Here is a 57,671-nt window from a genome sequence, read left to right as displayed (position 1 = left end):
CTCGTTAGCGCAGCTACCTCCGCTTTCGCTCAGAAGGAGGCCACTTATAAACTGGTCACCTTAGATCCGGGGCATTTTCACGCGGCTCTGGTCCAGAAGAGTATGTATCCGGATGTTAGCCCCGTTGTACATGTGTATGCGCCGAAAGGCCCGGACGTGCAACTGCATCTGGACCGAATCAAGTCGTATAACCAACGATCAGAAAATCCGACCCGCTGGCAGGAAGAGGTTTATACCGGAACTGATTATTTCGATAAGATGCTCGCTGATAAGAGCGGGAATGTGGTGGTGATTGCGGGCAACAACCGAACGAAGACGGAGTACATCAAAAAAGCGGTCGACGCTGGCTTCAACGTACTGGCCGACAAGCCGATGGTGATCGACGCGCGCAACTTCAATCAGCTGAAAGATGCGTTCACCTCAGCGGCCAAAAAAAACGTGCTGCTGTACGACATCATGACCGAGCGTTTCGAGATCACTACGCTGTTGCAGCGTGAGTTCTCAATGCTGCCAACTGTCTTTGGTACGTTGGAAAAAGGGACGCCCGAAAATCCTGCCGTTACGAAGGAAAGCGTACACCACTTCTACAAATACGTATCGGGCAGTGTGCTGCAACGGCCGGGCTGGTTTATGGACGTAGCCCAGCAGGGCGAAGGTATTGTCGACGTAACGACGCACCTGGTCGATCTGGTGCAGTGGGAATGTTTTCCGAATCAGACGCTTGATTACAAAAAAGACATCCGCCTGAACACCGCTCGCCGGTGGACAACGGATATGACCCGCAGTCAGTTTCAGACGATCACAAACCAGCCGAGCTTTCCGGACTATCTGAAAAAAGACGTAGTCAACGACACCCTTCTGAAGGTGTACAGCAACGGCGAGATTAACTATCAGCTTCGTGGGGTACACGCTAAAGTGTCTGTCACCTGGGCTTACAAAGCTCCCGAAGGCGCGGGTGATACACATTACTCCATCATGCGCGGCACAAAGGCAAATCTGATCATTCGTCAGGGAGCCGAGCAACAGTACAAACCGACGCTGTATATCGAGCCCCTCACCGACAACGTGGCTTTCGCCAATACTTTGTCGGCCGCTCTGAAAACCGTTCAGCAGAAATACCCCGGTGTTGAACTGAAAAAGCTGAAGACCGGCTGGGAGATCACGATTCCCGATAACTATAAGGAAGGTCACGAAGCCCACTTCGGCCGGGTGACTGAGAATTACCTGAAATACCTGAAAGCGGGTAAGTTACCCGAATGGGAGGTCCCGAACATGATTGCCAAGTATTACACCACAACACAGGCATTGGAAATGGCAAAAGCATCAAAGAGCGAATCGGACCGCCGAAGCGGAATGAAAGAGTGAAAGAGCGAACACCTTTCACATGGAATCAGATTTTCACTCTTTCGCTCATTCACTCTTTCACTCTTTAAAACATGTCACACGCAAACCGACGGAAGTTTATAAAGACAGCGGCTGGTCTGGTCGTTGCGCCCGCTCTCTCTAACGAGATTTTAGCTTCACCTGCCTCAATAATCGAAAGTCCGGCCATACACGGGAGCAAACCGGCAGCCGCCCGCATTCGCTTCTCCGTAATTGGCGTAAACCACGGCCACATCTATGGGCAGGTGGGCGCGGTGATTCGGGGTGGTGGCGAACTGGTTTCCTTCTACGCTAAAGAACCGGATCTGGCAGCCGAATTTGCCAAACGGCATCCGCAGGCAAAACAGGCGAAGAGCGAACAGGAGATTCTAGACGACAAGTCCATCCAGCTTGTGCTCAGCTCAATCATCCCCGACGAACGGGCGCCCCTGGGTATTCGGGTAATGAAATCTGGCAAAGATTACATGGTTGACAAGCCCGGTATTACAACTCTTGAGCAACTTGCCGACGTACGCAAAGTACAAAAGGAAACGAAGCGTATCTATTCGATCATGTACAGTGAGCGACTGGAAAATCGCGCAACGGTGAAAGCTGGCGAGCTGGTGAAGTCCGGTGCCATTGGCAAAGTGATTCAGACCATCGGCCTGGGCCCACACCGGATGACGCCTAAATCGCGACCAGACTGGTTCTTTGACAAAAAGCGGTTTGGTGGCATTATCTGCGACATCGCTTCGCACCAGTTCGACCAGTTTTTGTTTTTTACGGGTTCGACTAGGGCGGAAATCGTTGCCTCACAGGTTGGTAACGTCCACTATCCGCAATATCCCAAATTTGAGGATTTTGGCGATGTGATGCTGCGCGGTAATGGCGGTACAGGTTATATCCGCGTCGACTGGTTCACCCCCGACGGACTAAAGTCGTGGGGCGACGGACGCCTGACAATCTTAGGTACGGATGGGTTCATTGAGATACGTAAGAACATTGATCCCGGCGGACGGGATGGCGGCAATCACCTGTTCATCACCGATCACAAAGAAACGCGTTACGTTGATTGCAGCAAAGAGCCCTTACCGTATGGTGAACAACTCGTCAACGACGTCCTGAACCGCACCGAAACGGCGATGTCGCAGGAGCATTGCTTTCTGGCGACTGAACTAGCGCTCCGGGCTCAGAAACAGGCTCAACCTCTAAATCTCAAGGTGTAACTTACGCATGAGTCGATTCACTTCGGGAGCCTTTTGGGCGCTACTTCTGTGGCTTGTCATACCTAACCTGGGCTGGTCAACCGATGAGGTTAACTGGAAAAAGGTGAAGGTGCTGGTGTACACCAAAAACGGCAAAGGTTACGTTCACGACAACATTCCCAACGCCGTTCAGTGCATTCAGCGACTCGGGCAGCAGCACGGCTTTAAGGTAGACGTATCGGATCAGCCATCCGTATTTACGGAAGATAATCTGAAGCAGTACACAGCACTGATTTTTCCCAGTACGAACAACGACGTTTTCGATACGGATGCCCAGCGGCTGGCTTTTCGGCGCTATATCGAAGCCGGTGGCGGCTTTGTGGGTATTCACTCGGTGATGGGTACCGAACGGAACTGGGACTGGTTCAAACGCATGATTGGGGGCACCTTCGCCTGGCACCCGCCTTATCAAAAGATTCGGATTAACATACTCGACACCAAGCACCCATCCATGCAGGGCTTACCCAAGGTATGGGAAAAAGAAGACGAATTTTATTTCACCAAAGATATGACGCCGGGCCCGACGGTCATTATGGCCAACGACCTGACATCCCTCGACGGACGGGAACCCGAAAAGGTCAAGATGTTCGGTGGGTCATACACGAAATTGTATCCATCAGCCTGGTATTACAACTTCGACGGTGGGTATACCTGGTGCACAACCCTCGGTCACCACAAAAACGATTACGAAGACGCTACGTTCACCCAGCATCTTTTTCAGGGCCTTCGCTACGTAGCCGGCCAAGTGAAAAAGATCGATTTCGGCAAAGCGTACGCCGATTCGAGAGATACGCCTATTCGATAAAAACAACACAGTTCAGCTATTATCTACCTATTAATGGAACAGTTATCAGCTACTCAGGCAGACGTGCAACCAACCCACACCACTGTATTCTCGCTCGAAGGCAAACTCGCGCTGATCACCGGTGGCGGCAGTGGTATTGGCTTTGAGATTGCCCGCTGCATGGTACAATCCGGCGCCAATGTCGTTATAACCGGCCGCCGAGAACAACCTCTGCAGGAAGCGACCGAAACGCTGGGCGACCAGGCGCATTATATGGTCAACGACGTAACGGCCCGGGAGTTGCTGGACGGACTCGTTGAAACCATCGAAGCGACGTACGGCCCTATTGACATACTGGTTAACAACGCCGGGATCAACATGAAAAAACCTGCGCTGGAGGTTAGCGATGATGATTTTGACCGCATTGTTCAAACCAACCTCAACTCCGTCTTTAGCCTGACCCGCGCCTGCGCACAACGAATGGTTGAACGCCAAAATGGCTCGATCATCATGATTTCGTCGATGGCCGCTTACTACGGTATTGATCGGGTAGCCGCCTATGCCGCTTCAAAATCAGCCGTCGAGGGCATGGTGAAAGTACTGGCGTCGGAATGGTCGGGTAAGGGCGTTCGCGTGAATTCGATTGCGCCGGGCTTCATCGAAACAGCCATGAGCAAGACGGCCATGAGTGGTGATCCGGACCGGTTTGCCCGCGCCATGCGCCGGACGCCCATGGGTAAGTTCGGTAAGCCCGAAGACATCGGCTGGGCATCCGTATTCCTGGCTTCCGATGCAGCCCGCTACATCACAGGAGCATCGCTACCCGTTGATGGGGGGAATTCAATTGGTTTCTAAGCCCGTTGCCTTGTCCGTATAAAACTAGTTCTGCTCGCTTGCCCGGCACTCGCCATTAACAAACCCAAAGAACCTATAAAAAGTAATGAAGCATAAACTAACACTTATTCCACTCGCACTGCTCGTGTGGTGCACCAGTCTAGCTCAGGACCAGAAGGGGTTAAAGGATTATTATAAAAACTATTTCCCGATCGGCGTGGCTGTGGCCCCTCGAAACCTGACTGGCCCGGATGCCGATTTGATTCGGCAGCAGTTCAATAGCCTGACACCGGAGAACGCGATGAAAATGGGGCCCATTCATCCCGAAGAAAACCGGTATAACTGGAAAGACGCCGACCTTATCGTTGACTTTGCTCAGCAGAACGGCCTGAAAGTGCGTGGGCACACGCTCTGCTGGCATAATCAAACGCCCCGTTGGTTTTTCACGGATGCGTCGGGCCAGCAAATCAGCAAAGATGCGCTCTTTGCTCGGATGAAACAGCATATTAATGACGTAATGGGGCGGTATAAAGGAAAGATCTATGCCTGGGACGTCGTGAACGAAGCAGTTCCGGATACGGGTACCGGTATGTATCGCAAGTCTAAGTTTTACGAGATTGCCGGGGAGGAGTATATCGAAAAAGCATTTCAATATGCACACGAAGCTGACCCCAGCGCGGTGCTGTTTTACAACGATTACAACACAGAGAGCGCGGCAAAGCGGGAAAAGATTTATCAGTTGCTGAAAAGGCTGAAGGCCAAAGGCGTACCCGTTCAGGGCGTAGGCTTGCAAGGGCACTGGTCGATTTACGAGCCGACAGCGCAGGAATTGGAAGAGTCAATTACCAAATTTGCCAGTCTGGGACTGAAGGTGCAAGTCACGGAACTAGACGTATCGGTGTACCCGAAAGAGCACGAGCGCCGGGCAAAGAAAGACACGGATAAGAGCGAGTTCACCCCTGACATGGATGCTAAGCAAGCCGCTCAATATAAGATGCTATTCGACATGTTCCGCAAACACAAAAAACAGGTCACCAGCGTTACGTTCTGGAATGTATGCGACAAATCGACATGGCTCGATAACTTCCCGGTTCCCGGCCGTAAAGATTATCCGTTACTCTTAGACGCTGACTTTAAACCCAAGAAAGCGTACTGGGAGGTAGTGAAATTCTAGTTATCCCAGACATACATAAAGCAGAAGCCCTCAGCAACTAATCTTCAGCGCTGAGGGCTTCTGCTTTATATAGGCCACTACGTATCGGTGTACTCGTTAAACCTCCACAGCCTGGACCCAATTATTGTCCTGGCAATTTTCGCACAGTTCGTTGGGTTGCGTAGTGGTTTGTCTGGGATTGCCGCAGGTATGGCACACAAACAAGTCCGGCGCTTTTTTCTGTGAATTCCTAAAGTCCGGATCTGATTCAGGAATAATGGATAGTCCGGGTTGAGGCTCCTCATCTGAGATAAGCGTAAAGCTCCCGCTGGCTTCTATATACAGGCGTTTTACCTGGCCTAAATGTTCCATACCGGCCGAACGAAGCTGTTCCATGAGCCGCTCCCGCGTAATACGGACCTTTTGCATACTATCCAGGTGCATCACCGAATTTTCGACCAGTACACTGATATTATCCTGCGTAATCGCTTCAAACTTCTGGTTTTTGTAGGCCAAGCTAGAAACAAGGTGCTGAATAGACACAATCACCAGCGCCACAACAACAGCCGGTAACAGGCCTCGGTCGGGTGCCAGAATAGGCATACCGATAGCGGCTGCCAGCGACACCTGAGCGGCCAGTTCATTTCGGCTTAACTGGGCAGCCATGCGTTTGCCCATCAAACGCATGGATACCATCAGCAGTAAGTAAACAAACGTGATACGGATCACAATTTCAATCAAATACTCACCCGGCACCTCGCCCATGAGGATACGCATCCAATCAGTTACATGAATGTCTTCTGGTTTCATACTCGTTACTAATTAAGCCGGTTCGCTAACCGGCTGAACGGCCTTTGTCCATACCTGCTGACTACATACCGGACAAGGCTTGTCCTGCTGATAAGCAGGCACGGTGTTAGCACAGTTCGTGCAGGCGACCGTATCATCCGCACAGGATTGTATTTTCTGGATCGACGTATCGTCGGGGGGCAGCGTTGACAAACCCGGTTTTGCTTCTTTGTGCTTATAGATGCTGAACGCTCCGCAGGCTTCAATGTACAGGCGCTTCACTTCGCCGAGGTTATAAATTTCCTTGGCTCTTAACTGCGCAAGAATCTGCTGTCGGGTAATCCGGGTGTCAACCAGATTGTTCAGCTGCAGAATGCCATCTTTAATCAGGATGGTCGTTTCGCCCTGCGAAATATTTTCAAACTTCTTAAATTTAAACTCCAAGAGCGTAAGCCCCCGCTGAAATGTCATCATGCACAACATAGCCACAACAGCCAGCAAAATACCCCGGTCGGGCGCTTCCAGCGAGGGTGAAATAATGGCCCCCACTGTCACCATTACCGACATTTCCGTAATGGTTAACTGCCCGCTCATTCGTTTGCCCAGGAGCCGAACAACCACCAGCAGAATTAAATAGATCAGGATGGCTCGAACTAGTGTTTCTATCAAAAATTCTGGCGGTGCCACGCCAAACAGAATCCGCTTCCAATCGTCTAATCGTATCTCCTCTTTCTTCATCACCTTACCTGTTAACTGCCTTTGTCAACTTGCTGTTCTCTAGAAATGATTGACTTTTAAATCGGTTTATTGGCTTGAGCGAAAAAGAATAAGCGAATGGTCCGCCTAAATCGTTGAATCCATAAACCGGTTAAGCCGAAGACCAGACAATCAGGATATAAAGCAATTTTTATTTTGAGTGGTTGTTCAGACAATCGCTTAGATCGTTCATGAAAAAGCTCTTCCTGATTTTATGCGCCATTGCACTGCTTCAGTGCCAGCGGAAAGCCCCTCAAGACATTCTCACAACACCGGTTCCGCCCGATTTCATCAAAGAGTTATGGTACAAAAACAGCCTGATTTATAACCTCGACGTGAAGGTCTTTAAAGATACGGACGGCAATGGCTTTGGTGATTTTAAAGGATTAACTCAGGAGCTGGATTACCTGAAAAAGCTGGGAGTCGACGTGATCTGGCTCTCGCCGTTTCAACCCTCGCCAGACGGTGACGACGGTTACGACATTACTGACTTCTACGGGATAGACAAACGCATCGGTACCCGCGCCGACTTTGACGAGTTTATGCAGCAGGCCAAAGCCCGGAATATTCGCGTGATTATGGATCTGGTCATTAACCACACCTCCGATCAGCACCCTTGGTTCAAACAGGCCCAATGCGATAAAAAGTCTCCCTATCGTACGTGGTACGTCTGGTCGAAAGACCAACCGAAAAAATGGGATAAAGGCATGGTCTTTCCGGGCGTACAGAAAGAAACCTGGAGCTACGACCCACAAGCCGACGAGTATTATTATCACCGTTTTTATAAGTTTCAACCGGATTTGAATGCCCAGAATCCAGCGGTGCAGGTAGAGGTAAGAAAAATCATCGGCCACTGGCTGAAAACTGGTATGTCGGGCTTTCGGCTGGACGCTGTTCCCTTTTTCATCGAAAAAATGGATAGGGATGCAGATCCTGATAAGCCGGAGCATCAGTTTGAGCTAATTACGCAAATGCACCAGTTCATTCAATGGCGAAAAGGGGATGCCATGGTGTTAGGCGAAGCCAATGTCGATCCCAAAGATCAGAAACCTTATTTCGGCGAACAGGGCTCGGGGATGCAGATGATGTTCAACTTCTTTGCCAATCAGCATTTGTTTTATGCCCTGGCCACGGGCGAGCTGGAACCGTTTACCAAAGCACTGGAAGATACCAAAGGCATTCCGCCAACGGCACAATGGGCTTACTTCCTGCGGAACCACGACGAAATTGATCTGGGTCGGCTTACCGAAAAGCAACGTAACAAAGTGTACGAGAAATTTGGCCCGGATACGTCCATGCAGTTATATGACCGCGGTATCCGTCGCCGACTGGCCACTATGCTGGGTAACCGCCAACAGATTGAATTGGCCTACAGCGTCCTGCTGTCCATGCCAGGTGCTCCGGCAATCCGATACGGCGAAGAACTGGGCATGGGCGATGATCTGCGGCTGAAAGAGCGCCTGTCGGTACGTACCCCTATGCAGTGGTCAACTGAGCCCAATGCGGGTTTTTCAACCTCTTCCAAAACCGTTCGACCGATCATTAGTCAGGGCCCGTACGGGTACCAGCGCGTAAACGTAGCCACCGAAAGCCACGACTCTACTTCCCTGCTCAACTGGCTGACCAGAATGATTAAAATCCGCAAGGAGCATCCTGAAATCGGTTGGGGCGACTGGCGGTTGCTAAAAACGGACTCCCCTAACGTACTGGCCATTCAGTATGACTGGCAGGGCCGTTCGCTACTGATGGTGCATAACTTCGGCGAGAGCGCACAGCAATTCCAGATAGGACTACACGAAAAGCCAGCCAGCACCTTATCCAGCCTACTTGATAAAAGTCAGCAAAAAGCGAATGGTAACGGCAAGTACCCAATTGCGTTAGGAAGATACGGCTACAACTGGTACCAGATCAAGTGATTTATTCAAGGAGGTACGAGAATTGCCTTGCCCCTCCTTTTCTTTTGAATTGGTAAACCGGTGCGAAAACGGTTATTATCTCCTGAACGAGCGGCCCCGCGTTTGCAACCAAAACGCACACTACGCAGCAAATATAACTCTACTTCTTTCTTTGCTCGTACGAGCAAAGCTATCCCATACTTATTTTTGAGAATGGATCTACTTCTCAAAACCATTCAGCATTACATTCCGCTTTCCCCAGATGATGAGAATATAATTACTTCTTTGTTTCGCCAACAAAAATTCAGAAAAGGCGATCATCTGCTAGAAGCAGGCCAAGTCTGCAAAAACGTGTTTTTTATTGAACAGGGCTTGGTTCGGTATTATACCAGTATCGACGGGGAGGAAAAGACAAGCTACTTTAACAAAGAGGGCGACTTCGTTTGTGATTACGCCAGCTTTCTCCCTCAACAGCCATCCCTGACGAACATTCAGGCGCTGGAAGCCTCTACCATTTTCAGTATTAGCCAAGCCAACATGGAAGTGTTTTACGCACAAGTAGAACATGGTGAACGGTTTGGACGGTTGGCTATTGGAGAGGTTTTTGTGACTGCTATCAACCAGATATATTCATTCTACAACGACTCGCCCGAGCTGCGGTATCAGACCTTTTCCGACAAGTTCCCTGATATAGGGCAGCGCATCCCGCAATATTACATTGCCTCCTATGTCGGCATAAAGCCCCAATCCCTGAGCCGCATTCGAAAAAGAATGGCCAGAAAGCATTAATTAACCTGGGTGAACGACTGGCTGTTTTTGGGTCGCGAGATTTGTAGTGTCAATCGACCAAACTATGAAAACAGAAAATGTAGTAGCCCCATGGGGCTTCCGGTCCATCTCCTACTGGATGACCATGTTCATCGCGCTGGGAATTCTCTTCATCGGTGTAAGGTTCGTTCTAATCCCCCAGATCAGTGTGGAAGAGTTCGGCATACAGCCGTCAGGCCGCTCAGATCTTGCTTTCGGTAGGATAAAGGGAATACGTGATATCTTTTCGGGATTAGCTCTTTTAGCCTTACTGCTAGGCCGGATGAAAAAAGCGACCGCTTATGTATTTACAGCAGCGATCATTATCCCTTTTACGGACTGCCTGCTAATTTATCTGCACAACGGGATAGACCTGCCGCGTATGTTGGTCCATGGCTCTACCGCCGTTCACATGGCCATCACCAGTTTTTTATTATTGAGGAACAGTAAAAAAGCGACTGTCTGATGGATCCGCTAACGTTACGGCAGTTGCTGCTGGTCATGCATCTTTCCGGCCTAGTGCTCATGGCTGGAACTACGGTCACCGAATTAGTGGTTTTCCGTACGTTTATAAATCTGCTGAAGACGAACGGTAAAGCATCCGTGGGTCTTTTACGGCTCATGTCGGGTCTTGGAACGATATTACTAGCAGGTGGTGTATTGTTGGTCCTTTCCGGAACCGGACTAATGATTATAACCGAGGGCGTTTTTTTGCACCAGCTGTGGCTCCAAATAAAACTAGGGCTGATTTTGCTGCTTCCGCTGAATGGACTTCTGGTGGGTAGTCCGCAGATGAAAACATTAACCAATAACCTGTCTGCTGAAGGCGTTGTCCTGAGTTCACCAATCACCCCCGCAGTCACAAAATTAAATAGGTTTCACACGGTTCAAACGTTGGTGTTTTTAGCCATTATCATCCTGGCGGTATGTAAATTTGATTAGCCTGCGAAAATCAAAAGCTCCATATCCCCATCCTCAGCTAGTGTATCTACATTGTGCAGCCTACTTAATCAGTGAGCGTGCGGCAACTGGCCATTTTGTACGGAGATCGGGTAAAGCCGTATTTGAAGGTCTGAAAAAATGACACACTTCATTGAACATACCCCATCTTCATAAAAGACCTTATTTACCCCACTGAATACTGTAACTACCGGCTTTTATGACCGATCTCGGCAGTGGTTAAACTCTTCGGCGTAACGCTAGGAATACACCCCGGAATGTATGGGAACCGAGCATTGCTGATTGAAACGGATATGATGATTGACAGTTTCTACTTGCCGCCAATCACAGCTAACGTATCTCGCACGAGCTTCACCATGCCAAGCGACCGATGCGGCTATGTGAAACAGCTCAGTAAAAGGGTTTTGGATATATTTGTTATCTCTAATCCTTAACTTATGAAAGAATGGTTTATCCTGGATCGTAGCGACTGGCTGCTGCTGGGACAATACCCAATCATCCCTTTTGTCAACTACTTCATACTGGGTGAGCCATACCTCGCTGACGCTACGTTATTTCTGTCTCATTGGCGAAAACCCTGCCCAAGCGGAGCATCAGGGCCAACGACGTGCTGGGTTTAAATTACTCGTGCGATGCGTGATAGCCTGGTTTAAGCGTTGTTTTGACTGACTTGATTAGCGATTATACACCTTTACCCACTCCCTCAACTGCGCTTCGATCTCTTTTGAAATCTGGCCGGGCAACAGTCGCCATTCCCAGTTGCCACTGCCTGAAGCCGGTGTATTCAACCGGGCTTTTTCGTCCAGGCCAATCACGTCCTGCATGGGCAGAATGGCAAGCTTAGCAACAGAACCGTATGTCATCCGGCCCAACACGACATGCACATCGTTCTCCATAATCGGGTATCCCACGTATTGCGCCAACCGCTTCTGGTCTTCTTTATCCGCATCCTGCCGGTACCAGCCCCGACTGGTGTTATTGTCGTGCGTGCCGGTATACGCAATCGAATTGACGGTATGATTGTGCGGAATATTTACTGTTCTGGGCATATCCTCGCCGAAGGCAAACTGCACGACTTTCATACCCGGCATCCTGAACGCATCCCGAAGTTCATAAACCGCTTCGTTGATGTCGCCCAGGTCTTCGGCCACAAACGGCAGTTCACCCAGCTCCTGCCGAACGGTGTTAAAGAAGTCGGCACCGGGTCCGGGTTTCCACGTACCGTTCACGGCCGTCTTTGCGCTGGCGGGAACCTCCCAATAGTCGGCAAACGCCCGGAAATGGTCGAGACGTAGTAAATCATACAGCTCCATATTCTTGCGCAGCCGCTGAATCCACCACGAGTAGCCCTGTTTCTTCAAGACATCCCACCGGAATACCGGCATGCCCCAAAGCTGGCCATCGTCGTTGAAATAGTCGGGCGGCACACCGGCTACACCCGTCATCTTCCCATCCTTGTCCACACTAAACAGATCTGGGTTCGCCCACACATCGGCGGAATCATAGCTCACGTAAAAAGGTAAATCGCCGAACAGCTGTATGCCGAGGGTGTTGCAGTATGCTTTCAGATCTTTCCACTGGCTTGCAAACACGAACTGGAGCCACCTCACCTTGTCCATCACTTCTTCATTCTCCCTGGCAAAGGCTTGCAGCGGTTCCGGTTGACGAAGTCGGTATCCCTTCGACCATTCAAACCAGGGCGCATCCTGGTGGTGTATTTTCAAGGCCGAATACAACGCGTAATCATCAAGCCAATACGCTTCCTGTTCACAAAACTGCTCAAACTCCAGTTGAAGAGCGGCTGATCGGTGCGTCTTAAACTCCCGATACGCTATCTCAAACAACTCTTCCTTCAAAGCCTTTGCCGCTTTAAAATCGGCTTTATCCTGAATGGGTAACTGATGGGCTAATACGGTTTCCCGGTCGAGTAAGCCTTTCTCCGCCAGTACATCTAAACTTATCAAGAGTGGGCTACCTGCCATACTCGAATTTGAACTGTAGGGCGAATGACCTTGCCCCGATTCAACCGGATTGATTGGTAGTAACTGCCAGTACGTTTGATGGCTCCGGCTCAGAAAATCAGCGAACGCTTTTGCCTCCGGCCCAAAATCACCCACGCCATAAGGCGAGGGCAAGGACGTAACCGGTAACAGGATACCCGCGCTACGTTCGGTGGGGGCTTTTTGTAGCTTGACTATTGCCAGCGGTATGTCTTTAAAGATGTCCTGGATAGCAAGGCTCCCCTTCTCAACTTTACCACTAGTCTGTACAAGCCGATGCGTCCACTCCTGCGGGGCATAATCGGGCAAGAGAATACGGGTATCCGCCCAATCGATTGTATTCAACTCGTCTTGACTGGCAAACTGAGCCAGTCCAAGAGGTACTGCCACGACGTACCAGGTCTGTTCATACTGCCGGGCAAACGCCAATATATGCTGCTTACGGCGACCAGCTATCTGTAAGGGGATGTAATGCCCTTTGGCAAAAAGATCGGTATGTTGTTTACGTTCATGGAACAGAGTATGTACCAACCAAAGCTTTATTCGGGCATCGAACCGATTTTTCCACAGATCGGCCCAAATACCTTTTGAGTCTGTTGCAGATAGCTCATCGAGCCATTGCTGACGCTGATTGTAATCAACAGCCCGCCGGTTATCCGGGTCAACCATACTAAAATCCCAGCCTTCGCAACCCTGATACACATCCGGTGAACCAGGACAGGTGAACTTAAGCATAACCTGCGCGAGGGAGTTAGCTACGCCAAAGTTGGCCACTCGATGATGAAAGGCTTCAAATAGCTTCCAGAAAGGGCGTTTGTGGTCAAGCAGCTTCAAGGCAAAGTTTTTCGTCGCTTCTTCGTAGGCTTCGTTCGGTTCGTTCCAGCTTGAGTGGCGCTTCGCTTCCCGTAAGGACTTTTCGAGATATTCGGTCAGGCGCGTCGGGAAGTTGTCTTCATCGTGCCCCGGCATGGGATGAGCGCCGATCAACGTCTGGTAAATAAAGTACTCATCGTTGGCGTCGGGCGCATCGTTTTGCTTCAAATCCTGGTTCAGTTGCTGCCACTTTTCAACCGCTTCTATCCATTCATCCGTCAGGTCGGTCAGAACATTCAGACGGCCACGAACGCCTTCGCCCCGTTTAGTGTCATGCGTCGATGTAGCGTTGATGGACAGCGGCCAACTTTTCTGCCGGTCCAGCATTTTCTGGTGAAACTCGTCGACCGTAAGGCCAAAGAAGTCGGGGGAATCGCCCACTTCATCGTGGCCCAGGAAACGGGTGTAGGTATACATAAGCGTATCCTCAACACCTTTTGCCATCAGCGGCCCGGTAAACTGCATACAACGCTGATAGAAACGTAACGCGCGGCTGTTATAATTCTCGTCACCCGCCTGCGGTTTCACCAGCCAGGCATCTTCCAGTACGTCCATTGCCACACTTAATTCAGGCTTCCGTTGCCGAATCCGGTTGATGATGGCCCGCACAGCCTGAGCTTCCTGCTCAACTAACGGCAATTGATTACCATAATAGCGGTATACTGGACACTGAATCAGAAACTCACCGATGCCAGCCTTCATCACGTCTGGCATAAGTGACTCTACCAAGCGCTCGTTGATCAGATTAAGGTCCAGCAGCAGGTGATACAAGTTCTCCCGCTCTCCCTGCATGTGCTCGTTAAGAATATAAGCTTTCTTGTTGTGCAGTTCCTCGTGAATTTTGACCTTTCTGCCCAGCAATTTGTGGTAGAAGCGGGTGAAATTGGCACCGCTCCGGGTTCGCGTAAGTACGTTGTTAACCAGCGACAAATACGCATAGCCCGTTTCCCCTTGAATTGGCCAAGTAGTCGGTAGCTCTTCGCCCGTTTCTAGAATTTTTTCAACGACAATGTATACCTCAGGCCCGGCTAATTCCCGTAATCGCTCCAGGTATTGGGTCGGATCGTATAAGCCATCAATATGGTCCACCCGCAGCCCCTGAAACACATCGTCTTCTACCAGCGCTTTGATGTGTTTGTGGACGTGTTCAAAGACGACCTCGTCCTGAATATTCAGACAGATCAGGCCATTGACCGTAAAGAACCGCCGGTAATTGATTTCCTTGTCGGTTTCGGCATGGTAACATAACCGATACGCCTGCTCATCGGCAATCTGCCGAATACGCGTAGCATCTCCATTAACCGCTTTCAAACAGCTTTTCAGGTACGCTTTACCATCAGCTTCTTCCAGCAGATTCGCCAGTTGCGTCTGGAACTCGGTTGTCTGGAACGCATAAGCCTCAGCGTCCTCTGTTTCTGCCAGCCTGGCTAACTGATTCAGCAGCTCACGAATCGCCTTTGGTGGCTCCTCAGAACCGGCTTGTAGAATCGCAGCGTATGAATCGAGCCCAATCGGATAAGGCGAATCGTAATACGCCAGCACGAACCGCTGGTCGTGGTAATCGACTTTCAACTCGCCGTTTTCAATAATCTCTTCCAGCGGTGAACCCAGGAAAGGCACCATAAGTCGCCCCCCATGAACCGGGCTTGTCCAGTTTATATCGAAGAAACGGGCGTAGAGTGAGCGCTGCCCTTTTTCTAATACGTCCATCAACCAGGGATTGTTGGGATGAAACGCCATGTGATTTGGCACAATGTCCTGCACCCAGCGAATGTCCAATTCATGGAGTCGCTTACTGATGGCCCTTAACTGCTCCTCCGTACCGATTTCTGGATTGATACGCTGCGGATTGACGGAGTCGTAACCATGCGTACTGCCCGGTACGGCTTCAAAGATTGGAGAGGCATATATGGTACTTACGCCAAGCTGGTGTAAATATGGAATAACACGTTCAAAATCAGTGAACGTAAATTCTTTATGAAATTGCAATCGGTACGTAGCAACCGGATTATTCATAGCGTTGTGTGTAGATGACGAATGATTCAGCCTGGAGCGTAATCGTCTCTCCATCTGAGGTAGTTTGTGGAGCCTGACTGGGGGTTGACTGATCGGCTCCCTCTTTTGTTTGATCCTGCCACTGCGGGTCGGCCGAATCGAATGCTTTTTCCCAGGATAAGTCCAATGCGGGTATACTCACCTCGCTTCGCTCTTTAGCAAAGTTCATCAGGCAAAGCACGTGCTGATCGTCGTGCCAGCGGTGCAGGATCAGCGTTTTCTGCTCCTCGCTCTCGCTGACATCCAGGTTTTGCCGATTCAGATGGCGTAAGGCCGGGTGTTCCTTACGGAGCGCAATAAGCGTCTGATAGTATCGCAATAAGGTTTTATGCGGCTCCTGATCCAATAATTCCCATTGCAGCTTCGATTGTTGAAAAATGTATTCAGACATTGGGTCGGGCACGGTAGCCTCATCGCTGGCATGGAAGGCAGCAAACTCCTGCTGACGTCCCTGCCGCACGGCTTCTACCAACTCCGGATCGGTATGACTCACAAAATACAGGAACGGGTTCGTTTCGGCCCACTCCTCCCCCATAAACACTAGGGGTAGATACGGGCTGACCATAACCGCCCCAGCCATCACTTTTAACGTATCGAAACTATAGAGCTGACTGGACCGTTCGCCCAGCTTGCGATTACCGATTTGATCGTGGTTCTGCGAGAATACGACAAACTGTTGACCCGGATTATGTTCGGCCTTTTTCCCAAAGAAGCGGTGCCGCTCTTCCGAAAACTGCCCATCATATACATAAGCATCCCGATAGGATTTGGCCAGGTGACTTATACCCGTGAAGTCGGAGTAGTAGCCGTTACGTTCTTGGCCGACCGTAACCCGTAAGGCATGGTGAAACTCATCCATCCATTGAGCATCCATGCCAAATCCCTGCTCAGATAACGGGTTAATGAATTTCGGATCGTTCAGGTCGTTTTCGACAATCATATAATGCCGACGACCGGTTGCTTCCATCAGTTGATCGACGTACTGCTTGATCTCGCGCAGAATGTGGGTTGTGCTGAAATCCTTTATGGCATGAACTGCGTCGAGACGTAACGCGTCGATATGGAAATCGCGGAACCACATGAGCGCATTTTCAATAAAGTAACGCCGAACGCCATCGCACCAGGCATCGTCAAAGTTGATGGCCTCGCCCCAGGGTGTACAGTATTTGTTGGTGAAGTAAGGCCCGAAATCTTTGAAGTAGTTGCCCTCCGGCCCAAAGTGATTATACACTACGTCGAGCAGGACCGCTATTCCTTTCGCGTGGCAGGTATCGACAAGGTGCTGTAGTTGACTGGCTCCCCCGTAGCTATTCTGAATGGCGTACGGAAACACACCATCGTAGCCCCAGTTGCGCGAATCGGGGAATTGCGCAATCGGCATAATTTCAATCGCGTTGACGCCTAACGCTTTGAGGTAATCCAGTTTTTCCTCGATGGCGGAAAACGTGCCTTCGGCTGTAAACGTACCGGTATGCAACTCGTAGAGGATATACTCCTCTAGGGGCAGATTATTCCATTTCTGGTCATTCCATTGAAAATTGGTAAGATCAACGACCTGCGACGGTCCGTGAACACCCTGAGGCTGGCAGAGTGACGCCGGATCAGGACGCCTTAGTTCGCCATCCAGAACAAATTCGTACAAATCACCGGGGCTGATTTGATGCGTTTTAGCGCACCAGTAGCCGAATTTGTCTGCTTTCAGCGGAATGGCCGCGGCATGGTCGTACAACTTAATTGCTACGTGTTTGGCGTTAGGCGCCCACAGCAAAATCTCTGCTTCATCTTCGGCAATAAACGTAACGCCGAGCGATCGTTTGTCTACATGTATTTCGTCAATCATACCCTCAAAACAGTTCTATGAATCAAGAATATAGTTTGTCATCTCTTAACCCTGACAAATTATACCTGATCGATTTGGCCTCACATATTCTTGCGACTACGGTTTTAACTACTTTTCAACCAGATTATGTTTGCAAAGGCCTGTTAAGAAATAAGGAAATGGTCGCCATATTGTTTTAAGTCAGGGAATGGCCCACCTTTTACGGGGACCTTCAACCAAGGAAAAATTGACCAGCACCGCTGTTTATGACAAAAGCAACGCGGCCCGCTCTGGTAGGAACGGGCCGCGTTGCTTTTATTGCCAGGTACGTTTAGAGCTATTGCTTTTTAACCTTAATCACCGCTTCCTGCCTGGTGTTGGCGGGATCAGTACCCGGATAAGGCCGAACCTCGCTTAGCAGCACCAGATACCGATCCGTACCCAGTTGAACCGTAGTTGAGTCTTTGTCTTTAGGCCCCGGTTTACACTCCCCAAGGCACAAGCTACCCGACTGACGGTTCGTACCGTCGGTCAGCGTAAAGGAAACATCGGCATTACCCGCCCGAATACAGATGGCATTGGCCGGGCAACGGCTATCCTGAATGGTATCGACCTGCACGCTCACACTCTGCCCAATACGTGCCGACTGCTTAATACCTACGACTACAGACTCTGATGGCTGAGCAGCGTTCTGAGTGGTTTGCTGACATCCAACGGCTGCTAATCCGCTGAGCAGAACCGCTACTAAATAAGTAATCTTCATAGTTGTCATAAATTATACTAGCTGTACTAATCAATCAGACCCTAACCCGTTCGTTGAGGTTGTAAAGGGACTAAAGAATTTTGCGCTGCCAAAATTCTAAACCAATGAAGCCAACGGCTTTACAGTCTATAACGTAATGTTTTAACCGTTTATGAGCTTTCGGGTTAAGTAAGCGGTTCGGGAGACTGACTTTTAAGGTAAAAAGCTGTCTGACATCGACAGCTGGTAAACAGCCAATGAACCGCACAATCCTGGGTTTTGTCGTAAGCCTGCTTGTATTCAGCACGTCCACTCTGTATGGCCAGCAGACGGGTAAAGGCGACCGAATCACCGGTCCGAATTTTGCCACGCGCAGCCCCGCGCTGGGAACGCATGGTATGGTAGCAACCAGCCATGCGCTTGCTACTCAGATCGGTCTGGACATTTTAAAACAGGGTGGCTCCGCGATCGATGCCGCTATTGCCGCCAATGCAGCCCTGGGCGTTATTGAACCGAACAACGGCGGCATCGGGGGTGACCTGTTCGCGATTGTCTGGTCAGCGCAAGACCGAAAGCTCTATGGCCTGAATGCCAGTGGACGATCTCCCAAAGACCTGTCTTATGACGCGTTACGTACCCGATTGGGAAAGCAGTCGCAAATCCCGCTGTATGGCCCCCTGTCCGTTTCGGTTCCGGGCTGCGTGGATGGCTGGTTTGAACTGCATAAACGTTTTGGCAAGCTTCCCATACGTAACATCCTCGCTCCCAGCATTCGCTATGCGCGCGAAGGTGTACCCGTTCCGCAGGTGATTGCCTATTCGTGGCAGGTGGCAGCTAATCGGCTAGCGGCTAATCAGGCTGATATTTCCGAGTTCGATAACTTCCGTAAAACGTATCTGATCAACGGCAAAGCCCCCGTTGAAGGACAACTATTCAAGAATCCCGATTTAGCCGCTACCTACGAAAAAATAGCCCACTTCGGCCGGGATGCATTTTACAAAGGCCCTATCGCTGATGCGATTGACCGATACGCCCGGCGAGTTGGTATGCCGTTACGTAAAACCGACTTAGCGGCTCATCGGAGCAACTGGATTGATCCCGTATCGGTAAACTACCGAGGTTATGACGTGTATGAGCTTCCTCCCAACGGACAGGGGATTGCCGTCTTACAAATGCTCAACATTCTGGAAGGCTACGATTTAAAAAGCATGGGGCATAACAGCGTCGATTATCTGCATTTGCTGGTTGAAGCGAAGAAACTAGCCTTTGAAGATCGCGCCCGGTATTATGTTGACCCGGACTTCGGCAAAGCTTCGACCGATTGGCTGCTAACCAAAGCGTATGCTGCCCAGCGCCGGAAGCTGATCAATATGAACAAGGCATCAGAACGTATCGATGCGGGTATTCCGGCACTTCGCGCTGGTGACACCGTTTATTTAACCGTAGCTGATGATCAGGGGAATATGGTGTCGCTCATTCAAAGCAACATGCTGGAATTTGGCAGTGGCATGGTACCCGACGGACTGGGCTTCGTCTTGCATAACCGCGGTACCAGCTTTAACATGCAGCCCGATCACGCCAATGTATACGCGCCCGGCAAGCGCCCGTTTACGACAATTATTCCGGGGTTTGTGCTCAAAAATGGCGAACCCTTTTTAAGCTTCGGTGTTATGGGCGGGGCTATGCAGCCCCAGGGCCACCTTCAGGTTCTGTGCAACATCATCGACTTCGGCATGAACGTACAGGAAGCCGGTGATGCCGCCCGATTCAGCCACTCCGGCAGCAGCGAACCCATCGGTACGTTGATGACCGACGGGGGGCGGCTAGCGCTGGAAAGTGGTATTTCTAAAGACGTTCGCGCCGAACTCGAACGGCGGGGGCACCGCCTGGCCGAAACCGACTTCTTCGGTGGCTATCAGGCCATTCGGTTCGATGCCGCCAACCGGGTATACTGGGGTGCTACCGAGATGCGTAAAGATGGTCAGGCCGCGGGTTATTAACACAACCGTGCGCCTTTCGTATTACTTCCCCATCCACTTTTTGAACTCACTTACTTTCTCCCGGCTCACAATCGCTTCCTTGTCGAAGGCGGGTTGCATGGTTAGGGCCAGGCGGTTGCCGAAGTACGGCTGCATCTGCGACACCGAGCGGTGGGTAACGATCACACCCCGGTTGATCCGGTAAAAGTGCGCGGGGTCTAAGGCATCAGCCAGCTCGTCGAGCGTATAATCGACCAAGAACTTCTGGTTCGTGTACGTACGGAAGAAGCTGAACCGCTCATCGGTATAGAAGTAAGCGATTTCGCTCGTTTCAACCGATAAAAGCCGCTGCCCCTGGCGTACCAGAAAGCGCTTCCGGTAGTCTTTGGGTTGCTGCTGAAGTTGCAGTTCCCGCAGCAGCTTGTCCAGATTAAACGGCTGCGAGCTGCTCGCCTGCCCATCGGGTTGTGCCGTGCGGTGCAGGTCATGAAATTTTTTCAGGCTCCGCTGTAGATCTTCTTTCTGGATCGGTTTCAGCAAATAGTCGATACTGTTGACTTTGAACGCCTGCAGCGCATACTCGTCGTACGAGGTCGTGAAAATTACGGTGCTACGGACCTCTGTCCGCTCAAAAATTTCAAAACTCTGCCCGTCGGCCAGCTCAATATCCATAAAGATCAGATCGGGAGATGGGTTGTTTTGCATCCACTCCACGGTATCTTCAATGCTGGCCGTAACACCAGTTATCGACAGGGAAGGGTCTACCTCCTGCACTAACTTCCGGAGTTTACGAACAGCCAGGTCTTCGTCTTCAACAATCAATACATTCATACGATCAAAGGTGATAAGAGGGGTAAAACTACGGTGAAATAACCATTACTATCGCTGACAATCGGCTCAGTTTGTGCCAACAGGCGATACTTGGCCGCAATATTGGTCAGCCCAACCTGGTTGGAGACGACCCGGAGGGTTTTGCGTTGTAAATTGTTGCGCACGACCAGCTGGCCCTCCGAAATGGTCAGTTCGAGCAATAAGGGTTTATTGGCCTGGATAATATTATGCTTCACGGCGTTTTCGACCAGCATCTGCAGCGTCAACGGCGGCAACAAACAGGATAAGTACTGATCGGGTACGTCGACGTTCAGACAAATGCCGGCCTGATACCGGGTTTTCAGCAGGTGGTAATACGAGTCGATAAACTTCAATTCATTCGCCAGGGTGGTAAGCTCTCCTTCGTTTGTTTGCAGCAGATACCGGTATACTTTCGACATCTCATCAACGAACTGTTCGGCCTGCTGCGGATCGTCGGCAATGAGCGAGGAGAGTGAGTTGAGGCTGTTGAACAAAAAGTGCGGGTTGACCTGGTTCTTGAGGCTCTCGAACTGACTTTGCAGGTTGATCTTTTTCAACTGCTCTTTCTCAAGCGCATTTTCACGCCATTTCGTCAGCGAATAAGCCGTTTCATCAATACCTACCGACAACACATTAGCCCCTATGTTCATGAACAGGATTCGTCCGGTTATTTCCGAATCATGACTGTAGCCGAACCAGTGGAAGTGATCGTAACAGTACATCCCCCCCAGTATAAACAAGGGCGTTACGAGCATAAAAACAGTTAGCAAGCGCCAGATTCGTGACCAGGTTTGTCCGATGTTTGGGTACCGCCGAACAACTCGCTGCGTCAGTTGATCAAGGATGAACAGACACGTAACGCCAATACTGAAATTGAGCATTGTGGCCATAACGAAAGTGGATACATCCGCTACGTATCGATCGCCCAATAGCCAATAAGTCAGCAGGGGAATAAACCACGGCAACAGCAGCAGTAGCTGCCATTTCGTTTGCGGACGAACGGCAGGCAACCGGTAGAGCAGTTGATGCGCAAAGGTCGTCATGAAACGTTGACCGGTTGCGAATCAGCTAATAACGGAAGCACCACTGTAAAATATTGACCATCGTCGCGCACCAGAATATCCTGTCTGCTCAGCATCTGGTATTTAGCCGCGATGTTTGATAAGCCAACCTGATTGGACGGAATCCGGACGGTACGTTTCTGCAAATTATTTCGCACCATCAGCCCCCCGGGCCGCTCGGGTCCACTGGCCGTAGCCCTGATCTCGATTGTCAACGGTTTATGGCTTAGAATGGTATTGTGTTTCACGGCGTTCTCGACCAGCATTTGCAACGTCAGCGGGGGCAAGTAACACGCATTCGGCTCAATATCAACATTAACCGTTACTGAGATGCCTTTCCCATAGCGTGTTTTGAGTAAATGAGCGTATGAACTGATAAAGCCTAACTCAGTTTCCAGGGTTGTCAATTCGCCTTCGTTCGTGCGCAGCAGATACCGGTACACCTTAGCCATTTCATCCACAAAGCGCTCAGCCTGTTGGGGTTCGTCGGCAATGAGCGAGGAGAGCGAGTTGAGGCTGTTAAATAAAAAGTGCGGATTGACCTGATTCTTGAGGCTCTCGAACTGACCCTGCCACTGCGCCTTCAGCAAAACCTCTTTTTCGGCATTGGTCTGCTGCCATTGCCGATACAGGTAGATACCTTCGTATACGGCGATGTACACCGAATGATAGAACAGTTGTACACCCGTCGTCGTGGCGTAGTCGAACTGAACGGACGTATCGAACCAGTTGCCCAGCACCAGCGAATGGCTCCCCACCCGGACGATCACGCCGAAACTAACCAGAAATGGAAACCCGATAGCTAGCCAGATTAATCGTTTTTTGGTTTGACTCAGGCCCGGGCAATACCGCTGGATGGTTACGACGACCCACCGGGTCAGGTTCCAGCACAGGTAGCCTGCCAGTAGGGCGATCCACTCATACCGAAGTGCCTCATACAGATCGGCGGCATTCACCAAGGCGCTCAGCCGGAAAAATAAGGTTCCGAACAGATACAGCACAAAGGGGCCGACCATACGCAGGCGGGTTTCGTAACAGGGCGTCATGGCGTATAGTTGGTTGGCATCTGCAACAAAGGCAACGTAACGCGAAAACCAGCTTCCGTTTCGCGAATTTGTACCGGCTCTTCACCGAACAGTCGATACTTAGCGGCCAGATTAGCCAGCCCGGCCCGTTGGGTTTCTACGGTGATTTTCTTCCGTTGTAAGTTGTTGTTCACCTGCAAACCCAGTGGAGTTGTTCTGATGGTTATCATCAGCGGTTTGTCGGGCAGCATTACATTATGCTTTACCGCATTATCAATCAGGGTCTGCAAGCTCAGTGGTGGCAACATGCGGTTCAGGTAATCACGGACGATGTCAAGCTCAACCCGCAGGCTGGGGCCGTAGCGGGTTTGAAGCAAGTTTATATAAATGCGGATAAACGCAATCTCCTCCTGCAGAGACACCAGATCGCGGTTGCCAGCCTGCAATAAGTACCGGTACACTTTCGACAACTCATCCACAAATCGCTCGGCCCGCTCGGGGTCTTCGCTGATGAGCGAGGAAAGCGAATTCAGGCTGTTGAACAAAAAATGGGGGTTGAGCTGCCCTTTAAGTGCATCGAACTGGTGTTGCAGCGCGGCCCGTTTCAATTGTTCATTCTCGGTCTGATTTTCCTGCCACTGCGCATACGCGTAGAACAAGTTGAGTGCAATGCATAAGAAAATATCAAAAATGAACCCTAATATCCAGATCGGCCGAACCGAGTCCCAACTGAATTGCACCTGCAAAAACGGCGTTACGCTGTAAATCCACACGTCAAAACTAGCCAGCACCACCGTTAGCCCACCCACCATCACCAGCATCACCAGCGTGCGCATCACGGCCTGACGCTGACTGGGAAATCGGCTGGTTACCCAGCGAATGGCCAACGTCAACGTAACAATCGACAGCCAGTATAAACAGAATATGACGACGGTTCCGATCAGAAACGTTCCTAAATCCTGAAAATAGCGCGGACCGATGAAGTAGTAATTCCCCAACGGAAATAGTACAGGCATCATCAGCAGGTGGTATATCCACTCTACTTTCGAGAAGAAACGAGGACGGATAACCTCAGGCCATTTTAGGGGCAGCGTCATATCGGTGAATATCCGAAAATAACGGGATGCCTACCAAGTACCGTACCACAATCGCATCAAGTGCATAATACGTCGGTTGAATTGAGAAAAAGCCGGGATGAATTGTACATAAAACTGCCCGGCAATATCATCGCCGGGCAGTCTGCTTCCCTAACCTAACTTCTATGATGAATTCCCTAATGACTTTATATGGTAGCGGTATGGGTTCACTGCTGCGGTTTCGACCTACGCTACCAGACACCCTAATTTTCTGATATCCTTAAGGCTCCCTTAGGCAGCGGCTCCTTACGGGTTGTGTTCATTTCCGTGTCGTATAGTGTCGTTTACTGTGTCGTCCTGTTCTTAATGAAACAAAGTTGGCCTACCGAGGTCTCTGAACCAATCCATGAGCGAATGAACTGCCTATTTTGCTGATCGAACCGGCAAAAGAGCGGGTTCAGATGCGTACAGGCTTCGGCCGGTTTACGAACAAAATAGCTTCCGCTGAGCCGTATATGAATAGATAGATAACCTACTGATTGGTTGGACGATAGCTCGCTGTTACGTTGCTTTGTTTACCGTAATCAGTCTGCCTAGCGCTGGCTTTTCCGGCTGTCTTTTGGCCACGAAATGCTGGATAGACAGATTTCGATACGTAACGCAGGCACACCTATTGGAGCGGGCAGGCAGAACCAAAACAAACCCATTGAAGTTGCTTTGCAATAAAAGGCTCCCTCGTTTTGCAGCCGTTGCCGACTTTCACTCGTTACAGTATGACTCGTTTAAGTGTTAACATCAACAAAATTGCCACGCTTCGGAATTCGCGGGGAGGCAGTAATCCTAATGTGGTTCGGGTCGCTCTGGACGCTGAACGCTTCGGAGCCGAGGGCATTACGGTGCACCCCCGTCCCGACGAACGGCACATTCGTTACCAGGACGTACTCGACCTGGCGGACGTTGTCACAACCGAGTTCAACATTGAAGGCAACCCCGACGAGCGATTCATTGAGTTGGTTAAGCGCGTCAAACCGGCCCAGGTAACGCTTGTCCCCGATGCACCGGATGCCGTTACGTCGAACGCAGGCTGGGATACCCTTACACATAAAGATTACCTGCGCCAGTTGGTCGATACGTTCCAGCAGGACGGTATTCGGGTGTCGATTTTTGTGGATGCCGACGAGCGAATGGTCGAAGGCGCCAAAGCCACTGGCACCGACCGGATCGAACTGTATACGGAACCCTACGCAACCCATTTTCCTACGAGCCCCGAAGCCGCTATCGAACCGTTCGTGCGGGCGGCAACGTTGGCAAATGAGCTTGGCTTAGAGCTCAACGCGGGGCATGATCTGAGCCTGGAAAACCTGCGGTACTTCGCCCAGCATATTCCCGGCTTGCTGGAGGTATCGATCGGTCACGCGCTAATTTCCGACGCCCTGTATTTTGGCCTGGAAAACACCATTCAAATGTATCTGCGGGAGTTGCAGTAATTGCACGACCGGCTATACTTCTTTACGGATCAAGACAACAATACGTATCCCTATTTAGCGGATGGCTTCGTTCGCCGAATCACTTCACGCTTGGGAAAAGCGATCCGCCAGACGGCCAGTGGCGTTTGCTGCTTACCGAAACAGGCGTCACAGATTCTGTTTTCGGCGGGCACGGCTGCGTTGTAGATAAACAGCGTATCGTTTATTTTCTGGATGTTCGAAATCTGCGATTTCTTCTGCTCGGCGTTGTACAGATACGCGTCGAGTATTTCGCGCTCTTTCTGGTTCAGGGCCTTATTCTGCACGTCGGCTGCGCCCAACAAACGAATATCCACGCCATACTTCTCCGCGATGGCCTTCGTGCGCGGCAGAGTCTGTAGCTGACAAAGTTTTGCCTGTTCGGCCGGGTCGTTGGTGGCCTGGAGTTTTTCGGCCAGTTCGTTTTGAACCGTACGGCTAATTCTGTCGCCAAACGTATTCACCGTTTCTACCATGTCGGCGTTGGTAACGCGTTTAACCTTCATATCAGCCATCTGCTGCTTTAATTCTTTGGTATATTTCACCCGTTCGGGATCGCAGGAGCCAAGCGTCAGCGCGAGCAGAACAAACGTAATAATAAGAGAATGCGTTTTCATTGAACCAGAGAATCATAGTGGCCAGTACGTCTATAACGTTACACACGGGCCGTGGGTTGCAAAGGTAGCGGATGGGCGGTTGTCCGGCCGAAATGTTGTATTTTTGTAGTACGATACTATAGAAACAGTTATGCTCGAACAATTAGAAGCCATTCGGGAACGCTTTAACGAAGTCGCCCAGCAGATTGTGCAGCCAGAGGTGGTTTCCGACCAGAAGCGGTTCATGAAGCTGAGCAAAGAATATAAAGATCTGGAAAAGATTGTTGATCAATACCTCGCCTATCAGCAACTGCTGCTGGAGATCGACAACGCCAAACAAATCATTGCCACCGAGAAAGATGAAGACTTTCGGGAGATGGCAAAAGGTGAGTTAGACGAACTGCTGCCGCGCCGGGAAACGCTGGAAGAAACGCTCAAAGAGATGCTGATTCCGAAAGACCCCAACGACAGCAAAAACGTTATTCTTGAGATCCGGGGCGGTACGGGTGGCGACGAAGCCGCCATTTTTGCGGGTGATATTTTCCGGATGTACCAGCGGTTCTGCGAGAAAATGGGCTGGCGCATGACGCTCGTCGATTATACCGAAGGCACGTCGGGTGGATACAAAGAAATTATCACCGAAATCGAAGGGGAAGATGTGTACGGTAAACTGAAATTTGAATCAGGCGTGCACCGTGTGCAACGCGTACCGGCTACCGAAACACAGGGCCGTATTCATACCTCAGCCGCCAGCGTAGCCGTACTTCCCGAAGCGGAAGAGGTGGACGTAGAACTGAACATGAACGACATCCGGAAAGATACATTCTGTTCATCGGGCGCGGGTGGTCAGTCCGTTAACACGACGTATTCGGCGGTTCGGTTGACGCACATTCCAACGGGTCTGGTCGTTCAATGCCAGGACGAACGTTCACAGCTGAAAAACTTTGACAAAGCCCTGACCGTGTTACGTTCGCGTTTGTACGAAATCGAGTTGCAGAAGCATAATGATGCCATTGCGTCGCAACGGAAAACGATGGTAGGCAGTGGTGATCGTTCCGACAAGATCCGGACGTATAACTATCCGCAAAGCCGCGTAACCGATCATCGCATCGGCCTGACAGTATACAACCTACCCGCCGTGATGGACGGCGACATCGGTGAATTCATCGAACAACTCCGCATCGCCGAAAACGCCGAACGCCTAAAAGAAGGGGCAACGGCTTAGGTACTTTTGCTGGTATATGGACAAATCCTAATACGTATGGCGCGTGTTAGGATTTTTTGTGTTTTAAAAGGAAAGCGTTGACTGTAACTCTGTACAATCAAGATTAAATACAGATAAACAGACATTTATCTTTTATCTGCCAACGTGTACATTCAAAATTAATCAGGCCAGCCTGCTGGCTTGAAAGATGTCCTTTGTTCAGCGGGCGCACAGACGGCGGTTGGAGGACGGGGAGGTCCATTCCGAATAAAATCTGGACCTAACGGCGGTGGCATTTCGGCTTTGGGCAGCCGTCCATATAAGGCATAGAATAAGCCAGGTGGTACACCCTGAGTATCTCTACGATCGATATAGTGTGGTTTAATAAATACCGCCGAGGCCGTAAAATAGCCAACAACAGCTTCGTTACTATTAGCTACGTTGTGTATGTTTCCCGCCGGTATAGCTGGGGGCGTATCGGCCAATCCACCCGTTTTTTGGGTTTGCTGCGCTAAGAGATTGAAGTACTGATAAGCGTCCTTCGTAAGTGATCCCTGCCGTATATGCACTATACACGGTTTATTTTGATAGTAGGGAATATGGGCTACTGGCCGACGAACGATTAAACCGCCATTGCTGTACTGATCATTAAATATATTTATATCGTCGTGACTCTGTAAGATTTCCCAACATTTAGTCCGGCAGGGGTAATCAAAAATAGCGTTTCTGAGCTGGTTTTGAGCCTGTGAACCAACTGGTGGGTAGAAACAATCCTCGTATGGCTGATCGGTAGACTGATAAAGTGAACGGCTTAGCAGCTCAACTGCATTTACAGCATATATCCCTCCAGCGCACGACCGGCACCACTCCTGCTGTTCATACAACGTCCAATCCCAACGGTAGTAATTACGTACATCGACAGGGTCAAGTATATCAGCATAAACATCATGTCCGCCAGTGTAATTTTCATCAATTACCGGTAAAACACTAGCCGTATTGAACTCTGACGTTACCCTTGCTACAGGGGGCACGGGCTGCATAATCTGTTGTGTAGAAACATATCGGGTTCCGTCGCTCAGCGTAAACTGAAGTTGGTAGGCGTGGCCGACTTGTCCTTTAAAATCGGACGGAAGCTGATAAGTACCATCTACAGTTTCGTGACACGTAATGGTTTCTGTCGAATCGACCACCACGGACACTTTTGCTTTAGTAACAGGAAATATGATGGATCGTCCTAACGTTTGATCGGGTCGGGACCGGTTAAGACGAATTTTCATCGGTTCCACCAGATTAGTAACGGTACCTTCTACTATTAGTATATCTAATTTGCTCCTCAGCGTCAGATCTTCGGAATCGACACAAGCTAATGGTCCGCCTAATAAAGCTACCGAAACCAATAGCAAGACCCATAAACGCATAGCATACGATGTTTTATAAGATGAGACTTGCCGCACGGTTCTTAAGTATGACTTATGTAATTTCTATAAAACCAACTCATATAGCGGTCAAACAAGAGAAGATTTATATATAACCTCAATGTTAGGTATAACTACTGCATATTAATTCAAATTTTAAACCCTCTTGAGTGCTAAGCTTTCTCTATCTTCTCTTGCTTAGCTCTTTATTTTCTTAACAGAATATTAGCATTATATAATACTTCCTGCTGATCAATCTGCTTTAAAGCAAGAAAAAGCCTGTTACGTTCTCGTGGCTTGCATGAGAACGTAACAGGCTTTTTCTTTTGATGTATTACGTTAACCCTGAACGTTGTCTGAGGTTAATTTTGCTCCAAGGTACTCGCGATTCATACGAGCGATGTGATCGAGTGAAATCGATTTCGGGCACTCAACCGAGCAAGCACCTGTAAACGAGCAAGCACCGAAACCTTCAGCGTCCATCTGTGCTACCATCCGTTCGGCCCGTTGCTGGCGCTCAGCCTGCCCCTGCGGTAACACGGCAAAGTGCGACACTTTAGCCGCTACGTACAGCATGGCCGATGCGTTTTTGCAGGCTGCAACACAAGCGCCACAGGCAATGCACTGAGCAGCATCCATGGCTTCGTCGGCGATATAACGTGGCACCGGAATCTCATTGGCATCAGGTGCTGAACCGGTGTTTACCGAAATGTAACCGCCTGCCTGCGCCACGCGGTCGAACGCCGAGCGATCCACCATCAGATCTTTAATAACCGGAAACGCCCGTGCCCGCCAGGGCTCTACCACAATGGTATCGCCATCGTTGAACGACCGCATGTGCAGCTGACAGGTAGTTGCCCCAGTTTGCGGACCGTGCGCCCGACCATTGATAAACATGGCGCATGATCCACAGATGCCTTCGCGGCAGTCGTGATCGAAGGCAATGATTTCTTCGCCTTTCTTGGTCAGCTCGCCATTCAGTACGTCGAACATTTCCAGAAAAGACATGTCCGGCGATATATTATCCAGTTGGTATTCCACCAGTTTACCCGGCGTACTATTATTTTTCTGTCTCCAGATTTTCAGTGTGACTTTCATTGTATCAAGAAGTTGTCAAGTCGTGAAGTCATACGTAGTAGCGTTTTAACGAACCGTACTACGTATGACTCAATAACTCCTATTTATAACTCCGCTGGGTAAGCTTCACATTCTCGAACTCAAGCACTTCTTTATGAAGTACCTCAGGCTGGTTGTCGCCCGTGTACTCCCAGGCTGCTACGTAAGCAAAGTCGGCGTCGTTACGTAGTGCTTCCCCTTCTTCGGTCTGATATTCTTCGCGGAAGTGACCGCCACACGATTCCTCGCGGTGCAGGGCATCATCCACCATAAGCTCGCCCAATTCGAGGAAGTCGGCTACGCGACCGGCATGTTCAAGCGACTGGTTCATTTCTTCAGCATCACCCATCACCCGAACATTTTGCCAGAACTCAGCCCGCAGTTCCTGAATCATTTTCTTGGCTTTCTTCAGGCCCTCGGCGTTACGTGACATTCCGCAGTAATCCCACATGATGTGGCCTAACTCCTTGTGGAATTCATCCACCGTTTTGGTGCCTTTGATCGACAGGAAGCGGCTGTTCATATCCTGAATGTGCTTCTCAGCCTCCTTGAAGGCAGGATGGTCAACAGGCAATTTGTCGGCTGGACCGATCGTTGCCAGGTAATCACCTACAGTATATGGAATCACGAAATAACCATCGGCCAGCCCCTGCATCAACGCCGATGCGCCTAAGCGGTTCGCGCCGTGGTCCGAGAAGTTCGCTTCACCCATGGCGTACAAACCTGGGACCGTTGTCATCAGATTGTAATCTACCCAGAGACCGCCCATCGTATAGTGCACCGCCGGGTAAATCATCATTGGGGTTTCGTATGGGTTATCGTCGACGATTTTCTCGTACATCTCAAACAGGTTACCATACTTAGCCTCAATGGTTTTACGACCATCGCGCTTGATTGCATCAGCAAAGTCAAGGTACACCGCCAGACCCGTTGGCGCTACGCCCCGGCCCTCATCGCAAACGTACTTGGCATTCCGGGATGCTACGTCCCGGGGTACCAAGTTCCCGAAAGATGGGTACCGGCGCTCCAGGAAGTAATCGCGGTCTTCTTCGGCAATGTCATTTGCCCGTTTCTTACCCTGGCGAATCAGTTCAGCGTCTTCTTTTGATTTCGGAACCCAAACCCGTCCGTCGTTACGTAGCGACTCCGACATCAGCGTCAGCTTCGACTGGTAATCGCCTTTAACCGGAATACAGGTAGGGTGAATTTGCGTATAGCAAGGATTACTGAACAACGCGCCACGCTTGTGCGCCCGCCAGGCGGCCGTAGCGTTTGAGTTCATGGCGTTTGTCGACAGGTAGAAAACGTTTCCGTAACCGCCTGTGCAAAGCAGTACAGCGTGGGCGGAATGCGACTCAATTTTACCGGTAATCAGGTTTCGGGTGATAATCCCCCGACACTTGCCATCAACGACGACCAGATCGAGCATTTCGGTCCGCGTAATCAGCTTCACCTTGCCATTTGTCACCTGACGGCTTAAGGCATGGTAAGCACCCAGCAGCAACTGCTGGCCTGTTTGCCCCCGTGCGTAGAACGTACGCGATACCTGCGCCCCACCGAATGAACGGTTCGCCAGCAAGCCGCCGTACTCACGAGCAAACGGAACGCCCTGCGCCACGCACTGGTCAATGATGTTTACGCTAACTTCGGCCAGGCGATACACGTTACCTTCACGAGCGCGGTAGTCACCCCCTTTAATGGTATCGTAGAACAGACGGAATATACTGTCGCCGTCGTTCTGGTAATTCTTAGCCGCATTTATACCACCCTGCGCTGCAATGGAGTGCGCGCGCCGGGGGCTATCATGGAACGTAAAGGCTTTCACATCGTAACCCAGCTCAGCCAGTGAGGCAGCCGCAGAAGCACCCGCCAGGCCCGTTCCAACAACGATTACATCATATTTACGCTTATTCGCCGGGTTGACCAGCTTCAAGCCGAACTTATGCCGTGACCATTTCTCGGCTAACGGCCCCTCGGGAGTCTTTGAATCCAGTTTCATACTTCTTAATTGCGAATTAGTGAATGAGTTAGTGAATGCTTAGCTGTCATTAACCGCTCATTCACTATACATCCGCTTACTTATATAATCCCGTGAACTTTCAAAAACACATAAATTGGCATAGCCGCAAAAGCAACCGGAATCAGAAAGGCAAAGAAATAGCGGCCCAGATTCTCAATCAGGGGAGTGTATTTGGGATGCCGGATGCCTAGCGATTGAAAACCACTCTGAAAGCCATGCGCCAGGTGATAGCCTAAGGCTACCATCGACAGGACGTACAGGAGCACGTACCACCACTGCGAGAAAGCCTCTTTCACAACCGCATACAGATCTTTGTACTGCTTGCCATCATACTCGGCCATTGGCACGGCTCCGAAGTGCATTTCGTACCAGAACGTCCGCATATGAATAACAATAAAGACTAGGATTACAGTCCCTAAAATCCCCATATTTCTCGATGACCAAGGGCTATTCGCATCCGGACGTGCATAGGCATACTTCACAGGCCGTGACTCCTGGTTGTGGCGGGTTAAAATCCAGGCCATAAGCGCATGAACCAGAATAGATGTGTAGAGCAGGTACGAAATAGTAATGATAAGCGGATTATGCGTCATGAAGTACGTGTACTCGTTGAACGCCCGTCCGTTGTCGCCCTTAAAAAGCTGTAGATTACCAGCCATGTGAACGATCAGAAACGAACTCAAAAACAGTCCCGTCAGCGACATGATGACCTTGCGGCCGAGGGAGCTGGACAATGTTTGTGTTACCCAAGCCATATGGTGAACGACACGAAATTTTTAGTGGTAAACTATTGAAAAAAAGCCGTTTTAAACGGCGCATCAAAACTAAAGCACAAACCCGACGGAAACAAGGTTAGCCCTGTTTTTAGGACGGTGGACGTCTAATTTATAGACTCTAAAAATTAGACAAATCACCTGATTTCGTAACAGTATGTATCGAGCTTTTGTTTTTCTGGATTCGTATTATTCCCGGCCGTTTCCATGCGCGTAGCTGTTAGCCATTTAATCCAGCTAAAGCCCGGCCTGTACCGCTTAATATATTGTTAATCAACAACTTTCTTCAATAACCTGTAAATCTGTTTTGACAGAACTCATTTATGCGGCTTACTTTGCAGCTCTATTGGTTAAACTGCCAACACTTATAGCATGAAAGCATACGTTTTTCCCGGCCAGGGCTCTCAGTTTCGGGGCATGGGGTTCGACCTTTACCAGAATGATAACCGCTCACAGGGTTTCTCAGCCCGGCAATTGTTCGATCAGGCTAATGACATACTCGGTTATAATTTAACAGCCATCATGTTTGAGGGAAGCGATGAAGACCTTAAACAAACAATTTATACTCAACCCGCCGTTTTCCTGCATGGGGTTGTGCTAGCCTTAACCAGCGAATCGTTTTCGCCCGACATGGTTGCCGGTCATTCGCTCGGCGAATTGTCGGCACTGACCGCGGCTGGCGTACTCTCCTTCGAAGATGGATTACGGCTGGCCTCGGTCCGAGCTACGGCCATGCAGCGGGCGTGCGAACTGGTTTCATCCACTATGGCGGCTGTGCTTGGACTAGCGGATGAGGTGATTGAGCGGGTCTGTGCCGAAATAACCGAAGAAGTTGTTGTTCCGGCTAATTACAACTGCCCCGGTCAGGTCGTCATATCGGGTAGCTTGGCGGGGATTCAACTAGCCGAAGAACGCCTGAAAGCAGCGGGAGCCAAGCGCGTGGTGCAGTTGGCGGTAGGTGGTGCGTTCCATTCCCCGTTTATGGAGCCTGCCCGCGACGAGTTTGCCGACGCGGTTAATCTGATGCCTTTCAACGCTCCCCGCTGCCCCGTGTATCAGAATGTTGATGCGCAGCCAACTACCGACCCTGCTCAGATTAAGGCCAATCTGGTCGCTCAGTTAACCTCCCCCGTTCGCTGGACGCAGTCTGTTGAGCGGATGGTGGCAGACGGCGCTACAGAATTCTACGAATGCGGCCCCGGAAAAGTCCTTCAGGGATTGGTAAAAAAGATTAGCTCAGGGTCAATAATTGCAAGTGTGTAAAATTTTTGTGCTTGTAAATCAGTACTTATAGGCTCAGAACCGCGTTAAATCGATTATTTTTTGAGCCTATACTTGCTTTTAACATTCGGCACCCATTATCTTTGCACTCGCAATTGCCCGATCGTCTAAGGGTAGGACGACAGATTTTGGTTCTGTTTGTGGAGGTTCGAATCCTTCTCGGGCAACATGGAAAGCCGCTTGATTTTATCAGGCGGCTTTTATGTTTTTCTTCTAATTCTAGCGTTATATAATTTTTAACAGGTCTTTTCTATAAGAAAATTACAATTTTTTTTGCCTCCATCTAAAAAAACAGTTCCTTTGCCAAATAGCTACACAAGGTGACATAAGGGCTTTTTTTGTATCAGAAACAATCTTTGATTGTACAACCATTGTTATTCTCTTCGTTTGGTTAATACAATTTGATATTTGGTTTACAATGATATACCGGGCCAAATAAAATCTATTGATAGATTAAGGTTCATTGAAGTGACTCTCAACGCTATTTGTAGTCAAATAAAGTAACTACATGAATAATAACGAATGCATTCAATATGGAGAAAGACGAGAAAGTAAGGCGGAACCGTGCAAAAACCACACAGCGGATCGTCGAAGCGTTGGAGGAAGTCATTGCTGAGCGTGGGCTTGAGGGGGTGGGCGTCAATCGGGTGGCCGAAAAAGCAAACGTCAGTAAAGTATTGATCTACCGGTACTTTGGCGGTATGGAAGGGCTTCTTGAATATTATGTGAAGATGGGTAAGTTATTCCCGGTCTTTAACCCTGCTGTGCTGGACCAAATCCGTCCACTCCATGAATCAGACGTAGCTCGAATCTGGTATCGTCAGGTGATTCAGACGTACCGATATTTCCGCACGTTCAAAGCAGCTCGTGAAATTTTGAAAGCAAGCGTGATTGAGAACGACTCCATTGCCGAAACAACTGCCAGGGCACAAGACGAAGAAATGACGCGTCTTGTTAGCCAGCTTTCGTTCGTGAAAGGTGCCGATACGCAGGCTGTCTCCGCCGTCATTCTGGGCGCTATGACGTATCTGACGATTATGGCTCAGAACGATCGCACGATGATCAGCATTGACTTACGTAGCGAAGAAGGCTGGAAACGTATCGAAAATGCCGTGAAGGCAATCTATATCGCTTTGAACAAGATGGCGATTACGTCTAAAGATGTGCAATTAGAGCTGCAGTCGGCTAACTTGCCGATGGCTCAATGGTAATAACCAGCAGGCAGTTTACGGAAAGACGATCTCAGATTAGCTGGTATCGCTCTTACTAAACCGCCTGCTTTTTTGTTTTCCCCTTACGTAACGGAGCTATTCTTCTTCAAGAATCAACAACTTTGGCAGTTCAGCCTTCATCCGGAATGTTCAAGCCGGTGAAGTTGTTTCGTCATTCCGGATTATAGGTCAGTTGTACAACCAAAGCCTGAGCACCATTTTTATTGGACCGCTGCCAGCCAACAGCCAGCGGAAAATGCTTTCCCAAATACACTTCTGCTCCCAACACCAGCTGGCCCTGTTCGTGCGATCCCGAGATCCAGTCGCCCAGTACGTGAAACTTCTGGTAAAAAATACCGGCGTCGAAACCAGCCTGAAATCCGGCGTTAGGACCTTCGCCCAGATAGCGGGGATTGGCGGTGTACGCTCCCAATGACCAGTTGTAATGTTCATCGTGCAATGAGCCCGCAATATGCGTATACAGATAACCTACTAATTGGGATTTGTGCGTCGGCGTTAGGTTGATTCCTCCCTGTGCTCCAATGGCCACCTCCAGATGTTCGTTCAGGTCAAACGCCTTCTGGGTGTTGAGTAATAACAAAGGACCAAATGGCTGCTGAATTGTTGAATCGTTGCGGGAGAAGCGCCGTTCTGAAGGTTCATACGTAAGGTTATACAAATTCGCGCCGATCTCCCATTCCTTGCCAAGCCCTAAATTAAAAGTAGTGCTCGACCGGTACGTTTCGGCGAAATTGACCTGTTGCTGCACCGACACCTCATGCTTGCCAACAATATCAGACGAAGGAACATTAAAATACGTTTGTTGTGCGTTTGTCCTGGATGGCGCAAACGTACTGACCAAAGCCAGTAGTGCCAGGGTGATGGTGAACAGTTTCATAACGGGGATGGCGAGAACAACTCAATAACGCAGCAACGCTGGAATGGTTACTAGCACTGAGTGTATATTCTGAAACCAGAAAAGCCTGAACCGGCATCCCGGTTCAGGCTTTTCTGGTTTTGAGCCAGGCTCGTCTACCGCTGAGCGACGGCCGTTTTTCGGGTGCGAATCTTTTGCAAGACCAACTGCCCTACCTGTTCGCCTATAACCGATCCGTTATCCAGGGCAGATCGGTAGTGGATTCCACCATACAACCGACTGATCGACGCTTCACGGGCGGCTGCCTTAAACGAAGCAAACGACCGAACGCCGTGTCCGTACTGATATTCCGTGGAGTCAATAAACGCGAGATTATCGCCGATCAAACCGGTCAACACCGTAGCCGCTGCGGCCGTAATGGTGCTGTGGCCGCTTGGGTATTCGGGGAAGGGAGGTGTTTGCAGGAAAGGCGTCCACTTGGGGTCGATGTGCTTGTTGATCACCGTCTCGGGCCGAACTGTGTTACTACGGTATTTCTCATCCCAGCAGGCAATGAAACCGTCTGTTACCGCAAACGAGGTCAACGTATAGGCTTCGACCGTCCGTATGAGGTTTAGTTTTCTTTGGCGGGCAACTGTTTGGGCAATCCCCAGCCAGTGTCCGCCCGGCGTCATTTTTTTCGAAGCATACATGACGTGGCCCGCTACGTTCATCACAAAGGCGTTGTCATCCCAAAAATAGGCAATATCCTGCTTCTCTTTATCCATGTTCTTACCCGTTTCGTAAACCTCCATCAGCTCTTTCTCATAGGAGCTTCCCTTCTGGAGACTATACATGAACGGACGGGGTGGCATAAACTGGTTACACGTATCCATTGCCCAGCAGCGCAGTTTATTCCACTGTGGCTCGGCGGCATCCATGTAGGCTGGTGGGGTTGGTACCCACGTACCTTCTACGTTCGTAACGGTATGCTTGAAACCCCGGGTCTGTTTGTAGCTGTCCTTAGCCGCATAATCCAGAATGTGCTTGGCGACGGCTTCGCCATAAGCCATTGAGCGCTCATACACCTCATCAGGCACGCCATCCTTTTTGTATTGCTCGTAGAATGTTTTTTCGAACTCATCGTAGAACTCAGCCGAAAAGGTTAGCGCACGAGCCACCGTTAAAAAGGCCCGGCTGCTCGCAAGCGGAAAACAATACTCTTTGCCCGCTTCCGGTGCAGGCCCCGACTGAAAGCGCTTTAATTTCCCTCCCAAAGATTCATAATTAGGATCGAAGGGTATGAGGGCTTCGTAACCCGCCAGGTTAGCGTAGGCATAGATACGACTGGCTACGGGCGGAGAAAAAATATCGTGAATAACGACCTCCGTTAGCTTATTTAAAGCTTTATTGTAGTACTCAGGGTTAGCCGTTGTGGCATTGTACTCGGCCGGTGTCGCCGATTTCTGACAACCAGCCAGCCCTACCAGTGCAACGACGAGCAGATAGCCGAATTGAAGTAAGGAACGCATAGGAAAAGACAAGTTAGCCAGCCAACAATACGTGTATGATGACTAGTACCTACAAAAATAACGGAATTAATTGGCATACTAAAAAGCTGGGTATTAGTAATATCATTTGCCTGCTTATGTAAAGCAAAGCCCCAACTGCGTCATGTAGCCGGGGCTCTATCGACTCAATTAAGACGCTTTCACGGGGTAGTCTTTCATTATTTTACGAACCCCACGAGCAACCTGTCGCTCCAGGCGTTTTGGGTTATCCACCACACCCTGAACGGCACCCTGCCACAAGAGCTTGTTCGTACGCGCATCAATCATATCAACCAGCAGCGTACCCTGCGTAAGTTCTCCTGACGATAGATAGGTCTGGCCACCATAATAGCCACCCCAATACGGCCAGTAACCTAACCGATACGGGAAAAAGCCGCCAGCGTATGGGTACGCGCTATTCAGGACGTTACGCGTTTTGTTCTCGGAATAGGTATGCACCTTCACCAGCAGATCCGGAGTTGATTTCTGGTAAGTCAAACCTCGGTCCTTCAATTGACGCGCCAGATTTCCCTGAATATTTTTCAGCAGCAACGGACTATTATAGATCGGATTGTTGCCCGTTTTTACATTGGGCTTCGCAAACGCGTACGAATGATGGCGGATAAAATCAACCGAACGATCATAATCAGTACTTACTTGTGCAATCGCAAGTTGGCCGAACCAACCTAGTATTAAGGCGATGGCCAGGGCAAGTGTTCGTTTCATCTGGTTGTTAATTAGCGGGTTAGTCAACTGACTTGAGCAGCCTTCGTTTACTCTACTAACTAACAATACTAATCGGGAAATTCCAGAATGCCAGTAGTGTTTACAGATGCCCTACCGAGTTAATGCATTGACTTTCAACCTAAAAGCTTGCATAGACTGCCCATTTCTAGCGACAGCAATCAGCGTTCCGTTTGGGGTCTTAACAGAGCGAATGTCCCGTATTTCGCCATTGAGCAAAAAACCAGTGTCGATCGGAGACAAGGCTGTAAACTTACCCTTACCGTCGTTACGTAACACCAATCCATAACTGGCGTCGTAGCGCCCCTGATACGTGCTGACCCCGTAGAAGTTCCCCCCGCCCAATACGTCCAGATCGCCATCCTGATCCATATCAACCGGAAGCAGCGCAAACAGCTTTGATACTTGCGCGAGCATGGGCAATTCATGGACAACGAACGTACCGCCCTGGTTCTCCAGGTACACCGATGCAAACTGATTGACCGTAAACTCATCAGCTCCTTTCAGTTCGTCCTTGTTCAGTACATCCTGTAAGGGCTTACCCGCAAACGATACGTAATCCGTGAATCGCTTGTTGATTACGCTGGGCATTTGCTTACCGAGTTCATCTTTGAACGCCAACGGGTACCAGTCATCGCCCCGCTTATACGCAATAATCTGCTCAAGGCTTTGGTTATTGTCAACATCTTTAACCCACATCCGCAACTGAGGGTTATCACCTTTACGTAGTTTACTGTTGGTGCCCAGGTTACCGGCTATGATGTCTAAATCACCGTCCCGGTCAAAGTCGGCCGTAACGATACGTTGGTAGAACCCGTTCAGTGGCGTTTTATCGGCCGTAATGGTTTTGACCTCGGTGAACTTGCCTTTATTGTTGGCGAAGACACGAACCGGCATCCAGTCACCGGTCAGAATCAGGTCTACATCTTTATCGCCGTCGTAATCCGCCCAAACTGCATCAGTAATCATTCCCGCCTTGCGCAGACCGGTCGATAGGTTGTCCGTCTGGTCCGAAAATTTACCTTTCCCGTCATTGATGAGCAGATATGAGTTAGGCGATTTTCCATACCCAAAGCCGATGACACGCCCACCAACGAACAGATCCAGGTCGCCGTCGCGGTCAATGTCGAAGGGTCGAACGCAGCTTTTGTTGTCATACATGGCCGGTAAAGCATTGGTCGAGCGGGTGAAGTTGCCGTTTCCATCATTGAGATAAAGCCGATCCAGTTGTTCGGGCATTTTGTCGTAGAACTCATTTCCTCCCGACACTACGTATAAGTCCAGATCCTGATCACCGTCGGCATCGAAGAAGGCAGCATCTACGTCTTCGTATACTGAATCTTTCGCAAAGGCAGCCTGCGGCATGGCTTTAAACTGGCCCGTAGGTTGTTGAATCAGTAAGCTACCGGCCCGCCACTTGGCCCCGCCGGCGTACATATCCTCCAGGCCATCGCCATTTACGTCCCCAATCGCCAGGTGAGGTCCTTCAGTAGATACCTGAAACGGCATGAGGGGCTCACGCACGTAATCGAAGTATTCTTTATTTTCCTGGTGGCGGTAGGGGATTGAGTCGGTTGCCGAAACATCCGTAAACAGGGGCTGGCCGGTCGCTTTGGTATAGCGGTACGTAGTAGCATCCAACTGAGCATCGACCTGTCGGAGCGTCAGCACCTGATTCGCTTGAACGTTCGTTCGGACTTCCATCCGCTGGCTTGGCCAGATCACAATCACCGAGTCGATTATGGCCCGTTTCCCTAAGCCAAATAACAATTCTGGCGCTACTGACGACTCAAACCCACGGGTAGGCATTAACTGCTGCACCTGCATCTGATTACCAGAGGTAGTATCTTTATACTTAAGAATAACTTTGGCCCCTACCCCAAATACGTTGGGTACCTGCCCTTTTAGTTTAACCGTCAGGTATTTGTTATCCGGATAAATTGTGTTCGCATCGTTGCGGTACAGACCGGCCGGATCATCGATGTTATTCGTGATCAGATCCAGATCGCCATCGTTGTCCAGATCAGCGTAAGCCGATCCGTTTGAGAACGTGGGCGTGCTAAACCCCCAGGCAGTCGACTTGTCTTCAAATCGTAGGCTGGACGTTCCCCGGTACAGGTAGTTGTGCACTTTGCCCTCAGGCATAAGCTTAGTCGCCCGCTCATCGAGTGATTTTGAGGTTTCTATGGCGTACCGCAATGAGTCGTCGGAAGCAAACTTCACGTACTCCAGGTTATTCGGCCGCCGGACAATTCCGTTCGAGACGAACAGATCCTTGATACCGTCGTTGTCGTAATCGGCCAATAAAGGCGACCAGCTCCAGTCGGTAGCGGCTACACCGGCCATCGCGCCAATATCCATAAATTTTTTACCCGACAGGTTCACTTGCAGGCAGTTGCGGCTGTACTGGTTCATGTATCCGTAAGCCAGTTTATAGAGATAAATATCTAACGGGTCTTCGCCTAACGATGCCTTTTCGACCGTCTCGTCTTCCGGATACATATCGAGCGTAACGATATCGGCGAACCCGTCGTTGTTTACATCCGCCACATCGTTACCCATCGAAAAGCGACTCGTATGCTGGAATGCTTTCTTTACGCTTTCGGTAAACGTACCATTCTGGTTGTTAATGTAATAGTAGTCGTCCTCGTGGAAGTCGTTCGATATATACAAATCCTCCCATCCGTCGTTGTTCAGATCCGCCACCGATATACCCAGTCCGTACCCCATAGCCGCGCCGTATATGCCTGCTTTTTCACTCACATTGACAAACTTGGTTATGCGTCCCTTTGGTGCTGTCTGTGCGCCCTGAGTCTTTTGCCCTGTCGCCCCCTGCTCAACACTCATGTTCTGGTACAGGTAATCGCCCGACTCATTATTTCGAAGATTGCGGGCGGTTACCCGGTCGTAACTGCGGGAGGTGTGCACAGCGTGATTCAACAGGTAACAATCCAGATCGCCATCGTGGTCATAATCGAAGAAAGCGGCCTGCGTCGAAAAACCCGTAAAGTCGAGTCCGTAATCGGCCGCTTTCTCGGTGAACGTATTATCACCGTTGTTGATGTACAGCTCGTTAGCTCCTTCCAGCCCCCGGAAGTTGCCCACGGCACACACGTATATGTCGAGCAATCCGTCACCATTTATATCGGCCATAGTCGAGCCAGTCTGCCAGTCGGAGAAGCCTTCCACGCCAGCTTTTTCGGTGATGTCTTCAAATTTGAAGTTTCCTTTGTTCAGATACAGCTTGTTTTTGCCCTGGTTCGACACAAAGTACAAATCTGTCAGCCCATCGTTGTTGATGTCACCCGCCGATACCCCCCCGCCGTTATAGAAATACAGATAGTCCAGAATATTCAGTTTTTGGGAGGGTACTACGTGGTTAATGAAGCCCACGCCCGTCTGGGTAGAGTCGAGCGACTGAAAAAGTTGTTTTTCTGTATTGAACGAGTTACACCCCACCAATGCGGTTACGCTGGCGATAAAGAAGAAAGCAATCCGTTTCATTTGTCAAATAGTGAATGATAAAGACAACGCATAATGGAGCGTTCGTTGTCTGTTACTTTTTCAGCACAAAGAGCTGTGCCCGATCGTTGTTTTTAGCCAGCACGAGCTGTCCCTGTGCCAGCCGGGCCATACGCCGGACCTGTCCCCGCACGAAAAAGCCAGACTGCGCGGGGTTTATGGCCTGGTAGTTCACCCTACCATCTTTGGCTTTCCCCGTGTTACGTAACACAACCCCATAACTGGCATCGTAACGCCCTACTTCGGGTAATACGTCGAAGAAGTTACCGGCTAATACCAGATCCGTTCGGTTGTCGTGATCGTAATCAAGAAACTGAACGCCACAAACTGGCGAGAACTGCGCTTCGGCCGGGAGTTGCTGGAGGGTTAATTTACCGTTGCCGTCGTTCAGGAGCAGTACTGTGGCACCCATATACACCCGTTGCACCACGGCTTCGCTAAGCTGTTTTTCGTCTAGGATATCGGTAATTTTCTTACCGGCGTAGTCAGTGTACTTCACGTACTTTTTCTTGATGCTGGGCATTTGTTTTTGCAGGTCCTGCTTCAGCACCATAGGGTATAACTCGCCGGTTTCGTCGGCGCAATTAATAATCTGCTCCGTGGTGCCGTTCTGGTCGAAGTCGCCGATGTAGAGTTCGGCGGGTGTGGTTTGCGTGGCCCGGATTCGGGAGTTCAGACCCAGGTTTCCGACCACCAGATCCAAATCGCCGTCACCATCAGCGTCGCCCGCTTTCACGCAGTTCCACCAGCCATTGGTTTTCATAGCTTCGCCCTTGGCAGTGGTTATCGTCATGGCCGGACTCTGACTCAGTTTACCCCGTTTATTCTCCAATACGCGTATAGGCATCCAATCCCCCACAATGATCAGTTCGGGAAACTTGTCCCCGTTGAGATCGGCCCAACTGGCGCTGGTTACCATACCCAGTTGATCTGCGTCGGGTAACGACCGCTTCGTATAGTTTTTGAAATTGCCGGTGCCGTCGTTAGTCAGCAGATAACTCGGGGGATTGTGTCCATACTGACTCGGAACCAACCGAGAGCCGACGAACAAATCCACGTCGCCATCCTGATCGAAATCGGCAGCGGCTACACAGGAGCCACTCGCTTTCAGATTAGGCAACGCCGTTTCGGAACGGGTGAATCCACCTTTCCCATCGTTGAGGTAAAACCGATCCAGCAACTCCTCAGCGTTGGCATCGTACTCGTTACTGCCCGTAACTACGTAAAGATCCAGGTCAGTGTCTCCATCTGCATCAAACAGAACAGCGTCCACAGCTTCGCAGGCCGTATCCTGCCGCAGCGAAGCCGGGGTCTTCTCGACGAAACGACCGCCTGGCTGCTGAATGAAAAGCCGGTGACCTTGCCCGTCGGCGCCCCCAAAGAAAATGTCCTCTAAACCGTCGCCATTAACATCCCCCGTAGCCATCGCCGGCCCCTGAGTAGACAGTTGCTGCTTGAGCAAAGCGTCGCGATTGTAATCAACGAAGTTGCTTTCGGTATGAACGTAGTTTAACCCCGACGCGGCTGAATTATCGACGAAAGCCTTATTAACTTGAACAGGAGCAGATCTCCATAGCTGATTGGCCTCCTTCATGCGAAGTGTAAGCAGTTGGTTCGCTTTGGGTTGATGTAACGTCTGCATCCGATCATCAGGCCAGACAACACGTACCGAATCAATCCGTGGCTGGTTTCCCAGACCGAACACCATATTCAAATCAACCGACGATTGAAAGCCACGGTTTGGCATTTGCTGCAACACCTGCATCTGACCCGCCTGGTGAACAAATACCCGTGCCCCAATCGCGTTCAGGTTTTTGCCTTCACCTACCAATTTTACTTTCAGGTAATTGGTTTTCAACTTCTCCTGAGACAGATTCCGATAAATGGCTACGGGCGAATTGACGTTGTTCACAACCAGTTCCAGATCCCCATCGTTGTCGAGGTCTCCATACGCGGCCCCGTTCGAAAAGTCCGGTTCGGATAATCCCCACTCGAACGCCTTGTTGGTGAACTGAAGATTCCCTTCGTTCCGAAACGCGTAGTTCGGCACAGCTTCCGAAGGGGCTTTGTCGAGAAATTCTTTGAAGTTAAAAGCGCGCTGGCGGGCAATCTGAGCAATGTTCTCCCGATCGGCAAGGAAGTTAACGAAGTCCTGATCTGTTACGTCCTTCGCGATGCCATTCGCCACGAACAGATCCTTACGGCCATCGTTGTCCATGTCGAAGATCAGCGCGCCCCAGCTCCAGTCGGTGGCGTGAACCCCCGCAAATCGGGCCACTTCACTGAACGTCGGCAGTCCTTCGTTACCCGGCTGATTGCCCTGGTTCACGTGCAGCATATTCTGCATGACCTGATAATGGAAGTCGCGGTTGAGCTTGATCTGCTCCAGCTCGTGGCTCTCGAAGGTAGAGTTCTTTTTCAGCCGCCGATCATCACCGGGCAACATATCGGTAATGAAAATATCCAGCTTGCCGTCGTTATTAATATCTGCCACGTCCGCGCCCATGGACGATAGACTGGTGTGCGGCATCGATTCTTTAATGGTTTCGCGAAACGTACCATCCTGCTTGTTGATGTACAGATAATCGCGCTCGTAGAAGTCGTTGGAAATGTAAATATCAGGCCAGTTGTCGTCGTTTACGTCGCCAATGGTAATGCCAAGTCCAAAGCCAATCAGGCTACCGTATATGCCCGCCTGCTCGCTGACGTCAACGAAGTGTTTTCCTTTTTCCTGATCGTTTCTGAAGAGTTTATGCCCGCCGAGCGAATCCCGCTGAGCCCGTATGTTTGCGTACATCAACCGCCCAACCGGCATAAAGCTGTTGTTGAGCAGATACATGTCCAGGTCACCATCGCGGTCGTAGTCAAAAAAAGCCGCGTGGGTCGAGTAACCCCGGTCGTTCAATCCATATTCAGCCGCCTGCTCCTGAAACGTAGGGACGCCATTTTTATCGTTGCCGGTGTTTATGTATAATTCGTTGGACCGATCGTCTCCTTTGCGGATGCCGGCGTTGCATACGTACAAGTCCAGCCGCCCGTCTCCGTTCACGTCGGCGAACGTAGCGCCCGTACTCCAGGCCCCTTTGCCAGCGACCCCGGCTTTAGACGTTACGTCGTCGAACTGCATCTTACCGCGATTGAGATACAGTTTGCTGTCGCCCATGTTGGCAATCAGGAACAGGTCAGACAGCCCATCCCCGTTCACATCACCGATGGCTACGCCCCCTCCGTTGTAGAAGTTTCGGTAATTAAAAATGTTGAAATCTTTATCGTCGGTAACGGTATTGACGAAATTGATCCGTGTTTCGTCGGCAGAAAGTTTCTGGAATAGCGGGTCTGAAGGGCTCTGCTGACCTGACCGACAACCAGCCAGTATGACTACAGTGAAGAAAAACAAACAAATGCGCATCAGCACAAACACCTAATAAGAAATGTATCAGTTACGGAACAAGATCAGGAAGGGTTTAGGAACAGTTCTGGAATAGGAAGACAAATCTATTAAAAATAACGCTCTATTTATCCCTTTCCGATAATTAATTGGCTTTAAATCAGGAATAATACCAAAAAAGCAAGCCCGATTGAGCTTGCTTTTTTGGGTAACTGAATCAGAAGTGGATTAATAGCCAGGATTCTGTTTCAGGTTTGGATTGAGCGAAAGCTGATCGTTCGGAATTGGATACAGATAGAAGTGCTTATCCGGATCAACGCCTTTAAACCGCTTCGCATCTGCATACGTATCGAACCGGATCTGGTCCTGACGGCGGTGCAACTCGCCTGCCAGCTCGCGGCCCCGCTCGGCCAGAATATTTGGCAGCGTCAGCGCCGTAAAGTCTGGCATACCCGCCCGCGCCCGAATGACGTTCATGTCGGCTAAAGCTCCCGCCGTGTTCCCTAAGCGGAACTTGGCTTCACCCCGCATCAGATACACGTCGCCTAAGCGGAAAACAACGAAGTCATTATCCTGCTCGGTGAAGCTGTTGTTCTTCTGAATTTCGTATTTCTGGTAACGTGCGCCTTGTACCCGTCCTTCAGCCCCCGCAGCCAAGACAAATGACTTAACTTCTGGCGTGTAAGCCAGCGGTATGTTATCATCTTGCAACGGTGTGCCATCGGCTTTATACTGCTGACCTACGAGCCACATTTTCTTGCGGACGTCCTTGTCGTCGAAGGAGTTGTAGAATTCGGTTACTGCAGCAAAGCCATTCCAGGGAGCCGTACCGATGTTGTACGTCAATTGGTTCAGGTAGTGAAGCGTCTGCATCTGGGGGTGGAAACCGCCCCGCTTCGACTTATCGAAAGGCGTAGCCAGAATGATTTCAGGCGAGCCCTGGTTCTGGATGCTGAAATTGCTGAAGAAATCACTGGCCAATCTGAATTTACCCGAGTTGATGATGGTATCGCAACGAGTAACCGCATCCTGCCAGCGAGCCGTACCAGTGTATACCTGCGCATTCAGATACAGTTTAGCCAGAATCATATCGACTACGTATTTGTTCATCCGCCCGTAGTATGCTCCACCGACAGTGCTGCTCAGGCTCGGACGAACGGCCAGCAGTTCTTTCTCGACGAAGTTAAACACTTCGGTGCGGGTGCTTTGCTTGGGCGTTCCACTGCTGACCTGATCGGCAATGATTACGTTACCGAACATATCCATGGCTTCATAATGGAAAAACGCCCGCAATGCACGTAATTCTGCTCTGGTAGCCTCGTCTTTGATGGTACCTAGCTGCTGGTTAATCGACGTAATGTTATTGTAACACCAGTTCCAGGGGCCATTGAACTGACCGTTGTCCGTAACAGGGTTCCAGGTGTGGGTGTACAAACGAAGCCAGTTGTCGCCGTCTTTCCAGTCGCCCCCCCGAGTCGGAACAATCATCTCATCGGTGGTCGCGTTCATGTTCACTTTGTTACCCCAGTATTCGCCTAAACCATTGTAAAGGGGGCCAATCAGGGCAGCGGCCTGCGCAGGAGTGCTGCCAAACGTACCGCTTGTCGGAATAACGTCATAGGTTGTTTCCGTAAGATCGGTACAGGCTTGACCTGCCAGCATCAAAGCTGAACAGCCCAGAAGCAATTTTATGTGTATTCTTTTCATAAAGATCTTTGATTGTTAACTAGTTACAGCGCTTGGATTAATGAATCAATACACTGTGTTAATTAGTATAGTTTTCACGAACCGAATTTTTTGTACTAATCCGATCTATGAAAAAACTCATTAAAACGTCAGGTTAAGGCCTAACTGGAACGTGCGGGTTTTCGGGTAAACAACGTTTCCGTAGCCACCTCCGTCTAAACCAACGGCATTCGGAGCCTGCTGAAGTTGACCGTTATTCTGCAGATCAGCTTTTACCTGTAGCTCAGGATCGACGCCTTTGTATTTAGTGATGATAAACAAGTTGTTACCACCTGCGTAAATTCGGGCGTTCGAGATGTATTTGCTGGCTGGCAGCGGGATGTTATAGCCAATCTGCCAGTTATCGAAACGGACAAATGAACCGCTTTCCAGCCAGTTTGTCGACAATACGTTCACCCCGTAGTTGTTAGGATAATCCGTTACGCCTTTTAGCATGTTGGTTTCCAGAATAGAGCCTGGAATCAACAGGTTGGACCGGATAGCATTCAGGATCGTATTGCCAAACGTACCGCGCAACTGGAAGTACAAATCAAATCCTTTGTAGCGGAATGTGTTGATAAACGAAGCGTTCAGGAACGGCTGCGGGTTTCCCTGTCTAAGTGGGCTACCGGCTGCAACAGCAGCCGCAGCATCCGCTTTTGATACATCCGCTACCGGCGTGTCACCCGTACCTGGTTTTAGCAGAGGTTGTCCATCGGCATTGTAAGCTCCCGTGAAGGTTGGTACGTTATTGAATTCGCCCAATGGCTGACCTGGTACCAGATACGACGCGAATACGTCGGAAAGACCACGACCATTGAACGGGTTGAAACGAACCTGTCCGTTACTGAACTGATCATTCGACAGCGAAACAATGGTGTTTTTGTTATAGGCACCTACAACCCGTGAATTCCAGGAGAAATCCCCTTTTTGAATGACATCGCCACCGAAGGATAGTTCAAATCCGCTGTTCCGCATCGAGCCTACGTTGGCCAGAATCGTGTTGGTAAAGTACGTAATACCATCGGCAGGTACCGAGTACGGATAGAGCATGTCTTTGGTCAGCTTGTTATAATATTCAAGCGTACCCGAGAAGCGGCCACCCAGCAATTGGAAGTCCAGCCCAACGTTCGACGTTGTCAGTACCTCCCACTTCAGGTTCGGATTCGCGTTCTGCGAGATGCCATAGCCTGGCAGGAAGTCACCCAGCGTACCATCGTAATAGGTACCTTTCTGACCATACAGCTGAATCGAGTTGTAAGCGGCAATACCTTCCGAGTTACCCGTTTGGCCCCAGCCGGCACGCAGTTTTACGAAGTTAAGCGTATTGCTCTTTGGGAAGAATGACTCGTTGGAAATGGTCCAGCCTGCACCTACCGACGGGAATACGCCCCATTTGTTGTTAGCACCAAATTTAGAACTACCATCCCGACGCACCGTAGCAGTGACGTTGTACTTATCGTTCAGATTCAACGTAGCCCGCCCAAAGAAGGAGATCAGCTTTGAGTTGTTGCGGTATGACGTAGCATAATTGTTACCAGGGTTCACCAGGGTACCTGAGCCCAAACCGAGGTTGCTGTAATTGATATCGCTGGTTACAAAACCCGAGTTAGCTGCCTGAAAGCCGTCGTTATCAAAATTCTGGTACGAATAACCCGCTAATAGTGAGTAGTTACTGTTCTGAGTGCCAAATCCTTTGGCGTAGTTAGCCGTTAGCTCCAGTAATTTTGTATTCGATTCCGAGAAATTCCGGCTGGCCCGGCCATTGTTAGCAGCAAATGCTTTAATGGCTGGATTGGTGTAGAAGTTATTAACCGTATTATCCCGCTGGATCTGACCATTCACCCCTACTGTTAAGCCGTCCAGTATCTCATAGCGCAGGTTCATACCGCCTTGCAGATACCGCTGAACACCGTTGTTGATAACGTTTTCCTGCATGGCAACCGGGTTGAAGAGGTCGAAGCTACCACCTACCTCATAATACGAGCCATCAGCGTTGCGTACCGGCAACGTTGGCAGGAACGTAACGGCCCGGCCGATGATGCCACTGTCATATTTTTTGTTCGTTTCCGAGTACGACAGGTTATACTGAATGTTCAGTCGGTTGTCGAACGCCTTCTGATCGAGGTTAATACGACCCGTTATACGATCCAGTCCCGTATTTTTGATGATACCGTTCTGATTGATGTAGTTAAGCGAACCTCTATAACTGAACGTTTGTGAACCACCAGCAACAGCAAGATCATGGTTGTTGACGGCTCCGTTCTGAGTAACTTCCTTCGTCCAGTCGGTATTGTAATTTCCATCCGGAAAACGCTGCTTATCATTTAAGGACGCAGCTCCTTTAATTTTAGTAACGGCATCCCGATACCCTTGTGCGTCCAGCATTTCATACTGCTTCGAAATGGTAGATATACCTACATAGTTATTAAAAGAAACCGTTGTTTTGCCCGACTTACCACGCTTGGTCGTAATGAGGATAACGCCGTTAGCCGCCCGTGAACCATAAATAGCAGCTGCTGAAGCATCTTTCAGTACATCCATCGACTCAATGTCGGAAGGAGCAATGGTGCTGATGGGAACACCAATCATACCGTCAACTACATACAATGGATCCGACCCGCCAGCCAGCGAGGTGTAACCACGCAGACGAACGGTTGGCTGCTGGGTGGGATCACCCGACGGAGCGGTAATAACCAGACCAGCAACTTTACCCTGGATAGCCTGCAGCGGATTTGGATTAACGCCAGCATTAAAGTCTTTCGAGGTAACCTGAGCTACTGATCCAGTCAGATCTTTCCGTTTTGCTGTACCGTAGCCTACTACCACTACTTCTTCCAGTGCCTTGGTGTCGTCGACAAGTTTGACATCGATCGATGACCGGTTACCAACCGCCACTTCCTGCGATGTGTAACCGATGAAGCTCAAGACTAGGGTGGCGTTGTCGGGTACGTTGTTCAAGGAAAACCTTCCTTCCGCATCGGTATTCGTTCCGCGTTGCGTGCCCTTCAGTTGTACACTCACACCCGGCAGCGATGAGCCCGTACCGTCCGTAACCCGGCCCGTTACAGTACGTCCCTGCGCCCAGGCAGTAAAGTTTCCCAGTAGCAGCACCATCGCCAGCACCGCCAGAAAGCTCATTGAGGCCTTCTGCCCAAATGACTGGGTTCGGGTTGTTCTAACCTGGCCTACATAACCGCCAGAACGGTAAATAATACAGGAATTGTCCATCATAGGTATACAGTAAAAATTTATAAAAAATGAGTATAAATGCTGGCTTAGATTAATGGATTGAGTTCTGCTTTTCTGGCTTTTTGATAGAGATGCAGGTTGCCTATGCGTTTGTAAATGTCTCTATCATAGAAACTTGGTTAGAAAAAGTAGAATATTAACCTGAACCCGTCAGCAAATTACAAAATGTCATTACGAAAATACAAATGACACAAAGTTAAAATCGGGTTAATCAGGGTTACTATTGTATCATAAATTCTGTTAAAATATGCCAACGAAATTGTATTATTTCCACTACAAGGAACAGTGCGGTTTTTATAATTCTATCTTTCAACCAGTTAGCTAACGGATCTGTAATGAATGAATAGTATTTTATAATGTTTACGTATATGGACAGCGTAAGAACGTGAAGGACAAAAATTTTGTAGTATTTACAGCTATTTTTGCTAACCAAAATGGCTTGATTCACTCATAAGCCTGCCAGACCGCTTGCAATGAACGCTTACGCCTTCCAGACATTAGCCGATCAGTTAACCGGCGACCTTTTCACTGACACTACGTACCGCACTTTATACGCAACGGATGCATCGGCTTATCGGGAGGTTCCGGCGGCCGTTGCCATTCCGAAAACGGTAGACGACCTGAAGGCATTAATCACCTTCGCCCGGCAGCAAAAACAGGCGGGTGAACCTGTATCGTTGATTCCGCGTACGGCGGGCACATCGCTGGCGGGGCAGGTGGTCGGTAACGGTATTGTCGTGGACGTATCCAAGCATTTTACCAAAATTCTGGAGGTAAATCCCGACGAGCGCTGGGTACGTGTGCAGCCCGGCGTTGTCCGCGATGAGCTGAATCAGTTTCTGAAGCCGTACGGCCTGTACTTTGGTCCCGAAACCTCCACGGCGAACCGGGCGATGATCGGTGGTATGGTTGGCAATAACTCCTGCGGCTCGAACTCAGTCGTGTACCGGGCTACGCGTGAGCATACCTTATCCGTAAAAGCATTGCTGGCCGACGGCTCGGAAGTGGAGTTTGGCCCGGTTACCAACTGGGAATTTACTAAACAGGTTAGCGAAGCCAGCCGCCAAAATGGCTCGGCAGCGCTGGCCGACAGGATTCTGCTCAAAACGAATGCGCTACTGGCTGATCCAGCGAACCAGGAAGAAATCCGGCGCAACTTCCCCAAGAAAACCATCGAACGGCGGAATACGGGTTATGCCCTGGATGTGCTGCTCGATATGGAGCCATTTACGCAGGGCGGGGAGCCCTTTAACCTGACAAAGCTGATTGCCGGATCGGAAGGTACGCTTTGTTTTCTGACCGAAATCAAGCTGAACCTGGTTCCGCTGCCCCCAAAAGAGAATGGCCTGGTTTGTATTCACTGCCACTCGATTGACGAATCGCTGCGCGCTACGTTGGTGGCTCTTCCGTATAAGCCCTACGCCGTTGAACTGATCGACGATATTATTCTGGAGCGGGCCGACACAAATGCCGAACAGCGGAAAAACAGCTTCTTCGTCCAGAAGACGCCTACCGGCCATTTCCCGATTATTCTGGTAGTCGATTTGTCGCGCGATACGCGGGCCGAAATTGAGCAGCTGGCGGCTGAGCTGGAAGCTGAACTGCGCGCGGCAGGCTTGGGCTATCACTTCCCGTTATTATTCGGCGATGACACCAAGAAGATCTGGACCCTCCGCAAGGCAGGCTTAGGTCTGTTAGGAAACCTACCCGGTGATGAAAAAGCGGTGGCCGTAATTGAAGATACGGCCGTTGATGTGCAGGATCTGCCCGATTACATCCGCGATTTCAACGTGATTCTGCGCAAGCACAACATGGCCTCGGTTCACTACGCCCACGCGGGTTCGGGAGAATTGCACCTCCGTCCTATCATAAATCTAAAAACGGAAGAAGGGCACCGGCAGTATCGAATGATTGCCGAAGAGATTGCTACGCTGGTGAAGAAGTACGACGGCTCGTTATCCGGCGAACACGGCGACGGTCGGCTGCGGGGCGAATTTATTCCGCAGATGGTTGGTCCGCACAATTATGAGCTAATGCGGCAGCTCAAGCATACCTGGGACCCCGACGGTATCTTTAATCCAGGTAAAATCGTCGAGACGCCCCCGATGGATACGTTCCTGCGGTACGAAGCTGGCCAGCAGACTCCGGAGTTTCAGACGTACTTCCGGTACCATGACCAAACGGTTCTGCAACATGCCGAGCAGTGCAACGGCTCCGGCGACTGCCGCAAAACCCAGCTTTCGGGCGGCACCATGTGCCCCAGCTATATGGCGACCCGCAACGAAAAAGACACCACGCGGGCGCGGGCCAACATTCTGCGGGAGATGCTGACGCGGTCGCCCAAGGAGAATCGTTTCGACCACGAAGAAATAAAAGACGTATATGACCTCTGTCTGTCCTGCAAAGGCTGCAAAAACGAGTGCCCGTCGAACGTAGACGTAGCCAAACTGAAGGCGGAGTTCTTACAGCATTATTATGATGCCAATGGCGTACCGATCCGGGCGCGGCTCATTGCCAATTTCGCCCGGCTGTCCGGACTGGCTTCGCTGGTTCCCTGGGCCTGGAACGGCGTATTGGGAACACCAGCCCTTCGGCGCATTGCCAATCGCGTAGTGGGTTTCCATCCCGAGCGCAGCATGCCCCTGATGGGGAAAACGACGCTTAAACGGTGGGCCGATGGCCGCCGATCAAAACAGGCCGACGGTCCTTTGATTTATCTTTTCTGTGATGAATTCACCAACTATAACGACGTAGAGGTTGGGCAGAAAGCCATTGAGTTGTTTGAGCGGCTTGGCTACCAGGTCCAGATTCCGAAACACGGCGAAAGTGGTCGGGCGGCCTTGTCGAAAGGTATGCTCAAATACGCGAAACAATTAGCCAACAATAACGTACGGGCCCTTAAAGACGTAATTACGGCCGATACACCTTTGGTGGGTTTAGAACCCTCGGCCATTCTTACGTTCCGCGACGAATACCCGGACCTGGTCGACGAGTCGCTGGTGGCCGATGCGAAACGTATTGCCGAGCACGCCCTGACCTTTGAGGAATTTGTGGCCCGTGAACTTGATGCCAACCGCATTCGTCCGGAGCAGTTTACCGAGGAGAAGCGGCTGATAAAGCTGCACGGACACTGTCAGCAAAAGGCGGTCTCGTCGCTGGTACCCGGCAAGAAATCGTTGTCGCTGCCCAGAAATTACACGGTGCAGTTGATTCCGTCGGGCTGCTGTGGCATGGCGGGTTCGTTTGGCTACGAAGCGGAGCATTATGACGTATCGATGAAGATTGGGGAACTGGTGCTGTTCCCCACCGTTCGTCAGCAGCCCGACGATGTGATTATTGCCGCCCCTGGAACCTCCTGCCGCCATCAGATCAAAGATGGTACGGCTCGCCACGCCAAGCACCCTGCTGAGATTTTATTCGAAGCATTGGCGTAGGCTGCGTGCGACAGGTGAAACCTGTTCTCTGTTGACTGCTTCCTGACCGCGTTTTGCTGACGCTGGGATCCGCTACGGCAGACCCCAGCGTCAGCAAAAAATACAACCTACGTTCGCTTACTCTTCCTCACCCTCTCCTTTAGTAAGCTGCGCTTCCAGAACATAAGCGCCTTTAACGACAACCTTCGATAAATTGGTTGCTGCGAGCGGGACAACTTCGATTCGGCCCTGTTCGCTTTGCCCGATCTTGACCGGTATCCGGCGAAACGTTTGCCCCTGACCAGTCGGTACGTAGACGAATCCATGCTGACCTTTGCGCACCACGGCTTCCTCTGGCAAGGTAGTGGCCTGACGGGTACCCGTCAGAATACGCGCGTTTAAGAACATACCCGGAATGAGTCGGGCTTCCTGCGCTTCGTTGTCGATGTGCCCGTGGATGGTGATGGTACGTGCCTCGCCTTCAAACGCTTTCCCAATCAGATACACCTTACCCCGAACGGTTTCTGACCCAAGCTTGGGATCGTTGAGCAGGATTGTCTGGCCGTTTTTTACCTTAAAGGCGTCGTTTTCGTAGACATTCAGTTCCAGGTGCTTGTGCGTTTGGTCCATTACCTGATACAACACATCCGTCGTAGCTACCTGCTGACCCAGGTGCACATTGGAGGCTGTTACGTAGCCCGCCACCGGCGAAACGATCCGCATGACTGGGGATAAGCTGCCTTTCCTCAGCGCTTCCATAGGCGTCCCCAGCGTGCGCAGCTTAAGCACCAGCGAACTGACCAGCGCCTGGTTGCTGGTGTAGTCGGCCTGGGCCTGCTGAAGCCGTTTTTTAGCCCCAACATCTTCAGCATTTAACGTTTTCTGCCGCTGAAGTTCTTCCGCCTGATACGTGAGCTGACTAACCGCCTGCAAATAATCCTGCTGCATCTGAATGTAATCGAGGCTTTGCAGGGTAGCGAGCGTGGACCCTTTGGCAACGCGCTGGCCGGGCAACACGCCTACACTTTTGATGACGCCGGTGATCAGCGGACTCACCGAAGCCATGTACTGAGGAGGTACGTCGACGGTTCCGGTTGTTTTAATCTCATCGCTGACGCTCGTTTGCGTGGCCGAGCCAATCGCCAGGCCGATCGTCTTCGCCTGCTCAGGCGTTACCGTAACTTGGTCGGACTGGGGGACTTCAACGGCAGTTTGTTCGCCTGAAGCCGATGCGTCCTCTTCGGCGGGTTCGCTTTTTCCAGAACAGGCCAGGAGAGCAATCAGACTAAAAAATGCTATTACGTATCGCATACTAAAAATGGTTCGGATCGTGAATGAGCGGGGACTATCGGCATTAGTCGATACCCAGCAGCTGCTCAAGTTGAATGGTGACGTTCGTATAATTGAAAGCCGCTTCGAGGTACTGCTCTTCAATGACGAATGCCTGTTGAACATTCTGGAAAAACTCTATGTAATCAATTTCGCCCGCCCGGTAGCTACGTAACGCCGTCGATTGAATCAGCCGGGCCTGTGGTAAGGCCGACTGCTCAAAATAGGTAAGCGAAGCTCGCAGCGTTTCGGCATTGCGTTGCAGGGTAGCCAGCCGCCCGGCCAACTGCGTTTGCGTATACGCAAGGTTGTTGTCGACAATCTGCTCATTGATACGGGCTGCGGCAATGCGGGCCTTTGTGGCCTGGTTGAACAACGGCAGTGAGACACCCGCCTGCACAACATTATACCCAAGCTCACGCAGAATCGACTGGTTGTAATAGCCAATCAATACGTCTGGTTTTAGACGCTGACGCTCCAGATCAGTTTGATTCCGGCTGACGGTACGTTCCTGCTGGATGGCCGCCAGCACGGGATTACTGTCGGAAATCACCCGCTCGGTTAAGGGCAGATCGCGACGGAGTGCCACCGTAGTATCTATGCCAACGGGAGCGGAGGCATTTACCAGTAGCTGTAAACCGCGCGCGTGCGCTTCGATGTCGGCACGTAGCGTTAATTGTCGTAGGCGAACACCTTGCAGCCGGGTATCGGCCGAAACCTGTTCCAGTCGATTTGTTTCGCCGGTCTTGTAACGGACAGCCGCGGCTCTGGCTGCATTCTGGAATAAGCTATCCTGCCGACGTAATAAATTGTCCAGTCGATAATCAAACAAAAGCTGGTAATACGCCTGCTTGATGTTCGTGTTTAGCTCTAAACGCCGAAGCGCCAGCCGACGCTCGGCCGAGGTCGCTGCACTCTGGTACAACTGCTTTTGCGCCCGGTAGAACGAAGGCAGCGCAAAGGTCTGAGTCACGCCCACAATGTAATCGGTAGGCTGGGCCTGCGTCTGGCCAACCTGCACTTCCACCCCGGTTTTTGCCGGATCGAACGACGATCGGATCAGCGCCCGCTGGCTCTCTACCTCCAATGCACTGCCCCGCAGCAAAAGACTTTGCCGGTTCGCGAGTTCAAGCACCTGCGGCAGCGACGTTTGGCCAAATCCGCTGCCGCTGAGTCCGATAATCAGCAAGATTGTCAAGGCCGTCGGTACAGCTGTGGAAGACGTCGATGCATCGCGTTTCGTTTTTCCGGCTACCAGACTATACAGAACGGGCAGCACAATAAGAGTAAGGATGGTGGCCGTAATCAAGCCGCCAATAACGACTGTTGCCAGCGGCTTCTGAACCTCCGCCCCCGCAGATTTTGACAGGGCCATGGGTAAAAACCCAAGTGAGGCCACAGCCGCCGTCATGATTACCGGTCTAAACCGAACCCGCAGGCCATGCAGGATGCGTTCGTAGACGTCCTGTTCACCTTCGCGTTCAAGCTCATTGAGGTAACCGATTAACACGATGCCATTCAGTACCGCCACCCCGAACAAGGCAATAAAGCCAACGCCCGCCGAGATGCTAAACGGCATGTCACGCAGCCATAATGCCAGTACGCCCCCAACGGCTGCCAGCGGGATTGAGCTGAAGATCAACACAGCGTACTTGAGCGAGCCAAAGGTGGCAAACAAGAGCATAAAAATGAGAAACAGCGCTACTGGAACAGCAATGCTAAGCCGGTCTTTAGCCCGCTGAAGATTTTCGAAAGCGCCCCCGTACGTAAAATAGTAGCCAGCGGGCAGCTTGACTTTAGACTCGATCCGTTGCCGGATATCGCCCACCACGCTTTCTACGTCACGCCCCCGAATACTGATGCCGACAGTGATCCGTCGTTTGGTTCCGTCATGCGCTATCTGAGCCGGTGCCTGCGTGTAATTAATGGTTGCCACTTCGTTCAGAGGAATACTACCGCCACCGGGCAGGGCCACGTACAGCCCATTCAAGTCGCTTATGTCCCGTCGGCGGGCACTGTCGAGACGGACAACCAGATCGTAACGGCGTTCTCCTTCGTAAACCAGACCCGTTGCTTCTCCAGCGAAACCCGCTTTGATGAGTCGATTCACGTCGGCAATGGCGATGCCGTACTGTGCCAGCTTATCCCGGTTGTACTGTACGTTGATTTGGGGCAATCCTACGGTTTGTTCAACGCGCAGTCCGGCCACGCCCGGCACTTTTTCAATCAGCTGGGCGCAGGCATTTGCCCGATCGAACAGCAACTGAAGGTCATCGCCAAAAATTTTCACCACAATATCGGATTTCACGCCGGTCATCATTTCGTTGAAACGCATCTGAATGGGCTGCGTAAACTCTACCGACGCGCCGGGTACTTCCCGCTCCAGCACGGCCGCCATCTTTTCGCCCATGTCTTCACGATCGGTGGCGTTTGTCCAGGCCGATCGTTCCTTCATGTTGATCATCAGATCGCACATTTCAACGGGCATTGGATCGGTCGGAATTTCGGACGCGCCCACGCGACCTACAATCTGCTTCACCTCGTGGAAATGCGTACGCAGTGCTTTCTGCGCTTTGAGTGTAGCATCGATTGTGGCGGACAGCGACGTACCAGACGGCATTCGGAAGTCGATTGCCATATCACCTTCGTCGAGCTGCGGAATAAACTCACCGCCTAGCCGACCG

General features: G+C 50.5%; 39 protein-coding genes and 1 tRNA gene (2 of these 40 cut by a window edge). 17 read left to right on the top strand and 23 right to left on the bottom strand.

All coding sequences use genetic code 11. The features are described from left to right. The 5 genes from ACYVBJ_RS18710 to ACYVBJ_RS18690 form a co-directional block, all read left to right on the top strand. Positions 1-1,365 carry the 3' portion of a putative oxidoreductase C-terminal domain-containing protein gene (locus ACYVBJ_RS18710; protein ID WP_460983829.1) on the top strand. The gene continues 42 nt to the left of window position 1, outside the view, so 1,365 of the gene's 1,407 nt are visible here — the last part of the coding sequence; the start codon falls outside the window, past its left edge; the stop codon is at positions 1,363-1,365. Positions 1,366-1,436: 71 nt separating this feature from the next. Next, entirely contained in the window at positions 1,437-2,588 is a 1,152-nt protein-coding gene (locus ACYVBJ_RS18705) for a Gfo/Idh/MocA family protein (protein WP_460983828.1), read from the top strand. 7 nt (positions 2,589-2,595) lie between these two features. Then, positions 2,596-3,432, top strand: a complete 837-nt coding sequence (locus ACYVBJ_RS18700) for a ThuA domain-containing protein (RefSeq protein WP_460983827.1) — start codon at positions 2,596-2,598, stop codon at positions 3,430-3,432. 33 nt (positions 3,433-3,465) lie between these two features. After that, positions 3,466-4,266, top strand: a complete 801-nt coding sequence (locus ACYVBJ_RS18695) for an SDR family NAD(P)-dependent oxidoreductase (protein WP_460983826.1) — start codon at positions 3,466-3,468, stop codon at positions 4,264-4,266. Between the two features lie 85 nt (positions 4,267-4,351). Next, entirely contained in the window at positions 4,352-5,419 is a 1,068-nt protein-coding gene (locus tag ACYVBJ_RS18690; RefSeq protein ID WP_460983825.1) for an endo-1,4-beta-xylanase, read from the top strand. Between the two features lie 96 nt (positions 5,420-5,515). Here ACYVBJ_RS18690 and ACYVBJ_RS18685 read toward each other — a convergent pair whose 3' ends face one another. Then, positions 5,516-6,208 carry a DUF421 domain-containing protein gene (locus ACYVBJ_RS18685; protein WP_460983824.1) on the bottom strand — a complete coding sequence of 231 codons (693 nt, stop codon included), beginning with the start codon at positions 6,206-6,208 and terminating at the stop codon, positions 5,516-5,518. 12 nt (positions 6,209-6,220) lie between these two features. Further along, positions 6,221-6,925, bottom strand: a complete 705-nt coding sequence (locus tag ACYVBJ_RS18680) for a DUF421 domain-containing protein (RefSeq protein WP_460983823.1) — start codon at positions 6,923-6,925, stop codon at positions 6,221-6,223. 209 nt (positions 6,926-7,134) lie between these two features. On the opposite strand from ACYVBJ_RS18680, the gene ACYVBJ_RS18675 reads away from it, so the two are divergent. The 5 genes from ACYVBJ_RS18675 (at position 7,135) to ACYVBJ_RS18655 (ending at position 11,225) form a co-directional block, all read left to right on the top strand. Then, on the top strand, positions 7,135-8,859 hold the full coding sequence (locus tag ACYVBJ_RS18675; protein ID WP_460983822.1) for an alpha-amylase family protein: 1,725 nt from the start codon (positions 7,135-7,137) through the stop codon (positions 8,857-8,859). A 192-nt stretch (positions 8,860-9,051) separates the two neighbouring features. Beyond that, positions 9,052-9,627 (top strand): Crp/Fnr family transcriptional regulator, encoded by a 576-nt coding sequence (locus ACYVBJ_RS18670; RefSeq protein ID WP_460983821.1) that lies wholly within the window; start codon positions 9,052-9,054, stop codon positions 9,625-9,627. Between the two features lie 64 nt (positions 9,628-9,691). Continuing rightward, positions 9,692-10,111, top strand: coding sequence for a DUF4267 domain-containing protein (locus ACYVBJ_RS18665; RefSeq protein WP_460983820.1), 420 nt, complete (start codon positions 9,692-9,694; stop codon positions 10,109-10,111). A gap of 23 nt (positions 10,112-10,134) precedes the next feature. Next, positions 10,135-10,587, top strand: coding sequence for a DUF2214 family protein (locus ACYVBJ_RS18660; protein ID WP_460983819.1), 453 nt, complete (start codon positions 10,135-10,137; stop codon positions 10,585-10,587). Positions 10,588-11,042: 455 nt separating this feature from the next. Beyond that, on the top strand, positions 11,043-11,225 hold the full coding sequence (locus ACYVBJ_RS18655) for a hypothetical protein (RefSeq protein ID WP_460983818.1): 183 nt from the start codon (positions 11,043-11,045) through the stop codon (positions 11,223-11,225). Between the two features lie 54 nt (positions 11,226-11,279). On the opposite strand, the gene treY is transcribed toward ACYVBJ_RS18655, so the two are convergent. The 3 genes from treY to ACYVBJ_RS18640 all read right to left on the bottom strand — a co-directional run bounded on the left by treY (position 11,280) and on the right by ACYVBJ_RS18640 (position 18,115). Next, a complete protein-coding gene (gene treY / locus ACYVBJ_RS18650; RefSeq protein WP_460983817.1) occupies positions 11,280-15,494 on the bottom strand; it encodes a malto-oligosyltrehalose synthase in 4,215 nt (1,404 codons plus the stop codon). Continuing rightward, positions 15,487-17,373: a malto-oligosyltrehalose trehalohydrolase gene (gene treZ / locus ACYVBJ_RS18645; protein ID WP_460983816.1), complete on the bottom strand. Its 1,887-nt coding sequence runs from the start codon at positions 17,371-17,373 to the stop codon at positions 15,487-15,489. The genes treY and treZ overlap by 8 nt, the downstream gene beginning before the upstream one ends. Positions 17,374-17,689: 316 nt before the next feature. Next, the gene (locus ACYVBJ_RS18640; RefSeq protein ID WP_460983815.1) at positions 17,690-18,115 is read right to left on the bottom strand and encodes a hypothetical protein; all 426 of its coding nucleotides are present in this window, start codon (positions 18,113-18,115) and stop codon (positions 17,690-17,692) included. A 236-nt stretch (positions 18,116-18,351) separates the two neighbouring features. Here ACYVBJ_RS18640 and ggt point away from each other — a divergent pair, with 236 nt between their 5' ends. Continuing rightward, entirely contained in the window at positions 18,352-20,094 is a 1,743-nt protein-coding gene (gene ggt, locus ACYVBJ_RS18635) for a gamma-glutamyltransferase (protein WP_460983814.1), read from the top strand. A gap of 21 nt (positions 20,095-20,115) precedes the next feature. On the opposite strand, the gene ACYVBJ_RS18630 is transcribed toward ggt, so the two are convergent. The 4 genes from ACYVBJ_RS18630 to ACYVBJ_RS18615 are packed head-to-tail and all read right to left on the bottom strand — an operon-like array spanning position 20,116 to position 24,108. Then, positions 20,116-20,904, bottom strand: a complete 789-nt coding sequence (locus ACYVBJ_RS18630) for a LytR/AlgR family response regulator transcription factor (RefSeq protein ID WP_460983813.1) — start codon at positions 20,902-20,904, stop codon at positions 20,116-20,118. Continuing rightward, positions 20,901-21,968 (bottom strand): sensor histidine kinase, encoded by a 1,068-nt coding sequence (locus ACYVBJ_RS18625; protein WP_460983812.1) that lies wholly within the window; start codon positions 21,966-21,968, stop codon positions 20,901-20,903. The genes ACYVBJ_RS18630 and ACYVBJ_RS18625 overlap by 4 nt, the downstream gene beginning before the upstream one ends. After that, on the bottom strand, positions 21,965-23,032 hold the full coding sequence (locus ACYVBJ_RS18620; protein WP_460983811.1) for a sensor histidine kinase: 1,068 nt from the start codon (positions 23,030-23,032) through the stop codon (positions 21,965-21,967). Before ACYVBJ_RS18620 ends, ACYVBJ_RS18625 begins: the two co-directional genes overlap by 4 nt. Then, on the bottom strand, positions 23,029-24,108 hold the full coding sequence (locus tag ACYVBJ_RS18615; protein WP_460983810.1) for a sensor histidine kinase: 1,080 nt from the start codon (positions 24,106-24,108) through the stop codon (positions 23,029-23,031). Before ACYVBJ_RS18615 ends, ACYVBJ_RS18620 begins: the two co-directional genes overlap by 4 nt. Before the next feature lie 752 nt (positions 24,109-24,860). Here ACYVBJ_RS18615 and ACYVBJ_RS18610 point away from each other — a divergent pair. After that, positions 24,861-25,574, top strand: coding sequence for a pyridoxine 5'-phosphate synthase (locus ACYVBJ_RS18610; protein ID WP_460983809.1), 714 nt, complete (start codon positions 24,861-24,863; stop codon positions 25,572-25,574). A gap of 50 nt (positions 25,575-25,624) precedes the next feature. On the opposite strand, the gene ACYVBJ_RS18605 is transcribed toward ACYVBJ_RS18610, so the two are convergent. Beyond that, positions 25,625-26,209, bottom strand: coding sequence for a hypothetical protein (locus ACYVBJ_RS18605; RefSeq protein WP_460983808.1), 585 nt, complete (start codon positions 26,207-26,209; stop codon positions 25,625-25,627). 130 nt (positions 26,210-26,339) lie between these two features. On the opposite strand from ACYVBJ_RS18605, the gene prfA reads away from it, so the two are divergent. Then, on the top strand, positions 26,340-27,413 hold the full coding sequence (prfA, locus tag ACYVBJ_RS18600; RefSeq protein ID WP_460983807.1) for a peptide chain release factor 1: 1,074 nt from the start codon (positions 26,340-26,342) through the stop codon (positions 27,411-27,413). 158 nt (positions 27,414-27,571) lie between these two features. Here the strand turns inward: prfA and ACYVBJ_RS18595 are convergent, their stop codons facing one another. The 4 genes from ACYVBJ_RS18595 to ACYVBJ_RS18580 all read right to left on the bottom strand — a co-directional run bounded on the left by ACYVBJ_RS18595 (position 27,572) and on the right by ACYVBJ_RS18580 (position 32,698). Continuing rightward, on the bottom strand, positions 27,572-28,810 hold the full coding sequence (locus ACYVBJ_RS18595) for a DUF4249 domain-containing protein (RefSeq protein ID WP_460983806.1): 1,239 nt from the start codon (positions 28,808-28,810) through the stop codon (positions 27,572-27,574). 336 nt (positions 28,811-29,146) lie between these two features. Continuing rightward, positions 29,147-29,905: a succinate dehydrogenase/fumarate reductase iron-sulfur subunit gene (locus ACYVBJ_RS18590; protein ID WP_460983805.1), complete on the bottom strand. Its 759-nt coding sequence runs from the start codon at positions 29,903-29,905 to the stop codon at positions 29,147-29,149. 79 nt (positions 29,906-29,984) lie between these two features. Continuing rightward, positions 29,985-31,922 (bottom strand): fumarate reductase/succinate dehydrogenase flavoprotein subunit, encoded by a 1,938-nt coding sequence (locus ACYVBJ_RS18585; protein WP_460983804.1) that lies wholly within the window; start codon positions 31,920-31,922, stop codon positions 29,985-29,987. A gap of 80 nt (positions 31,923-32,002) precedes the next feature. Further along, a complete protein-coding gene (locus tag ACYVBJ_RS18580) occupies positions 32,003-32,698 on the bottom strand; it encodes a succinate dehydrogenase cytochrome b subunit (protein WP_460983803.1) in 696 nt (231 codons plus the stop codon). Between the two features lie 390 nt (positions 32,699-33,088). On the opposite strand from ACYVBJ_RS18580, the gene fabD reads away from it, so the two are divergent. The 3 genes from fabD to ACYVBJ_RS18565 all read left to right on the top strand — a co-directional run bounded on the left by fabD (position 33,089) and on the right by ACYVBJ_RS18565 (position 35,208). Next, entirely contained in the window at positions 33,089-33,979 is an 891-nt protein-coding gene (gene fabD, locus ACYVBJ_RS18575; protein WP_460983802.1) for an ACP S-malonyltransferase, read from the top strand. A gap of 114 nt (positions 33,980-34,093) precedes the next feature. Continuing rightward, positions 34,094-34,164 (top strand) — tRNA-Gln (locus tag ACYVBJ_RS18570). A 366-nt stretch (positions 34,165-34,530) separates the two neighbouring features. Continuing rightward, complete coding sequence (locus ACYVBJ_RS18565; RefSeq protein WP_460983801.1) at positions 34,531-35,208, top strand: TetR/AcrR family transcriptional regulator; 678 nt, start codon at positions 34,531-34,533, stop codon at positions 35,206-35,208. A gap of 172 nt (positions 35,209-35,380) precedes the next feature. On the opposite strand, the gene ACYVBJ_RS18560 is transcribed toward ACYVBJ_RS18565, so the two are convergent. From ACYVBJ_RS18560 to ACYVBJ_RS18530, 7 genes are all read right to left on the bottom strand, one after another. Next, complete coding sequence (locus ACYVBJ_RS18560; protein ID WP_460983800.1) at positions 35,381-36,106, bottom strand: hypothetical protein; 726 nt, start codon at positions 36,104-36,106, stop codon at positions 35,381-35,383. Positions 36,107-36,240: 134 nt separating this feature from the next. Further along, positions 36,241-37,596 carry a vanadium-dependent haloperoxidase gene (locus tag ACYVBJ_RS18555; protein WP_460983799.1) on the bottom strand — a complete coding sequence of 452 codons (1,356 nt, stop codon included), beginning with the start codon at positions 37,594-37,596 and terminating at the stop codon, positions 36,241-36,243. A gap of 168 nt (positions 37,597-37,764) precedes the next feature. Beyond that, positions 37,765-38,340: a DUF4136 domain-containing protein gene (locus ACYVBJ_RS18550; protein ID WP_460983798.1), complete on the bottom strand. Its 576-nt coding sequence runs from the start codon at positions 38,338-38,340 to the stop codon at positions 37,765-37,767. 111 nt (positions 38,341-38,451) lie between these two features. Next, entirely contained in the window at positions 38,452-41,862 is a 3,411-nt protein-coding gene (locus ACYVBJ_RS18545; RefSeq protein ID WP_460983797.1) for a VCBS repeat-containing protein, read from the bottom strand. A gap of 52 nt (positions 41,863-41,914) precedes the next feature. Then, positions 41,915-45,289 carry a VCBS repeat-containing protein gene (locus tag ACYVBJ_RS18540; RefSeq protein WP_460983796.1) on the bottom strand — a complete coding sequence of 1,125 codons (3,375 nt, stop codon included), beginning with the start codon at positions 45,287-45,289 and terminating at the stop codon, positions 41,915-41,917. Positions 45,290-45,496: 207 nt separating this feature from the next. Continuing rightward, on the bottom strand, positions 45,497-46,975 hold the full coding sequence (locus tag ACYVBJ_RS18535) for a RagB/SusD family nutrient uptake outer membrane protein (RefSeq protein ID WP_460983795.1): 1,479 nt from the start codon (positions 46,973-46,975) through the stop codon (positions 45,497-45,499). Positions 46,976-47,095: 120 nt separating this feature from the next. Further along, positions 47,096-50,227, bottom strand: coding sequence for a SusC/RagA family TonB-linked outer membrane protein (locus ACYVBJ_RS18530; RefSeq protein WP_460983794.1), 3,132 nt, complete (start codon positions 50,225-50,227; stop codon positions 47,096-47,098). 491 nt (positions 50,228-50,718) lie between these two features. On the opposite strand from ACYVBJ_RS18530, the gene ACYVBJ_RS18525 reads away from it, so the two are divergent. Further along, positions 50,719-53,679: an FAD-binding and (Fe-S)-binding domain-containing protein gene (locus tag ACYVBJ_RS18525; protein ID WP_460983793.1), complete on the top strand. Its 2,961-nt coding sequence runs from the start codon at positions 50,719-50,721 to the stop codon at positions 53,677-53,679. 117 nt (positions 53,680-53,796) lie between these two features. On the opposite strand, the gene ACYVBJ_RS18520 is transcribed toward ACYVBJ_RS18525, so the two are convergent. Beyond that, complete coding sequence (locus tag ACYVBJ_RS18520) at positions 53,797-54,969, bottom strand: efflux RND transporter periplasmic adaptor subunit (protein ID WP_460983792.1); 1,173 nt, start codon at positions 54,967-54,969, stop codon at positions 53,797-53,799. A gap of 43 nt (positions 54,970-55,012) precedes the next feature. Then, a protein-coding gene (locus ACYVBJ_RS18515; protein ID WP_460983791.1) for a CusA/CzcA family heavy metal efflux RND transporter crosses the window boundary here: on the bottom strand, positions 55,013-57,671 show its 3' portion. The gene runs 1,667 nt beyond the window's last position; 2,659 of the gene's 4,326 nt are visible here — the last part of the coding sequence; its start codon lies off the right edge, out of view; its stop codon occupies positions 55,013-55,015.

The organism is Spirosoma fluminis (assembly GCF_054778895.1).
The sequence above is the reverse complement of the archived record's forward strand: the minus strand, read 5'-3'. Positions and strand labels throughout refer to the sequence as shown.

Coding starts and splice junctions, on each gene's coding strand:
- ACYVBJ_RS18665 (WP_460983820.1), top strand. CDS start 9,692: ATGAAAACAGAAAATGTAGTAGCCCCATGGGGCTTCCGGTCCATCTCC.
- ACYVBJ_RS18565 (WP_460983801.1), top strand. CDS start 34,531: ATGGAGAAAGACGAGAAAGTAAGGCGGAACCGTGCAAAAACCACACAG.
- ACYVBJ_RS18640 (WP_460983815.1), bottom strand. CDS start 18,115: ATGAAGATTACTTATTTAGTAGCGGTTCTGCTCAGCGGATTAGCAGCC.
- fabD (WP_460983802.1), top strand. CDS start 33,089: ATGAAAGCATACGTTTTTCCCGGCCAGGGCTCTCAGTTTCGGGGCATG.
- ACYVBJ_RS18585 (WP_460983804.1), bottom strand. CDS start 31,922: ATGAAACTGGATTCAAAGACTCCCGAGGGGCCGTTAGCCGAGAAATGG.
- ACYVBJ_RS18530 (WP_460983794.1), bottom strand. CDS start 50,227: ATGATGGACAATTCCTGTATTATTTACCGTTCTGGCGGTTATGTAGGC.
- ggt (WP_460983814.1), top strand. CDS start 18,352: ATGAACCGCACAATCCTGGGTTTTGTCGTAAGCCTGCTTGTATTCAGC.
- ACYVBJ_RS18625 (WP_460983812.1), bottom strand. CDS start 21,968: ATGACGACCTTTGCGCATCAACTGCTCTACCGGTTGCCTGCCGTTCGT.
- ACYVBJ_RS18580 (WP_460983803.1), bottom strand. CDS start 32,698: ATGGCTTGGGTAACACAAACATTGTCCAGCTCCCTCGGCCGCAAGGTC.
- ACYVBJ_RS18630 (WP_460983813.1), bottom strand. CDS start 20,904: ATGAATGTATTGATTGTTGAAGACGAAGACCTGGCTGTTCGTAAACTC.
- ACYVBJ_RS18595 (WP_460983806.1), bottom strand. CDS start 28,810: ATGCGTTTATGGGTCTTGCTATTGGTTTCGGTAGCTTTATTAGGCGGA.
- ACYVBJ_RS18560 (WP_460983800.1), bottom strand. CDS start 36,106: ATGAAACTGTTCACCATCACCCTGGCACTACTGGCTTTGGTCAGTACG.
- ACYVBJ_RS18670 (WP_460983821.1), top strand. CDS start 9,052: ATGGATCTACTTCTCAAAACCATTCAGCATTACATTCCGCTTTCCCCA.
- treZ (WP_460983816.1), bottom strand. CDS start 17,373: ATGATTGACGAAATACATGTAGACAAACGATCGCTCGGCGTTACGTTT.
- ACYVBJ_RS18520 (WP_460983792.1), bottom strand. CDS start 54,969: ATGCGATACGTAATAGCATTTTTTAGTCTGATTGCTCTCCTGGCCTGT.
- treY (WP_460983817.1), bottom strand. CDS start 15,494: ATGAATAATCCGGTTGCTACGTACCGATTGCAATTTCATAAAGAATTT.
- ACYVBJ_RS18695 (WP_460983826.1), top strand. CDS start 3,466: ATGGAACAGTTATCAGCTACTCAGGCAGACGTGCAACCAACCCACACC.
- ACYVBJ_RS18675 (WP_460983822.1), top strand. CDS start 7,135: ATGAAAAAGCTCTTCCTGATTTTATGCGCCATTGCACTGCTTCAGTGC.
- prfA (WP_460983807.1), top strand. CDS start 26,340: ATGCTCGAACAATTAGAAGCCATTCGGGAACGCTTTAACGAAGTCGCC.
- ACYVBJ_RS18615 (WP_460983810.1), bottom strand. CDS start 24,108: ATGACGCTGCCCCTAAAATGGCCTGAGGTTATCCGTCCTCGTTTCTTC.
- ACYVBJ_RS18545 (WP_460983797.1), bottom strand. CDS start 41,862: ATGAAACGGATTGCTTTCTTCTTTATCGCCAGCGTAACCGCATTGGTG.
- ACYVBJ_RS18705 (WP_460983828.1), top strand. CDS start 1,437: ATGTCACACGCAAACCGACGGAAGTTTATAAAGACAGCGGCTGGTCTG.
- ACYVBJ_RS18525 (WP_460983793.1), top strand. CDS start 50,719: ATGAACGCTTACGCCTTCCAGACATTAGCCGATCAGTTAACCGGCGAC.
- ACYVBJ_RS18685 (WP_460983824.1), bottom strand. CDS start 6,208: ATGAAACCAGAAGACATTCATGTAACTGATTGGATGCGTATCCTCATG.
- ACYVBJ_RS18700 (WP_460983827.1), top strand. CDS start 2,596: ATGAGTCGATTCACTTCGGGAGCCTTTTGGGCGCTACTTCTGTGGCTT.
- ACYVBJ_RS18535 (WP_460983795.1), bottom strand. CDS start 46,975: ATGAAAAGAATACACATAAAATTGCTTCTGGGCTGTTCAGCTTTGATG.
- ACYVBJ_RS18610 (WP_460983809.1), top strand. CDS start 24,861: ATGACTCGTTTAAGTGTTAACATCAACAAAATTGCCACGCTTCGGAAT.
- ACYVBJ_RS18680 (WP_460983823.1), bottom strand. CDS start 6,925: ATGAAGAAAGAGGAGATACGATTAGACGATTGGAAGCGGATTCTGTTT.
- ACYVBJ_RS18655 (WP_460983818.1), top strand. CDS start 11,043: ATGAAAGAATGGTTTATCCTGGATCGTAGCGACTGGCTGCTGCTGGGA.
- ACYVBJ_RS18620 (WP_460983811.1), bottom strand. CDS start 23,032: ATGACGCCCTGTTACGAAACCCGCCTGCGTATGGTCGGCCCCTTTGTG.
- ACYVBJ_RS18550 (WP_460983798.1), bottom strand. CDS start 38,340: ATGAAACGAACACTTGCCCTGGCCATCGCCTTAATACTAGGTTGGTTC.
- ACYVBJ_RS18605 (WP_460983808.1), bottom strand. CDS start 26,209: ATGAAAACGCATTCTCTTATTATTACGTTTGTTCTGCTCGCGCTGACG.
- ACYVBJ_RS18590 (WP_460983805.1), bottom strand. CDS start 29,905: ATGAAAGTCACACTGAAAATCTGGAGACAGAAAAATAATAGTACGCCG.
- ACYVBJ_RS18555 (WP_460983799.1), bottom strand. CDS start 37,596: ATGCGTTCCTTACTTCAATTCGGCTATCTGCTCGTCGTTGCACTGGTA.
- ACYVBJ_RS18540 (WP_460983796.1), bottom strand. CDS start 45,289: ATGCGCATTTGTTTGTTTTTCTTCACTGTAGTCATACTGGCTGGTTGT.
- ACYVBJ_RS18690 (WP_460983825.1), top strand. CDS start 4,352: ATGAAGCATAAACTAACACTTATTCCACTCGCACTGCTCGTGTGGTGC.